General features: G+C 49.3%; 42 protein-coding genes (1 of these 42 running past the window's edge). 23 read left to right on the top strand and 19 right to left on the bottom strand.

The features are described 5' to 3' along the window. From E1919_RS10470 to E1919_RS10455, 4 genes are all read right to left on the bottom strand, one after another. Positions 1–934: the beginning of a sodium/sugar symporter gene (locus tag E1919_RS10470; protein ID WP_162053343.1), read on the bottom strand. It extends 941 nt beyond the left edge of the window; the window shows 934 of its 1,875 coding nt (coding positions 1–934); the start codon lies at positions 932–934; its stop codon lies beyond the left edge, outside the window. A gap of 88 nt (positions 935–1,022) precedes the next feature. Further along, complete coding sequence (locus E1919_RS10465; protein ID WP_162053342.1) at positions 1,023–1,721, bottom strand: L-ribulose-5-phosphate 4-epimerase; 699 nt, start codon at positions 1,719–1,721, stop codon at positions 1,023–1,025. Positions 1,722–1,724: 3 nt separating this feature from the next. Next, the gene (locus tag E1919_RS10460) at positions 1,725–3,458 is read right to left on the bottom strand and encodes a ribulokinase (RefSeq protein ID WP_162053341.1); all 1,734 of its coding nucleotides are present in this window, start codon (positions 3,456–3,458) and stop codon (positions 1,725–1,727) included. 89 nt (positions 3,459–3,547) lie between these two features. Beyond that, entirely contained in the window at positions 3,548–4,258 is a 711-nt protein-coding gene (locus E1919_RS10455) for an NUDIX hydrolase (RefSeq protein WP_162053340.1), read from the bottom strand. A gap of 638 nt (positions 4,259–4,896) precedes the next feature. Between E1919_RS10455 and E1919_RS10450 the strand changes: the two genes are divergently transcribed. Continuing rightward, entirely contained in the window at positions 4,897–5,847 is a 951-nt protein-coding gene (locus E1919_RS10450; RefSeq protein WP_162053339.1) for a UTP--glucose-1-phosphate uridylyltransferase, read from the top strand. A 208-nt stretch (positions 5,848–6,055) separates the two neighbouring features. Further along, complete coding sequence (locus E1919_RS10445) at positions 6,056–9,391, top strand: UTP--glucose-1-phosphate uridylyltransferase (RefSeq protein ID WP_162053338.1); 3,336 nt, start codon at positions 6,056–6,058, stop codon at positions 9,389–9,391. Positions 9,392–9,776: 385 nt separating this feature from the next. On the opposite strand, the gene E1919_RS10440 is transcribed toward E1919_RS10445, so the two are convergent. The 3 genes from E1919_RS10440 to E1919_RS10430 are packed head-to-tail and all read right to left on the bottom strand — an operon-like array spanning position 9,777 to position 12,605. After that, the gene (locus E1919_RS10440) at positions 9,777–11,180 is read right to left on the bottom strand and encodes an NAD(P)(+) transhydrogenase (Re/Si-specific) subunit beta (protein WP_162053337.1); all 1,404 of its coding nucleotides are present in this window, start codon (positions 11,178–11,180) and stop codon (positions 9,777–9,779) included. Positions 11,181–11,184: 4 nt separating this feature from the next. Continuing rightward, entirely contained in the window at positions 11,185–11,475 is a 291-nt protein-coding gene (locus E1919_RS10435) for an NAD(P) transhydrogenase subunit alpha part 2 (RefSeq protein WP_115565349.1), read from the bottom strand. Further along, on the bottom strand, positions 11,472–12,605 hold the full coding sequence (locus E1919_RS10430) for a Re/Si-specific NAD(P)(+) transhydrogenase subunit alpha (protein WP_162053336.1): 1,134 nt from the start codon (positions 12,603–12,605) through the stop codon (positions 11,472–11,474). Before E1919_RS10430 ends, E1919_RS10435 begins: the two co-directional genes overlap by 4 nt. Positions 12,606–13,654: 1,049 nt before the next feature. Between E1919_RS10430 and E1919_RS10425 the strand changes: the two genes are divergently transcribed. Continuing rightward, the gene (locus E1919_RS10425) at positions 13,655–14,188 is read left to right on the top strand and encodes a TetR/AcrR family transcriptional regulator (RefSeq protein ID WP_162053335.1); all 534 of its coding nucleotides are present in this window, start codon (positions 13,655–13,657) and stop codon (positions 14,186–14,188) included. Positions 14,189–14,407: 219 nt separating this feature from the next. Here E1919_RS10425 and E1919_RS10420 read toward each other — a convergent pair whose 3' ends face one another. From E1919_RS10420 to kduI, 10 genes are all read right to left on the bottom strand, one after another. After that, positions 14,408–15,706: a TRAP transporter large permease gene (locus E1919_RS10420; protein ID WP_162053334.1), complete on the bottom strand. Its 1,299-nt coding sequence runs from the start codon at positions 15,704–15,706 to the stop codon at positions 14,408–14,410. Between the two features lie 74 nt (positions 15,707–15,780). Next, complete coding sequence (locus tag E1919_RS10415; protein WP_162053333.1) at positions 15,781–16,275, bottom strand: TRAP transporter small permease; 495 nt, start codon at positions 16,273–16,275, stop codon at positions 15,781–15,783. A 20-nt stretch (positions 16,276–16,295) separates the two neighbouring features. Continuing rightward, complete coding sequence (locus E1919_RS10410; RefSeq protein ID WP_162053332.1) at positions 16,296–17,342, bottom strand: TRAP transporter substrate-binding protein; 1,047 nt, start codon at positions 17,340–17,342, stop codon at positions 16,296–16,298. Continuing rightward, positions 17,342–18,016 (bottom strand): bifunctional 4-hydroxy-2-oxoglutarate aldolase/2-dehydro-3-deoxy-phosphogluconate aldolase, encoded by a 675-nt coding sequence (locus tag E1919_RS10405; RefSeq protein WP_162053331.1) that lies wholly within the window; start codon positions 18,014–18,016, stop codon positions 17,342–17,344. Before E1919_RS10405 ends, E1919_RS10410 begins: the two co-directional genes overlap by 1 nt. A gap of 37 nt (positions 18,017–18,053) precedes the next feature. After that, positions 18,054–19,067: a sugar kinase gene (locus tag E1919_RS10400; protein WP_162053330.1), complete on the bottom strand. Its 1,014-nt coding sequence runs from the start codon at positions 19,065–19,067 to the stop codon at positions 18,054–18,056. Between the two features lies 1 nt (position 19,068). Beyond that, positions 19,069–20,469 carry a glucuronate isomerase gene (gene uxaC / locus E1919_RS10395; protein WP_162053329.1) on the bottom strand — a complete coding sequence of 467 codons (1,401 nt, stop codon included), beginning with the start codon at positions 20,467–20,469 and terminating at the stop codon, positions 19,069–19,071. 46 nt (positions 20,470–20,515) lie between these two features. Next, complete coding sequence (locus E1919_RS10390) at positions 20,516–21,952, bottom strand: tagaturonate reductase (protein WP_162053328.1); 1,437 nt, start codon at positions 21,950–21,952, stop codon at positions 20,516–20,518. Positions 21,953–22,088: 136 nt separating this feature from the next. Further along, positions 22,089–23,123 carry a LacI family DNA-binding transcriptional regulator gene (locus E1919_RS10385; protein ID WP_162053327.1) on the bottom strand — a complete coding sequence of 345 codons (1,035 nt, stop codon included), beginning with the start codon at positions 23,121–23,123 and terminating at the stop codon, positions 22,089–22,091. Positions 23,124–23,164: 41 nt separating this feature from the next. Then, positions 23,165–23,953 carry a gluconate 5-dehydrogenase gene (locus E1919_RS10380; protein WP_162053326.1) on the bottom strand — a complete coding sequence of 263 codons (789 nt, stop codon included), beginning with the start codon at positions 23,951–23,953 and terminating at the stop codon, positions 23,165–23,167. 4 nt (positions 23,954–23,957) lie between these two features. Then, positions 23,958–24,797, bottom strand: coding sequence for a 5-dehydro-4-deoxy-D-glucuronate isomerase (kduI, locus tag E1919_RS10375; protein ID WP_162053325.1), 840 nt, complete (start codon positions 24,795–24,797; stop codon positions 23,958–23,960). A 492-nt stretch (positions 24,798–25,289) separates the two neighbouring features. Here kduI and E1919_RS10370 point away from each other — a divergent pair, with 492 nt between their 5' ends. The 18 genes from E1919_RS10370 (at position 25,290) to E1919_RS10285 (ending at position 54,398) form a co-directional block, all read left to right on the top strand. Further along, positions 25,290–28,547 (top strand): SusC/RagA family TonB-linked outer membrane protein, encoded by a 3,258-nt coding sequence (locus E1919_RS10370; protein ID WP_162053324.1) that lies wholly within the window; start codon positions 25,290–25,292, stop codon positions 28,545–28,547. A gap of 12 nt (positions 28,548–28,559) precedes the next feature. Continuing rightward, the gene (locus E1919_RS10365; protein ID WP_237144238.1) at positions 28,560–30,374 is read left to right on the top strand and encodes a RagB/SusD family nutrient uptake outer membrane protein; all 1,815 of its coding nucleotides are present in this window, start codon (positions 28,560–28,562) and stop codon (positions 30,372–30,374) included. Between the two features lie 39 nt (positions 30,375–30,413). Further along, entirely contained in the window at positions 30,414–32,021 is a 1,608-nt protein-coding gene (locus tag E1919_RS10360) for a DUF5123 domain-containing protein (RefSeq protein WP_162053323.1), read from the top strand. Positions 32,022–32,085: 64 nt separating this feature from the next. Continuing rightward, the gene (locus tag E1919_RS10355) at positions 32,086–33,582 is read left to right on the top strand and encodes a pectate lyase (RefSeq protein ID WP_162053322.1); all 1,497 of its coding nucleotides are present in this window, start codon (positions 32,086–32,088) and stop codon (positions 33,580–33,582) included. A 115-nt stretch (positions 33,583–33,697) separates the two neighbouring features. After that, positions 33,698–34,981 carry a DUF4861 domain-containing protein gene (locus tag E1919_RS10350; protein WP_162053321.1) on the top strand — a complete coding sequence of 428 codons (1,284 nt, stop codon included), beginning with the start codon at positions 33,698–33,700 and terminating at the stop codon, positions 34,979–34,981. Positions 34,982–35,022: 41 nt separating this feature from the next. Continuing rightward, on the top strand, positions 35,023–36,441 hold the full coding sequence (locus E1919_RS10345; protein ID WP_202915896.1) for a pectate lyase family protein: 1,419 nt from the start codon (positions 35,023–35,025) through the stop codon (positions 36,439–36,441). Continuing rightward, a complete protein-coding gene (locus tag E1919_RS10340) occupies positions 36,438–37,382 on the top strand; it encodes a pectinesterase family protein (RefSeq protein WP_162053320.1) in 945 nt (314 codons plus the stop codon). Before E1919_RS10345 ends, E1919_RS10340 begins: the two co-directional genes overlap by 4 nt. 243 nt (positions 37,383–37,625) lie before the next feature. Beyond that, positions 37,626–40,709, top strand: a complete 3,084-nt coding sequence (locus tag E1919_RS10335; protein WP_162053319.1) for a SusC/RagA family TonB-linked outer membrane protein — start codon at positions 37,626–37,628, stop codon at positions 40,707–40,709. Between the two features lie 9 nt (positions 40,710–40,718). Next, on the top strand, positions 40,719–42,377 hold the full coding sequence (locus tag E1919_RS10330) for a RagB/SusD family nutrient uptake outer membrane protein (RefSeq protein ID WP_162053318.1): 1,659 nt from the start codon (positions 40,719–40,721) through the stop codon (positions 42,375–42,377). 198 nt (positions 42,378–42,575) lie between these two features. Beyond that, the gene (locus tag E1919_RS10325) at positions 42,576–43,823 is read left to right on the top strand and encodes a glycoside hydrolase family 88/105 protein (protein WP_162053317.1); all 1,248 of its coding nucleotides are present in this window, start codon (positions 42,576–42,578) and stop codon (positions 43,821–43,823) included. Positions 43,824–44,162: 339 nt separating this feature from the next. Beyond that, positions 44,163–45,149 carry a pectinesterase family protein gene (locus E1919_RS10320; protein ID WP_162053316.1) on the top strand — a complete coding sequence of 329 codons (987 nt, stop codon included), beginning with the start codon at positions 44,163–44,165 and terminating at the stop codon, positions 45,147–45,149. Between the two features lie 151 nt (positions 45,150–45,300). Continuing rightward, the gene (locus tag E1919_RS10315) at positions 45,301–46,926 is read left to right on the top strand and encodes a glycoside hydrolase family 43 protein (RefSeq protein ID WP_162053315.1); all 1,626 of its coding nucleotides are present in this window, start codon (positions 45,301–45,303) and stop codon (positions 46,924–46,926) included. Between the two features lie 12 nt (positions 46,927–46,938). Then, positions 46,939–48,720, top strand: a complete 1,782-nt coding sequence (locus E1919_RS10310; protein ID WP_162053314.1) for a glycoside hydrolase family 28 protein — start codon at positions 46,939–46,941, stop codon at positions 48,718–48,720. Positions 48,721–49,386: 666 nt separating this feature from the next. Continuing rightward, positions 49,387–50,154 (top strand): rhamnogalacturonan acetylesterase, encoded by a 768-nt coding sequence (locus E1919_RS10305; RefSeq protein WP_162053313.1) that lies wholly within the window; start codon positions 49,387–49,389, stop codon positions 50,152–50,154. A 28-nt stretch (positions 50,155–50,182) separates the two neighbouring features. Then, complete coding sequence (locus tag E1919_RS10300) at positions 50,183–50,992, top strand: rhamnogalacturonan acetylesterase (protein WP_237144235.1); 810 nt, start codon at positions 50,183–50,185, stop codon at positions 50,990–50,992. A gap of 65 nt (positions 50,993–51,057) precedes the next feature. Then, entirely contained in the window at positions 51,058–52,287 is a 1,230-nt protein-coding gene (locus E1919_RS10295; RefSeq protein WP_237144233.1) for a dienelactone hydrolase family protein, read from the top strand. Between the two features lie 227 nt (positions 52,288–52,514). Then, a complete protein-coding gene (locus tag E1919_RS10290; RefSeq protein ID WP_162053311.1) occupies positions 52,515–52,916 on the top strand; it encodes a VOC family protein in 402 nt (133 codons plus the stop codon). 27 nt (positions 52,917–52,943) lie between these two features. Continuing rightward, complete coding sequence (locus E1919_RS10285; RefSeq protein ID WP_202915895.1) at positions 52,944–54,398, top strand: glycoside hydrolase family 28 protein; 1,455 nt, start codon at positions 52,944–52,946, stop codon at positions 54,396–54,398. Positions 54,399–54,435: 37 nt separating this feature from the next. Here E1919_RS10285 and E1919_RS10280 read toward each other — a convergent pair whose 3' ends face one another. Continuing rightward, on the bottom strand, positions 54,436–54,600 hold the full coding sequence (locus E1919_RS10280; protein WP_162053310.1) for a hypothetical protein: 165 nt from the start codon (positions 54,598–54,600) through the stop codon (positions 54,436–54,438). Between the two features lie 442 nt (positions 54,601–55,042). After that, the gene (locus E1919_RS10275) at positions 55,043–55,897 is read right to left on the bottom strand and encodes an AraC family transcriptional regulator (protein WP_162053309.1); all 855 of its coding nucleotides are present in this window, start codon (positions 55,895–55,897) and stop codon (positions 55,043–55,045) included. 165 nt (positions 55,898–56,062) lie between these two features. Between E1919_RS10275 and E1919_RS10270 the strand changes: the two genes are divergently transcribed. Together E1919_RS10270 and E1919_RS10265 are read left to right on the top strand one after the other, a co-directional pair. Next, complete coding sequence (locus E1919_RS10270; RefSeq protein WP_162053308.1) at positions 56,063–56,962, top strand: 3-keto-disaccharide hydrolase; 900 nt, start codon at positions 56,063–56,065, stop codon at positions 56,960–56,962. A gap of 305 nt (positions 56,963–57,267) precedes the next feature. Then, positions 57,268–57,561, top strand: a complete 294-nt coding sequence (locus tag E1919_RS10265) for a universal stress protein (RefSeq protein WP_162053307.1) — start codon at positions 57,268–57,270, stop codon at positions 57,559–57,561. The last annotated feature ends 110 nt before the right edge of the window (positions 57,562–57,671 follow it).

Below are 57,671 nucleotides of genomic sequence, written 5' to 3'. Positions count from 1 at the left end.
GTATAACCACAATAAAAGGCATTAGAATTTTCAGGTAACCGGCAAAGAGAAGGCCCCGCTTCGCTTCGTTTATACTTTTGGCTGCAAGGCCCTTCTGAATGATGTACTGGTTAAAGCCCCAGTAACCCAGGTTAGTGGCCCACATGGCTCCCACAATCACAGCTACACCCGGAAGGTCTTTGAAGGCATCTCTTAGGCCCCCGTCCCCATCCGGCACCATAATGTGTCCTTCCGGAACAATAAGGGTAAAGTGTTCGCGGGCGCTCTCATAAAGATTTCCCAGACCTGCAAAAATTCCTTCTCCGGCTCCTACAGCGTCCAGTGCCAGGAACGTAGTAACAAGGCCCCCGCCAATCAGTACCACCACCTGTACTACGTCTGTCCAGGCTACTGCCTCCAGTCCTCCGTAGATGGAGTAGATTCCGGAGAAAAGTAACACCCCGATAATGCCGTATACAAGCGGAACACCCATCATCTGCTCCAGTGCAAGGGCACCAAGGTAACTCACAGATGTAAGGTTCACGAACACGTACACCAGCAGCCAGAAAACAGCGAATGCCGTACTCACGCCCCGGTTGAAACGTTCGTTCAGGAATTGCGGCATCGTGTAAATGCCCCTTTCAATGAAAACAGGCAGGAAGTATTTTGCCACAATAATAAGGGCAACAGCTGCCAGCCACTCATAGGCAGAGATGGCAAGGCCGATGGCATAGCCGGAACCGGAGGTTCCGATAAAGTGCTCAGCAGAAATGTTGGCGGCGATAAGAGAGGCACCTACTGCCCACCAGGTAAGGGATTTATCTGCCAGGAAGTACTCCTGGGCAGTTTTTTCAGTACCTTCTTTTGTACGCGATACCCACAGTCCCATAAAAAGAATGATGATAGCGTACACGATGAAGATTACATAATCAAGTGTAGAGAATCCGACGGTCATTTAATGATGGTTTAGTTTAGAGCCCTCAATATAATAGAATTATATTTTTCAGGAATATACTTATGCTATATATTATGAAAGAAACCTGCTACTGACCGTAGTAGGAGTCCGGTCCGTGCTTGCGCTCATAGTGCTTCTTAATAAGCGAACCCTGTAAGCGCGGCACATCTCCCCTGATTTGCTCTGTCAGGTAGGCCATGCGGGCCACCTCTTCTACCACAGCACTATTGTACACCGCCTTTTTGGCTGTTTTGCCCCAGGTAAAGGGTGCATGGTTGCCTACCAGCACCATCTCCACTTCTTCGTAGTTCATGCCCTTTTCCTTCAGGTAATTCATTATCTGGAAACCGGTTTCATACTCATAGTTACCCTGTATCATCTCGTCGCTCATAGGCGGGGCGCAGGGGATGTCTACGGTGTTATGGTCGGCGTGCGTGGTGCCGTAAATTGGAATGTCGCGCTGCGCCTGTGCCCAGGAAGTGGCATAGGTGGAGTGGGTATGCACAATACCTCCAATTTTCTCCCAGTGCTTGTAAAGCACCGCGTGTGTTTTGGTGTCGGAAGATGGACGTAGTTTTCCCTCCACGGTGTTACCGTCGAAATCAACAATTACCATGCTGTCTACAGTAAGGTCCTCGTAAGGCACACCGCTTGGTTTGATGGCGAATACGCCCTGTTCTCTGTCGGCGGCGCTTACGTTTCCGAAGGTGAAGAGCACAAGGCCCAGCTTTGGCAGCTGCATGTTAGCCTCATATGCTTCTTCCTGTATATGTCTGTACTTGCTCATGATTTAAGATGGATTCTGTCTTACAACTTTTTCCTGCACGTCTGTTGGCGCTGGCTTCTCAAGCACTGTCTCCTGCTCAACCAAAGCACCGTGGGCCTGGTACTGGAGGTATCGTTCCGCATAAATCTTCGTGCGCTCCGGGTTCGGTGTATACTCCGCATCAAAGCCTTGACCCATGGCAGCCATGGCAGCCTCCACGCGCGGGTAAATACCGGCAGCGGTGGCGGCAAACATGGCGGCTCCAATGGCACAGGTCTGCTCTGAACGGTGAATACGAATTGGCATGTCCATTACGTCTGCCATCATCTGCATGATAAACGGTGATTTTCGGGCCACACCGCCCATGCCAATCAGCCCCTTCACCGGAATTCCCTGCTCTTTAAAGCGGTCTACTATACTTTTCGCGCCAAAGCAGGTAGCTTCTACCAAGGCTCTGAATACGCGTGGCGCATCACTTCCCAAACCTAAACCAAAGATAGCGCCTTTCAGCACCTGGTTGGCATCAGGTGTGCGGCGGCCGTTAAACCAGTCTATGGCAAACTCGCCCTCTTCGGAGAGCGGCAGTTGCTCTGCCTGTTTAGTCAGCTCAGGTATAATTTTATCAGATATTTCCTGTACAAGTGCCTCGGCTGTTTCTGGGGAAATAATCTGAGATTGGGAGAGAAGACTTTGCACCGGCCACAGCAGTAGCTTCCTAAACCAGGCATAGGTATCGCCGAAGGCAGACTGACCCGCTTCGAGGCCCATCATGCCCGGAATAACCGAACCAGGTACCTGGCCGCAGATACCACGCACCAGCGTGTCTGCCACTTCTTCTGTAGGGGCTACCAGCATGTCGCAGGTAGAGGTGCCCATTACTTTGCTGAGGTAGTATGGCTCAATTTGGCCTCCCACAGCGCCCATGTGTGCGTCGAATGCGCCTACGCCCACCACTACATCCGTAGAAAGGCCCAGTCTGTCTGCCCATTCCTGGCTCAGTTTGCCGGCAGGCTGGTCGGAAGGGTAGGCATCTTTGAAAAGCCTGTCGGTGAACCCTTGCAGAAGCGGGTCCAGGGAAGAAAAGAACTCCTCCGGCGGCAGCCCTCCAAATTCTTTTGCCCAAAGGGCCTTGTGGCCGGCAGCACACACGCTGCGCTTCATCTGCATCACATCGTTGCCGCCCATCAGCAGGAAAGTCATCCAATCGCAATGCTCCACCCAGGAGTAGCAGGCGTTGCGCACCTGCTCATCCACCCGCAGAATGTGCAGCAATTTTGCCCAAAACCATTCGGAAGAGTAGACACCGCCCACATACTGCAGATAGTTGGTGTCGAATCCAACGGCATGCGCATTAATTTGCTCTGCTTCCTTCACAGACGTATGGTCTTTCCAGAGGATGAACATGGCGTTGGGGTTACTTTCGAATTCAGGGAGCAACGCAAGGGGAGTACCCGTTTTATCTACGGCCACAGGGGTAGAACCGGTGGTGTCGACAGAAATGCCTTTTATGGCGGAGGCCGGCACTTTGTCTCCGGCCTGGGCGAGGCAGTCCTTAACTGTCTGCTCCAGTCCTTCCACATAATCCAGTGGGTGCTGCCGGAACTGTTGCTTCTCAGCTACACAGTAATCCCCCTTTTTCCAACGGGGGTAATAGTAAACCGAAGAGGAAACTTCCTGCCCGTTCAGGGCATTTACAAGTACAGAGCGTACGGAATCAGTGCCGTAATCTACCCCGATAACATATAAGTCTTTTGTCACAATGCTTAGCTTTATATATAATTGTGTCAAATTAACACTTAAAATGCGAAATAAAAAACTTGTCGCCTTAATCTGTTATTTCAAGCGTATCAAGAAGTCAGGAATTTTTCCGGATTAGGGATAAATTTGAGGAAGGCCTGGAAATCATCCAGGTACTTATGCTGGTCCAGTTTGTAATAAAAAGCCCCTTTTTTAGAGTTTTCCTTGTCTTTTTCCTGTTGCTTCACAAACAAGCCGGTAGATAAAAGTTTACGGTTGAAGTTTCTTTTGTCAAAGTTCGTGTCATAAAGCCCTTCGTAAAGTGCCTGTAGTTGCGGGAAGGTGAACTTTTCAGGTAAGAGTTCGAACAGGATAGGGTGCAGCGCAGCTTTATAACGGAGCCTGTTCTTGGCCATTTCCACCATTTCGTTGTGATCAAAAATAAGCTCCGGCATCTCATTTAAAGAGAACCACTCCGCATGATACTCTTTGCTGAGCTGCTTTTCATACTTCTGTATATCTACCAGGGCAAAGTAAGTAACGGCAATGGTTCGTTCCACTGGGTCGCGATTAGGCTCTCCGAAGGTGTGTAGTTGCTCCATGTACACATTTTCCAGACCGGTTAATTGCTTCAGGATACGGTCGGCAGCTTTTTTCAGGCTCTCATTAGGCTGAACAAAGCCACCCATCAAGCTCCAGTGCTTTTTTTCCGGCGCAAAGCCTCGCTGTATAAGTAAGAGTTTGTAATGCTCACCATCAAACCCAAAAATGATACAATCGACGGCAACCAATAGTCTCGTCTGGCCTAAGTATTTGATCATGTATAAACTTTTTTCCTAAATGATGCTTCGTATGCACCAACAATTCATGTTTAAGAAATTATTGACAATATAGTTATAAAGTTTACAAATGAAAACGGTAGCCGGCTGCTTCTCCTTATAACATGTGTGATGAAGACTCTTAAAGGAACACAGTTGCTGGGTCTATTCCTGTTCAGGCTTGCTTTCTCCTCCTGCTACAGAAGTCTTGTTGGTTGTTAAGGTACAGAGTGTCTCTTTGTTTAGGTTCAGGTAGCTTTCTGCCTTTCCTTGCAGTCAAAATGAATAGACTTCAGAGAGTCTCAGGCAATAAGCGCGCGTGGACCAGATAGAGGGCAGCGGCTACGACCATAACTATGTTTTAAATGGAGCGGAGGGAGAGAGTTCTCTATCGCACTCCCAAATATAATTTAAAAATAATATTAGAAGCTGCCCGTTCATTTGCTCTGTGCGGCAAACTACACTGTTTTTTATAAGGTGTGGTAACAGAATTAGATTGCGAAGGTGTTATTCTGGCAGTTAAGTGGCCGCATTGGTATAGGTTGTTTAAACAATTGAAATTTTCAGGGAACAGCACATTCAAGTACGCATCTTCTCTAAATTAAGAATATCTTTAAGTTCTGGAACATCACCTATAAAACATGAAAATCAAAAAAGCTGTCATCACCGCGGCTGCCCGTGGCGAGAGGTTATACCCTGTTGCCGATACTATTCAGAAAGCCATGCTTCCGATCATCGATGTAGACGGGCTTCATAAACCGGTTATTCAAATTATTGCAGAAGAAGCCTTTTCCAGTGGTATTGAAGAGCTTTGTGTGATCTGTGCTCCGGGAGACGGGGAGCGTTACATCAGCGCTTTTGCTTCTTTGCGTGATAACCTGGTGAAGTCTTTTAAAGGTGTGGATTGGGCAAAAGAAGAAGCTGAAAAAATAGATCAACTGCTGAGCCGTATTGAGTTTGCAGAGCAAGAGGAACCTTTAGGGTATGGGCATGCCGTATACTGCGCCCGCGAATTTGTAAACAACGAGCCTTTCCTGCTGCTTTTAGGCGATTACCTGTATGTGTCTAACCTGCTTCAGAAACGGTGTGCTGCCCAGTTAGTAGAACTTGCCTCGCAGGAGAACTGCTCAGTATCGGCGGTAAATCCAACTATCGAGCACCAGATAGGCCGCTACGGCACGCTTACCGGGAAACAAATGGCTGGCAAAGCAGGCGTTTACCAGATAGACAATATCATAGAGAAACCCTCTCTGAGTGTGGCGGAACTGGAGTTGCAAACGCCAGGCTTGCGCGTAGGCTATTACCTATGCTTTTTCGGGATGCACGTGTTTACGCCTATTATTTTCGATATACTGGAGAAGCATGTCGCCCGTGATGGCAGCAACATCCTGCTGACGCCAGCGCTGCAGGAACTCGCCGAAACGGACAAATTCCTAGCCCAGGAAGTAAAGGGCAACCGCTATGACCTGAGCAAAAAGCTTGGTTGGTTGCAGGCGCAGATCGCCCTGGGACTGGCAGGGCAGGCACACGACGAGACACTGACGTCCATGGTGGATTTGCTGGCCGAAGCCAACAGCCGGAAGTCTAGTTAGAAAACAAACTGCGGACTGATTTACCCACCTCTGCCCCTCCGAGTAGGGGAATATATTACAACTGTAGAAATTCCCCTACTCGGAGGGGCAGGGGTGGGTAAAAGGCTTTTCAGTAAACTACAGACTATCCGCACCTGAATCAAAAAATAAATCTGCCTGCTGCTATCCTGCATAAGCGGGCCATATAGTGCTGCGAGAACAAAGCAACATGAACATCTTTATCCAAATTATCACTTCTTCGGATGCCGCCGAACGCAACCGCTCCTTTTTTGAGATAAGCCAGAAGCTGTCTGCAAGGGAACTGCTGGCGGCCCTGCGCGAACTGGACACTTTCCGGAAAACTACTCCTAACCTGTATGAGAAGGTAAGAGCTATTCTCTTTCTGTATGCTGGTTTCCGGTTTTTCCTGATGGAAGCAAAAGAAACGCCTGCCGTTGGGAAAATTTCCTATACCGGTTTTGAGGACCTGCTGGCCCGGCGCTTCGAGCATGCCATTGCTACTTTTCTGCAGGAACTGGATAAGCAGGGAGCGAATGCCGCTCTTTTCAGCGCCCTGGCTGATGCTTACCACCAGTTGTCGTTCCAGATTCTGGCGGACCAGGTGCGGAAAAGTGTGCGTTCCAGCAAAGGAAACCAGTGGATGTTCCGGGTAGGGCACCAGGAGGAGCACCCCATCCGGATCCACCCGAAGCTGCTGGAGCGGCAGGACAACTCCCTCTTTTACCCGATCCTGCACGAGCACACTTCCGTGCGCATGGACCTGACTCACAGCGGCTGGTCCGATATCTTTTTCTTGGGGATGGATTACCCTGAAGGCGCGCGCGTCATCAATGTGTCCATCAACCTAGGCGTTTTTGGCCGTGACAAGGATATCCGGCCGCCGCTGCATAGTTATGTGCGTGTTATTCCGGAGCCGGTGCTGCGCCTGACGAGTATCGACCTGAACACGACAAAAGACATACACGATCTGGCAGACCTGTTCAACTTCGGAAACGACTACCTGAGCCTGGTGAAAGCCGGCGTTATTGCGTCCGGGCTTATTCCGCCATCTTTTGAGGGAACAAATCAGTCCCTGCCTGATATTTTGGCCCGCATTGTGGCACCGGGTATGGGCATCGAGTTGGTAACCAAAGTAAACGATATCCCGAAAGGCTCCCGCTTTGCCGTTTCTACTAACCTTTTGGGTTCCATCATCAGCTTACTCATGCGCGCCACTGGCCAGACACAGAAGCTGGAGGGAGGGCTGGAGGAGAGCGAAAGACGTTTGGTAGCTTCACGCGCTATACTTGGCGAGTGGATTGGAGGCTCTGGCGGCGGTTGGCAGGATTCTGGTGGTGTATGGCCGGGTATAAAAGCCATACAGGGCACTTTTGCGCAGGAAGGCGATCCAGAGTATGGCATCAGCCGGGGTACACTGCTGCCGCGCCATCGCGTGCTGCAGGGCGAAGAAGTGCATCCGGAGATTGCAGAGAAAATCATCAATTCGCTGGTGCTGATGCACGGGGGTATGGCCTCTAATGTAGGGCCTATCCTGGAGATGGTAACAGAGAAATACCTTCTCAGAGGGGAGCGGGAGTGGGCGGCACGGCAGCAGACAAACAAGATATTTGATAATATCTTAGGAGCCATCCGGGAGGGGGATATCCGTAAGTTAGGCGCCAACACTGCTCTTAACTGGGAGCAGCCCATCAAAACGATTATACCCTGGGCCTCCACATATTTTACCGAGCAGATCATCGCCAAAGCAAAGAAGGCTTTTGGGGAGGACTATTATGGATTCCTAATGCTGGGCGGTATGTCCGGCGGTGGTATGGGTATGTTTGTGAACCCGGAACGGCACGAGGAATACAAGACAGGCGTATTGGATATCCTCCGTCAAACAAAGCATGAGTTATCGGACTCGCTGCCCTTTGCCATGGAACCGGTGGTGTATAACTGGAGCATCAACCCAAAAGGTACCTGGTCGACACTGCATGAAGGAAACGAGGCGCTGATGCCGGAGCAGTATTATGCCATTCATGTGTCAGAACTGGTTCGAAAAGACCCGACTACCGTTTCATACATCCGCCGCGCTGAAATCGATTTATTTACGACTTACTGCGAGAAAAACAACTTGGCTTACCCGCTGCTTCGCACCATCGTCAGCAACTTGTTTAAAGTTTCGGACCCGTCTTCGCAGGGCAACCGCAGCGTGGAAAACGAGAAAGCAGACCAGATAAAAAAAGAAAACGGCTTCGACTATATACAGCACGAAGACATACGGGAGGAACTGCAAAAAGGCCGCATCGGTTTGTCGCGCAACCGTTTGGCTGCTGAAACATCTATAGAGGATGTACGGCCTGAAGATATTGTGCAACTGGAGGAGCTAAGCCCTACTAAAAAGACAGGTGAAGAAGCCGTTAAGACAGGCAAAGTAGCCGTGATGAGCCTGGCAGCCGGAGTAGGAAGCAGGTGGACCAAAGGAGCCGGTGTGATAAAAGCCCTTAATCCGTTTGTGGAAATTGAAGGGGAGCATCGCAGCTTCCTTGAAATTCACATGGCCAAGACCCGAAAGGTAGCAGAAAAGTACGACGCCAATATTCCCCATATAGTAGCTACCAGTTACCTGACGCAGGCACCCATTCAAAAGCAACTGGAGAAGACACAGAACTTCGGCTACGACGGTTCAATTTACTTATCTGAAGGGCGTTCTATTGGCCAGCGTTTTGTGCCGATGGAGCGCGACCTGCGTTTTATGTGGGAAGAAATGCCGCAGGAAACGCTGGATGAGAATAAGCAGAAGGTGCGGGATGCTGTGCGGCAGAGCATGATCAACTGGGCCAAATCGAAGGGAGAAGGAACCGATTACGTGGATAACATTGCCGCCCAGCGCTTCTCGCCGCTCGGCCACTGGTACGAGGTGTCAAACCTGCTGCGCAACGGCACGCTGGCGAAACTCCTGCTGGAGCAGCCGCAACTAGAAACTATTATGCTGCACAACATCGACACCCTGGGTGCCGATGTGAACCCGGCGGCCTTGGGTTATCACTTGGAGTCAGAAAACGCGCTGACCTTTGAAGTGGTGCCCCGCCGCATCGAGGACAGGGGAGGCGGGCTGGCCCTTGTGAACGGCTATGTGCGCTTGCTGGAAGGCCTGGCGCAACCGCGCGAGGAAGACGAGCTGAACCTGAGCTACTACAACTCCATGACCACCTGGATACAAATAGATCCGCTGTTGAAGCTTTTCGGCCTGACACGCAAGGATCTACAAAAAGGGGACGAGGCGCAGCTGGCAAAAGCCGTAAGGAGCGTAGCGCAACGTATACCGACCTATGTAACCATTAAAGATGTAAAATACCGCTGGGGGCACGGGCAGGAGGACATTTACCCGGTAGCGCAAATTGAAAAGCTTTGGAGCGATATGTCAGCCTTAGCTGATGTGAAGTGCGGGTATATAGCTGTGCCAAGGTACAGGGGGCAGCAAATGAAAGACCCTGCGCAGCTGGACTCGTGGGTAACGGATGGGAGTAAGGCCTATGTTGCTTCACTGGGTACTTTTGCTTAATAAAGCATTTGAATCTTTCTGAGCTTTATTTTCTGATCGTTATTTATTGTATACAAAACATCTGAGAAGGGAAAAACAAAGGTGGGAGTCGTTAAACTCCCACCTTCTTAACTGTTTGACTCTTTCATTAATAGCACAACCCGGTAACCAAGTACAACCACGGCCGCCGGAATGGCCAAAAATTTAATTATTTTAAAAGGATCCATATTTTAAAAGTTTATTTATCTGATATGGAACAGCTGTTTGATTAAATTGTTTTTTGACTGCACAGCGGGTGACTGCTAGGAGTTTTATGAGCAGCGAGTAAGAGTAGCCACAAAACATCAACAGCCTCACAAAACCAGTTTTGTGAGGCTGTTGATGTTTTAAACCTGTCGTTAAACTGCTATGCTGGCATCAGCTCTTTCAGTTCGCCCACTACTTTGGTCATAGAAGATTTGGCGTCTCCGAACAGCATCAGGCAGTTTGGGTAGCCAAACAACTCATTTTCGATGCCGGCATAACCAGCGCTCATGCCTCGTTTGCACACAATGACAGTACGGGCTTTATCTGCGTTCAGCACGGGCATGCCATAAATCGGGCTGCCAGGGTTTGTGCGGGCGGCAGGGTTTACCACGTCGTTGGCACCAATAATCAGGGCGATGTCCGTGTTGGCGAATTCGTCGTTGATTTGGTCCATTTCGATCAGCTTGTCGTAGGGCACATTGGCTTCTGCCAACAACACATTCATGTGCCCGGGCATGCGGCCCGCCACCGGGTGTATGGCAAACTTCACAGAAGTTCCTCTGCGTTCCAGCATGTCGGAAAGCTCGCGTACAATATGCTGCGCCTGTGCTACGGCCATACCATAACCCGGTACAATAATAACAGACGAGGCGGAATCGAACAGCATGGCTGTTTCTTCCACGCCTACCTCTTTTACGACAATCTCTTCACCGCCTTCGGCTGTTGCCCCAGAACTGGTTTGTCCGAAACCACCGAGCAGCACGTTTACCAAAGAGCGGTTCATGGCCTTGCACATGATCTGGGTCAGGATGATACCGGAAGCACCCACCAGGGCACCGGCTATAATCAGTACCTGGTTGTTGAGCACAAAGCCCGTGGCGCAGGCGGCAATACCAGAATAGGAATTCAGCAGCGAAATAACCACCGGCATATCGGCCCCGCCAATAGGGATGACAACAAGCACGCCCAACAGCAGGGAAATAAGTAACACGCCCATCATCCACAACTCCACATTCGGCTCCAGCACCACCAGTACTGATAGGGCCAGGGCACCTAAAAACAAGATGGCATTAAGCGCATGCTGCCCGGTAAACATAATCGCTCTGCCGTTGATGAGGCCTTTCAACTTTCCAAAGGCCACCAAAGAACCTGTGAGGGTAACGCAGCCAATAATAACGCTGATAATAATCGTCACACCAACTACCATTTCCATGCTGTAACCGGCATCATGTGCCATGCGCCAATACTCAGAGGTAGCCACCAGCACAGATGCGGCACCACCGAAGCCGTTGAAAATAGCCACCATTTCCGGCATAGAGGTCATCTCCACGCGCTGTGCGATCACTGTGCCAATCACAGAGCCGACGAGTATGGTGACAAAAATCTCTGTGAAACTCAGCACCTGTCTGTCGAGCAGGGTCACGAGGATGGCGATGAGCATGGCCACAGCAGAAATGAAGTTTCCCCTGCGTGCCGTGGACGTTTTGCCCAGCATCTTAATGCCTACAATAAACAGCACAGAGGCGATAAGGTACGCTATCTTGATAATTAAATCTCTCTCCATGTGCTTACTTCTTTTTCTTTTTAAACATTTGCAACATGCGGTCTGTCACCACATAGCCCCCCACCACGTTGAGAGTGGCCAGTAGCAGTGCGGCAATTCCCAGCCACTTACTCACTGACATGTCTTCAGGACCGGCCGCCACAATGGCGCCCACAATAGTAATACCGGAGATGGCATTTGATCCTGACATCAAAGGGGTATGCAGGGTGGGTGGCACTTTAGAAATAAGCTCAAAGCCTACAAAGCTGGCAAGTACCAGCACATAAAGGAGTACAATTAAACTTTCTGCATTCATACTGTTTTAGCTAAAATTTCTTTTGTAAACGGATGTACTAATTCTCCCTGGTGTGTGATCAAAGAGCCCTTGGTGACCTCTTCTTCCATTTCCCATTTAAAGCCTTCGTTGGTAGCCAGGTGGAGGAGGAGCGTGCTGATGTTCTTGGCGTAAAGCTCGCTGGCGTTTACCGATACCATGGCGGGTAAATTAGATTCCCCAATAATCGTGACGCCGTGCTTTACAACAGTTCTGTTGAACTCACTCAGCGCGCAGTTTCCGCCAGACTCCACGGCCATGTCTACAATCACAGAGCCGGGTTTCATGCTTTCCACCATCTCTTCTGTGACCAGCAGCGGTGCTTTTTTCCCGATTACAAGCGCCGTAGTGATGACAATGTCCGCATCGGCAACATGCCGGGAGACAAGCTCTTTTTGCTTTTGCAGGTATTCCGCCGATACTTCGCTAGCGTAGCCGCCTTCCGTTTTCACGCCTTCTGCCTGCACTTCTAAAAAGCGGCCTCCCAAAGACTCTACCTGCTCTTTCGTTTCAGGACGCACATCGGTTACCTCCACCACAGCACCCAAGCGCTTGGCGGTGGCAACAGCTTGCAAGCCTGCCACACCTGCCCCAAAAATAAGTACCCGGGCAGGAGTAATGGTACCGGCGGCCGTCATCATAAGCGGAAAGATTTTGCCCAGGGCGTTGGCCCCCAGCAGCACTGCCTTATAACCGCCCAGATTTGCCTGGGAACTGAGGGCATCCATCTTCTGTGCACGGGAAATGCGGGGAACAGCATCCATGGCAAAGGCGCTTATTTTCTTGCTAAGGCATAAGTCCACCAGTTCCGGCACCGTATACGCGTAAAGGAAGGAAATTAGGGCACTGCCGTCGCGCATCAGTTGCAGCTCGTCTGCTGTTGGCGCGTTCACCTTCAGGAGTACGTCGGCATCTCTCAGCAAGGCGGCTCTGTCCGGGAAAATAAGGCCGCCCGCAGCCTCATAGGTCTTGTCATAAAAGCCTGATGCCACGCCGGCCCCGCTTTCGATGCCACATTTAAAGCCAGCTTTGGTCAGTGATTTCACTACATCTGGTGTAAGAGCCACCCTTCTTTCGGATGCTTTGCTCTCTTTAAGTACTGCTATGTTCAAGGCTAAATGTGTTAAGTTATAACTCTTAAGTATTTCAATGAATCAGATTAATTGTCCAGGTATCGCCTGGCCAACAGATAAAATAGACAATGCTTGCCTAAGCCAAATGCGTACAGGCAGGTCTCTTGTGTTTTACTTAGATGAAAAATTTGACATTTTATTATTTTAAAAGGCGCTCATGCCTATGGAATGAAATAATCCGTGCTTCGCCCTGGCTTATATATTTAATTATTTGTTGTAACTTTGAATTCTTGATTTTGCCATAATCATAGCAAAACAGCCTGTGCAGCACTTCTGCAGAAAAAGTGAGCTGATTAGGATTTTGAGAAGCGAAGCGGACCCAGAACGACGCAAGTTTTGTTTATGAAGGCATCATACGGAATTCCAGGTTCTGATATGGCTCATTTTATTGCAGTAGCCGTGCTAGTGCAATAAAAATAGTTGCCGTCAGGTTCTGAAAGCGCACTTTTGCCGCTCAAGAGATATACTTATGTGTGTTCTTAGTTGCGCTGTAATATTATTGATCTAATATAATGAATTTTCCATTAGTTACAGGAATGTTTTAGTTATATTTTAGAATTCAATACAATAATTTATAATTATGCGAATCACAAATGGTCAGGCCTTTGTTTTTTGCTTTTTGTAAATACTTCGCTTCTCTCACCGTATAAGATGCGATAAGGTTAGAAAGCGGTGGCAGAAGCCTAATTGAAAAGTATTCATGCCATCAGGTGGTTGTATCATTTTAGCAGTAGATGCTAAATAAGTACACAGCTGGCCTTCATATTTTTATTTAAGGCTTTTGTGTAATTGTTCCGCTCACAGTATGTATTTTTGAGCGGTTGTTTGTATATACAAAACATTAACCTGCTCTCTGTTCAACATGCCTGATTATGCGCTACACCCTGGAGTAGCAGAAGGGAGACAGAACATTATTTTATCTACAACCTTGTTGTAGATTTATATTGAGAAGTCTTCAATCCTGGACTAGGTGCTATAGTAGCAAATCAGATTATTAGAGTAGAGGCGACTAAATATTTTATTTTAAGATGCTTAAAACAAAAAAAGAACTCATTTTAGAAACAGCCTTAATCCTTTTTGCTGATAAAGGGTATGACGCTACGCCCACCAGCTTAATTGCGAAAGAGGCAGGAGTATCGGAAGGGCTGATCTTTAAACACTATGTCAGCAAGGATAACCTTCTGGAGGCGGTTGTAAAAGCCGGTTACAGACGTATCACAGACAGAAGTAAGGGCTTGGTAGTAGAAGAAGACCCGATCAAGCTTATCGGGAATGTACTGGACATGCCCCTGAAACTTGTAGAAGAAGAGCGTAACTTCTGGCGCATGCAGTTCCGCCTGGTAGACGAGGAAATCTCACAGAAGCACCACATGCGTTACTCGCATTCCGTAATGCAGAAACTGGAGGGTGCTTTTAAAAAGCTGGGCTACGAAGAGCCGGAGTTGGAGACTGAGATCCTGATGCTGCTGGTAGAAGGCCTCTGGAGGCTTTACCTGACGAACGAAGATAAAGGGCACTTCACTAAGATGCTCGACCTGATCAAAGCGAAGTATAAAAGATAGTATTTTTCTTGGGACTGCTAAACCATAACTTTGGCAATAACATGCTGAGGTTTTAAAAGGCTGCCTTCATAAGAAGCCCCGGTTGGTATAAAGCCGGCATACTACATAAATACACAAGAAAGCCTCCTGATGCGCATCAGGAGGCTTTCTTGTGTATTTATGTTATTTTCTGATAAGAAAAGGCCGATGAAAAGAAACGCCTGTTTGGGAAAGGGCTTGTTACAAGCCAAAAACTCTTGGTAGCCAAAGGCTAAGTTCCGGCACATACGTGATCAGCAGCAAGGCTACCACCATTGCCATGAACAGGGGCACCAGCGGTTTAATTACTTTGCTGATGCTGATGTCGGCTACGCCACAGCCCACAAACAGAACAGAGCCAACAGGCGGCGTGCACAAGCCGATGCAGAGGTTTACCACCATGATGATACCAAAGTGAACCGGATCTACGCCAAGCGCGGTGACAACCGGTAAAAATATCGGTGTGAAAATCAGAACGGCAGGCGTCATATCCATAAAGATGCCCACAAACAGGAGAATCAGGTTGATGATAATAAGTATCACGATTTTGTTATCGCTGATTCCCAGCAGGGCATCGCTGAAAGCTTGCGGGATATTAGCATAAGACATCACCCAAGACATTCCCATAGAGGTACCAATCAACAGCATTACAATGGCTGTAGTTATCACGGTATGTATCAGGATGTCGGGCAGGTCGCTTATTTTTACCTGGCGGTAAACCACCATGGAGAGGATGATGGTATAAAGCACCGCAACGGCGGAGGCCTCGGTGGCCGTGAAGATACCCGCTATAATGCCACCGATAACGACTATAAGGAGGAGTAAACTCGGAATAGCATCCAGGAATTTTTTGAGAACTTCCTTCAGCGAGGTTCTGTCACCTACCGGGTATTTCTTTTTATAAGCAATAAAGCCTGCCACAATCATCAGGGCGAAGCCAAGCATGAGTCCTGGTATGTACCCGGCCACAAACAGCGCCGCGATGGAAACACCCCCGCTGGCCAGAGAATACACAATCAGGATGTTGCTGGGAGGGATAATCATACCCGTTGTGGCAGAGGTGATGTTCACAGCGGCACTAAAAGGCCTCGAATAACCCTCTTTTACCATCCGCGGATTCATGATACCACCGATGGCGGAGGCTGCAGCCACAGCAGAACCAGAAATGGCACCGAACAGCATACAGGCTACAATATTCACGTAAGCAAGTCCACCGGGTAAGGTGCCCACCAGGCTTTTGGCCAGGTCAATGAGGCGAGTGGCTATACCGCCCCGGTTCATCATTTGCCCCGCCAGTATAAAGAACGGAATGGCAAGCAGGGCAAAACTGTCCAGGCCTGTTGCCATGCGCTGGGCAAGTGTGGTGAAGGCAGGCTCTGGCGCAATGCTAACCAGCATGGTCAGCAGAGCAGAGATGCCGATGGAGAAGGCAATGGGCACCCCAAGGGAAAGTAAAATGACAAAGCTGATAACCAGTACAAGTATCTCTAAGATTTCCATGTAAGCCTGTATGTTATGGGGAGCCTGATGGCTGTTGGTATAAACAATAATTTTGATGAAGCAGGAGAAAAAAGCTAAGCTATCTCTTTGCCAAGTTCTACCGGGTCTTCTGGTCTTTCAGTGAGGTTCATGATGCTGTAGTAGATGATGATGAGCCCGCTCAGTGGCACCACCAGGTAAACATAGCCCAGTGGAACGTTGAGGGCAGCGGATGTCTGATTTAACGTAAGCGTGATATACACCAGTTTTATCCCGCCCCATACCATCGCAAACAAAGAGAAGACAGCCACCAGTACATTTATCAGCACATTCAACTTGCGTTGCTTTTTGCCTTCCAGCTTAGAAGGAAGTATGTCGATGGCCAGGTGCATCTTTTTACCTGTTACATAGCTGGCTCCCAAAAGGCTCACCCAGATGAGAAGGAACCGGGCCAGTTCATCGGTAAAGGAGCTTGGCGACCTCAGGATAAACCGGGAGCCTACCTGCCAGAGCACGTTCAGCACCATAAATGCCATTAATCCAACCAATATCCAATACAGGGTACTGTCAAGCCTTTCTCTAAACTTCATGTCAGTTGTGTTTCGTCAGTCTATCTGTTGTCTTGCTCTGCTGTTTGCTCTCCGGCAGCACGTATCCTTTGTATGAGCGCGTGCACCTCCGGTTCATTCCGAAAGCTTTCAAACAATGGTTCTACCATCTTCGCGAAAGGTTCTTTATCGGGGTAAGTAACCGTTACGCCTGCTTTTTTTACTTCTGCCAGTGCTTCCTCCTCGGCTTCATGCCACAACTGCCGCTGTACCACTGACGACTCGTCTGCCGCTTCCTGGAGCCATTGCTGTTCCTGTGGCGTTAAGTCTTCCCATACTTTTGTGCTAATAAGCAGGATGTCCGGCACCATGGTATGCTCGTTTATAGAGTAATTTTTGGCTACTTCGTAGTGGCGCGAGAGGTAAAAAGTAGGGTGGTTGTTTTCGGCGCCATCTACTACGCCTTGCTGAATGGCTGTGTATATTTCCCCAGTGGAGATAGGTGTCGCGGCGCCACCAAATGCATTTATCATTGCGATGGCTGTATTGCTTGCCTGCACCCTTATCTTCATGCCCTTCAGGTCGCTTGGGGTGTTGATAGGCTTGTTGGCATAAAAGCTGCGGCTTCCGGCGTCATAATACGTGAGGCCCCGGAGCCAGTACTGCTCTCCCTCTGTGAGGAGATCTTCTCCAATCTTGCCATCCAGTACATTGTAGTAATGCGCTTTGTCCTGGAAGATATAAGGCAGGCTGAGCACCTTAAAGTTAGGAGAGAAGCTTTCCATGGTAGCGGCAGACACCTTCGTCATGCCCAAGCTGCCAATCTGCAATAACTCCACAGACTCCCGCTCGCTGCCCAACTGAGAGTTCGGGTAAATACCGATTGTCATTTTGCCACCGGACTTTTCCTTTACCTTGTCGGCCATATACAGCATAGCGATGTGCACCGGGTGCGACACCTCCAGACTATGTGCGAGTTTGATTTCCTTTTTATCGGTTATCTCTTTGCAGGAGGGTGCCGTGAACAGCAGCAGCAGTGCTGCTGCACACAGGAGCAGTTGCCGGTAAGGCCGTCTGTTATTTCGGGGGTAAAGTTGGTGGTACTGCATTATTTATTTCTTACTTTTCTGATGGTCTCCAGTGCTTCACGCGTCAGTTCTTCCAGTTTCGCGTAATTTTGCGAGGCAATAAGGTCTTTGCTGATAAGCTGAGAGCCCATGCCCACGCAATGCACACCCGCAGCAAACCAGGCCCTCAGGTTCTCTTCCTTCGGCTCCACGCCGCCTGTCGGCATAATGCTCGTCCACGGGCAGGGCCCTTTGATAGCGGCCACGTAGTCCGGGCCACCTACCTGCTGGGCAGGGAATATCTTCACCACCTCGGCACCCAGTTCCTCTGCCTTGGAGATTTCTGACAGTGTCGCACATCCGGGAGACCACATGATCTTGCGCCTGTTGCAGACAATGGCCACATCCGGGTTCAGAACCGGCGACACGACAAAGTCGGCACCGGACTGGATGTACAAGGCAGCCGTAGGGCCATCTACCACAGAGCCGGCTCCCAGCATCATTTCAGGGAATGAATCCCGGGCATGCTTTACCAGTTTTCCAAAAATTTCATGGGCAAAGTCGCCGCGGTTGGTGAACTCAAATACCCGGACACCAGCCCTATAGCAGGCTTCCATCACCTGCTTGCAAACTTCTACATCAGCATGATAAAACACCGGCACCATACCGGTTTCTGCCATTTTTAATGCTACTTCTATTCTGCTAAATTTAGCCATGATTGATTAGTCAATTTTAGTATAAGTCAAAAAAAGGCTATCGTACGAGTCTTCCGGAAGTGTCGCCATCCAAAAGCGCCTCTACCTCCTCCACAGTAGCCAGGTTAGCATCTTCCTTGATAGTATGCTTCAGCACTGATGCCGCTACACCGAATTCCAGCGCCTTCTGGTCATCCTGGTAAGCCAGCTGGCCATAGATGAAACCGGCCATAAAGGCATCGCCGCCACCTATTCTGTCGATAATCGGGTTGATGTCGTAGGTCTGCGTCTCCAACATCTGTGAGCCATCCCACAGCATGCCGGAAAGGGTATTATGGGTTGCACTGACAGAGCCGCGGGTGGTGTTCACAATCTTCTTCACTTTCGAAAAGCGCTGCATGATTTGAGTGAACACAGAGGCCAGTTCATTGCCACCAGACTCCTGTGGCTTAATGTTGAGAATATCTTTTGCATCGCCCTTACCCGAAACAATGATGTCGCAGCCCTCAATCAATTCAGGCATGACATCAGCCGCTGTTTTGCCGTACTGCCACAAGTTCTTTCTGTAGTTGATATCGGCAGAAACGGTCAGGCCTTTCTGGTTGGCTACCTCGATGGCTTTTTTGCAGCAGGCTGCGGCACCGGCAGAAATGGCAGGCGTTATACCCGTCCAGTGGAACCAGCCTGCATCGGCAAACACTTCATCCCAGTCAATCATATCTGGCTCCAGGCCCGCAAAGGCGGAGTAACTGCGGTCATACACTACTTTGCTGGGACGCACACTGGCACCTGTCTCCAGGAAATAAATGCCGATTCTGTCGCCGCCATAGATGATGTGCTGCGTATCCACTCCATACTTTCGTAATAGGTTGATGGCAGCCTTGCCCAACTCATTATCCGGGAAGCGGGTAACATGGCCGGCGCTGATGCCCAACTGGGCCAGCGATACGGCCACATTCGCCTCGCCGCCACCATATGTAGCGTCGAAGTGGGTGGATTGAATGATGCGGGCATAATCCGGCGTGGACAGCCTGAGCATAATTTCTCCGAAGGTGATGACCTTTTTATTCATATCAGAAACCGAAGTATGATTTAGCGTTGTTGTAGGAAATGTTTTCTACTAGTTGGCCAAGCCAATCCATCTCGCTGGCTGGCAATTCGCCGTTTTCCACGTCGTTGCCAATCAGGTTACACAATATCCTTCTGAAGTACTCGTGCCTGGGGTAGGATAAAAAGCTTCTGGAGTCAGTGAGCATACCCACAAAGCGGCTCAGCAGACCCATGTTAGAGAGCGCGTTCAGCTGCTTCTCCATACCGTCTTTCTGATCGAGGAACCACCAGGCCGACCCGAACTGGATTTTGCCGGGTGTGCTGCCGTCGTTGAAATTGCCGATCATGGTGGCGAAAAGCTCGTTCTGACTCGGGTTCAGGTTATACAGAATGGTCTTTGCCAGCTGATCTGAGTTATCCAGTTTATCCAGGAACCGGGAGAGCGGTTCACCCACACCAAAGTCACCGATGGAGTCGAAGCCCGTGTCGGGACCGAGTTCGCGCATCATGCGCGTATTGTTGTTACGGAGCGCCCCCAGGTGGAACTGCTGTGTCCAGTTTTTGGAATGGTCGAGCAGGGCCAGGTGCACCAGCATCGCCGACTTAAACTTCAATGCTTCCGCATCCGTCAGTTCCTGTTTCTGCAGGGCCTTCCGGAAGATATGCTTTATCTCCTCCTCCGTGTAGTCTTCGGCATACATGGTATTTAAACCATGATCGGAGAGGCGGCAGCCTTGCTCATGGAAAAAGTCATGCCGTTGCTTCAGAGCATCCAGTAAATTCTGAAAGCTGCTAATAGAAACACCGGATGCTTCTTCCAGTTGCTCGAGGTATGGCAGGAAAACTTCCGTGCTCTCAATGGCCAGTATTTTATCACACCTGAAAGTAGGTAGCACCTGGATGCCGAAGTCATCGGCCTTTATTTTCTGATGGTGCTCCAAGGTATCTATCGGGTCGTCGGTGGTGCAGATTACCTTCACGTTCATCTGGCGCAGGATGCCTCTCACACTGTACTCGTCTGACTGCAACAGGTCGGTGCAGGTATTGTAAATTTCCCGTGCCGTTTCAGGCTTCAGTATTTTCTCTATCCCAAAGGGCCTTTTCAGTTCCATGTGCGTCCAGTGGTACAAGGGGTTGCGCACCGTGTAAGGAACTGTCTCTGCCCACTTCTCAAACTTGGCATAATCGTCGGCATCGCCGGTGCAGAAACGCTCGGGGATACCGTTGGTGCGCATAGCGCGCCATTTATAGTGGTCGCCTTCAAGCCAGATCTGGGTCAGGTTGTCAAATTTCCTGTCGGAGGCAATGTCGGCAGGTGATAGATGGCAATGGTAATCAATGATGGGCACGTTTTTGGCATGCTCATGATATAGTTGTTGTGCTGTTTTTGTCTGTAGTAGAAAATTATCGTCTAAGAAAGACATATGCTTTATGATGTAGTAAATGACAATATAAGTGCTATTCCTGAGTCTATGAATCCGTGGACACGGTATGCCCCGATTTCTGCAGGAGCTTTACCTGCTCTGTGACGTAAGCCGATAAGCCTTCTATTTTTGTTAAGTCTGTATCCCAGAGGCTGGTGTTGGAGAGCACAGCCTGTACTACCTCCGCTGCCTCGTGCTGCAGCCAGGCCTTCCTGAAAAAGCTAAGCACCTCCGGGGCATCGTTCAGCAGGATGTTTTTTCCCCGCCACTCGCCCTTGTAAAACAGGATCAGGGCAGCCAGGGAGTGTAGCAACTTTTCGGGAAGCTTCCCGGTTCGACGGTGGTGTTCCAGCACCGACGGAAGCACACGCACTTTATACTTGGAAACGCCATTTAGCGCAATAGAGAGCAGTTCGTGCCGGATAAACGGGTTCTGGAAGCGCTCTATCACATCGTTGGCAAACTGCTGCAGTTCTTCCTCCGGCAAATCGAGCGTGGGTATGATTTCTTCAGCGATTGCCTCCTTTATAAAGGTGCCTGTGTGTTTATCTTCTATCGCTTCGCGCACTGTTCGCAGACCGTGCAGGTAAGCAACAGGTACTAAAGCGGTGTGAGCGCCATTCAGTATGCGCACTTTGGTGGTGCGGTAGGGGGTGAGGTCCGGTACAAATTTTACCTGCAAACCAGCTGCAGTTGCAGGGAATGCCATCTTTACGGATTCAGGGGCTTCTATCACCAGGAGGTGGTAAGGTTCTGCCGTTACCACTAATTGGTCCTCATACCCCAGTTCCTTTTGTATTTCTTTGATGGTTTCCCGCGGGAAACCGGGCACGATGCGGTCTACCAGCGTATTGCAGAAGATGTTGTTGTCGTTCACCCAGTTGCTAAACTCTTCTGAAAGTTGCCACTCCTGAGCGTACCGCAGCACAATGTGCTTTAAGGCTTCCCCGTTTTTCTCAATCAATTCGGTGGGTATAACAGTCAAGCCTTTGTCCGGTGCTCCTTTAAAGTGCTGGAACCGGTGGTGAAGCAGGGCGGTTAGTTTGCCCGGGAAGCTGGTTGAAATGGTGCTGGCGCTTTTGTCGTTTTCATCGTAGGCAATGCCTGCCTCAGTGGTGTTGGAGAATATGAACTTCAGGTCCGGGTTCTCGCCCCGCTTCAGGTAGGCCGCATAATCATCGTATGGGTTCAGGGCGCTGGCAATGCAGGTGATAAGCCGCTTCTCCTGGGTAGGTTTACCGCCTTGTATGCCATTCAGCAGCACGTGGAACAACCCATCCTGCTGTTTGAGAGCTTTAATGGTGGTCCTGTGCCTGTCCCTTGGCTGCACCACATCCACGGTGCCGTTAAAGTCCGTTTTTTCATTCAGCACATCAATCATCCAGTCTACATAGCCACGAAGAAAGTTGCCTTCGCCATACTGTAGCACCTTTACCGGCCGCTGGTTCTTGATATGGGCTGTTTGTCTGTTGAGAGGCTTCATATAGTTCAGTTTCTGCGGGCTTGTTCTTTTTTACTTTAATAAGTCACTGCTTTTATAGAACGCTTTATACCTGCCATTTAGACAGGCGGCGGTTTATTTTTACCCGCAGGTGTTCAGTGCCTGGGGTAATTTTATTTTATAAGCTTCCTTTTTTTAAAGAAGACTCTCTGATAATTAACTCTGGCTTGAGCACGATTTTCTGCGGTACAGCCGTTTTGTCACCAGACTTCAGTTGTTCGAAGAAAATTTCTGCCGTCTTTTTGCCCATCGTCATGCTGAATTGGTCTACTGTTGTGAGTGCCGGATCGGTGAAGGAGGTAAAAGGGTCGTTGCTGAACCCTGCCAGGGCTACTTCCTGTGGAATCTTGTATTTGTTCTCCTTCAGCACCTGCATGGCACCCATGGCACCGTAATCACTGGCAGAGAAGACGCCATCAGGCCTCTCCTTTAGCTTCAGTAGCTTTTCCATACTCTCCCTTCCATCAACGAGCTGTAGATTACTTTGCACTACAAGATCTTCGTCATAGGGAATACCATGATCGCTGAGGGCATCGGTATACCCCCGCAGGCGCTCTTTAAAAATGCTGACTTTCTTAGGGCTGGTGAAGTGGGCAATTCTTCTGCACCCCTGCTGAATTAAGTGTTCCACCACTTTATAGGCTCCCAGATAATCATCTATCATGATCTGGCTTACCTCAAGCGCATCCGTTGTGCGGTCGAACAGCACTAAAGGGATTTTCTCGGCCTGCACTCTTTTGAAGTGATCAAAGTTCTCGGTGTTTTTACCGATAGAGGCAATGATACCGTCTACCCGTGCACTCAGCAGCGCATCAATGGTTTGTATTTCCTTTTCATAGTTGTCGTACGACTGGCAGATAATCACCTTATAGTTTAAATTGTTGGCTATGTCCTCAATGCCTCTCACCACTGAGGAAAAGAAGGCTCTGTCGGCGGTAGGCACTATAATGCCAATGATGTGGCTCTTGCCATGGCGCAGTGCCGCGGCAATGTTGTTGGGCTGGTAGTTCAGCTCTTTGGCAGTTTTTAAAACTGCTTTCTTAGTGAGGTCGCTTATTCTGGGGTTGTCATTTAACGCACGCGATACGGTAGAAGCCGTAATGTTGAGCTTCTCCGCAATATGATGAATGGTAACTTTGGGTTTACTTTCCATTTCCCGTTTTGTTCTTTGAAAGAGGCTTTTAGCCATTGGCGCTACTGCTCATTGCTGGGCTTCCCGATGGTAGCCAGTATACCTCCATCCACATATATGATTTGCCCGTTAATGAAATCACTTGCCTTGCTGGCTAAGAAGATGGCTGTGCCTTCCAGGTCGTCGGGGTCACCCCAGCGGCCTGCCGGCGTGCGGTTGATGATGAACTCGTTGAAAGGGTGTCCGTCTACCCGGATGGGAGCGGTCTGGTCGGTGGCAAAGTAACCCGGGCCGATGCCGTTTACCTGTACGTTATACTTAGCCCACTCGGTAGCAAGGTTGCGCGTCAGCATTTTCAAGCCTCCTTTGGCCGCCGCATAAGCGGATACCGTATTGCGGCCCAGTTCACTCATCATCGAGCAGATGTTGATGATTTTGCCTCTCCTTCTCTCCACCATGTGGCGGGCCACATGCTTCGACATAATAAAAGGGCCTGTCACGTCAACGTCTAGTACCTTCCGGAAATCAGCTACTTCCATTTCGAGCGCGGGCACACGCTTTATCATCCCGGCGTTGTTTACCAGAATGTCAATAGGGCCTACCTGCTGCTCTATCTGCGCGATGTTCTCCTGGGCCAGGGCCTCATCTGTCACGTCGAACAGGAAGCCGTGGGCAGTATACCCTTCCTGCCTGTAGCTGTCGAGGGCTTTCTCCATTTTAGCCGGAGTGTTCCCGTTTATAACCAGTGTGGCGCCTGCTTTACCCAGTCCTTTGGCCATGGCCATTCCCAGGCCGTGTGTGGCACCGGTAATCAAGGCAACCTTTCCTGTTAAATCAAATAAATCGTTCATGCGCTTATTTCAAATCTGTAGGTTGTACTTTGTCCATGTCGTTGTAGTCCAGGTTCTCACCGGCCATGCCCCAGATAAAGGAGTAGTTATAGGTGCCGGCCCCACTATGGATAGACCAGGGCGGGGAAATCACGGCCTGGTTGTTCTTCACAATCAGGTGGCGGGTTTCCTGGGGCTCACCCATAAAGTGCGACACCACCTGGTCTTCCGGCAGGTCAAAGTACAGGTAGGCTTCCATTCTCCTGTCGTGGGTGTGCGCCGGCATGGTGTTCCACACGCTTCCTTTCTGTAGCTCGGTCAGGCCCATCTGCAACTGGCAGGTTTCTACAACAGAGTTGATGAGTAATTTCCGGATGAGGCGGTGGTTAGAGTTTTCCAGAGAACCCATCTCCACTGTCTCCGCCTCGTTAAGAGAGACTTTCTTGGTAGGGTAGGCGTGGTGCGCCGGTGCCGAGTTAAAGTAGAAAAGTGTCTTGCCGGAAGCAGCCGGATGAAATACCACTTCTTTTACTCCTTTGCCAACATAGAGCGCCTCCTTGTTGGCCAGCGTGATCACATCGCCATCTACTGACACCGTGCTTTCGGCCCCTATATTGATGATGCCAAGTTCCCTTCTGTCCAGGAAGTGCTCGGAGCGCAGTGTCGGGAAGGTCTCCAGTTTTAAGGGATCCTCTGTTGGTTGAGCGCCTCCCACAACCAGGCGGTCATGCAGCGTGTACACCGCCTGAATGGTGTTTTCCTGGAAAAGGTCTTCTATAAGGAAAGTCTCGCGGAGTTTGGCTGTGTCATAGCCCTTGCTGTCGGAGGGGTGAGTGGCGTGCCGGATAGTATAAGATATGCTCATAGTTATAGCGGTCTGTTAGTGTAAACGTTTGCGCAAATTACAATTTTATTTTAATTTAACTAATCTTGGTGCCTTTTTTTGATTTTTTTGGCTCTTTCTGCTCGTTTGGTGAGTAAGTGCTGACCTTTTATAAATAAAGCTTTTGGAGCTTCTAAAGCACTTTAAATATATTTTGTCTGAATATTTAGATTATATGTTTGTGTAAAACTTAAATATTATTTAATATGCAATCGTTTGCGCAACTTGCTGCATCAATAATAGTAAGTGATTAATCATTAGGAGATGGTGAAGCTGCCTGAAAGAGTGGCTAATCGGAGCAAATAGAGGGTGAGGGGAGTTGACCTGCCTGAATAACAGGGGAGGCAGTGGCAGGAGTGGGTTAGCTTCAACAGCGCATACATGACAGGCTTGGCTCCAGGATCACTTAAGAAGGGTTTTACTGACAGAGTATTCTATATCTAAACTATACATTTTATACTTAATAGGTTACCTATGCGACATGCTTTACTTAAGAAGACGAAGTACTTACTGACGCTTGCTTTTGTCTTTACCGCCATTGTAGGGGCGCTTGCTCAAAGCTCTACCGTAACAGGAAGAGTGGTAGATGAGAATGGCGCCGGCTTACCAGGTGTAACGGTGCTGCTGAAAGGTACTTCTACAGCTGCCCCAACAGATGTTGAGGGAAATTACCAGATTCCAGTACCTGACGGCGAGGGTGTGCTGGCCTTCAGCTTTATTGGTTACCAGCCGCAGGATGTGGCTATTAATGGCCGGTCCACTATCAATGTCTCCATGGCTCCTGACCAGAGGGCGCTGGAAGAGGTAGTGGTGGTCGGTTACCAGGAAGTTTCCAGAAGCGAACTGACAAGTTCTGTTTCATCGGTAGGGGCCAAGCAGTTGCGGGATATTCCAGTTAGTACTGCTGCAGAGGCACTAGCGGGCCGCCTGGCCGGTGTACAGGTCACCACCTCTGAGGGGCAGCCAGGTGCCGAAATCCAAATCCGGGTGCGTGGGGGCGGTTCTATTACCCAGGATAACTCACCCTTGTATATCGTGGATGGTATCCAGATGGACAACGCGCTGTCTGTTCTTTCCCCGCAGGAAATCCAGTCCATTGACGTGCTGAAAGATGCCGCGTCTACGGCCATCTATGGAGCGCGTGGCGCAAACGGCGTGGTGGTAATTACGACCAAAGGCGGTGTGGCGATGCCAACGCAGGTTACCTATAACGGCTTTGCAGGAGTAAGAAGCATCGTGAATAAGCTGGATGTAATGAACCCCTATGAATTTGTGAAGTATCAGCACGAAATCTATAACTACAACACGGACGAAGACACAAGAAGAACTTTTACAAACCGCTATGGCCTGTATGAGGACCTGGATATCTACCAGAACATGCCTTTTACAGACTGGCAGGAAGAGGTGTTTGGCCGCGATGCTACCAGCCAGACGCACATACTCGGTGTGACAGGTGGTAGTGAAAAAACATCTTTCAACTTCACGCTGAACCATACCGATGAGGAAGGGATCATGCTGAACTCCGGCTTCGTGCGAACGCTAGCTTCCTTTAAATTTGACCACCGGGCAACAGACCGTTTAAGAGTAGGGTTGAGCACGCGCTACAGCCGCCAGCAGGTAGATGGAGTTGGTACCTCTAACACGGGTTCTCAAAGTAACAACAGGCTGAGAAATGCGGTACGTTTCAGGCCATTTGTAGCGCCAGGTATGGAAAGCACAGTAGACGAATTTGACCCTGAGTTTGCAAACCTGACAAACCTGACAAGCCCTGTGCTGCTGGCGAATCAGGAGTTGAGAGAAGACCATCGGAACGATGTATTGGTGAATGGCTGGTTCAGCTATGAACTGCTCAAGAACCTTACCTATAAAACAGTGCTTGGCATCACGAGCACCAACAGAGACCGCTACGATTTTGATGGCCCCTTCACTAGCCTTGCCAGGCAGAATGCAGGTATGCCAGTGTCTGACATCCGCTCAGGAGAGTCGCTGGCACTAACCAACTCTAATACCCTCAACTATAAATTAAATCTCGGGGATGATCATCGGATAACGGCCTTGTTGGGGCACGAGATATGGCAGCGAAATGACAGGTCAAGCACCGTTATCACCAAATATCTGCCGGTAGATATTACGGCAGACCAGGCATGGGCAGGTATTGATAAGGCCACGCCTCCTTCCGGGCTTATCCAGGATGCGCCCAGCACTGCCCAGTCTGAGCAACGGCTTCTTTCCTTCTTCGGAAGTGCCTCCTACAGTTACAGAGGTAAATACCGTGCTGTGGTGAACCTTCGCCGCGATGCCTCGTCTCTATTCGCTCCGGACAGCCGCGTCGGTTACTTTCCTTCGGCTTCCCTGGCCTGGCACATTGCCGACGAAAACTTCATGAGCGGAACAAACAACTGGCTGTCGGACCTGAAACTGCGTGTGAGCGTGGGTGAGGTTGGTAACAATAGAATTCCCCTGGATAGATGGAAAACGACGCTTACCAACTCTTCAGACTATGGCTACGCGTTCTCAGAGTCCATCACGCCGGGCTTTGTGGCAGATTACCTGGCAAACCCAGGGCTGAGATGGGAAACTACTCTCTCCCAAAACCTCGGCCTCGACTTCTCATTGCTTAATAACAGGATAAGCGGTTCTGTGGATGTTTACAAGAACAGCACACGCGACCTGCTGCTTCTGGCCCAGGTACCTCAGACAAGCGGTTACTCCACCCAATTGCAGAACATTGGTGAAACAGAAAACAAAGGACTGGAAGTGCAGCTGAACGGGGTGATTTTCGACACCGATGATTTTTCATGGAACGCTAACTTCAACGTTGCCTTTAACAGAAACAAAATCGTCAGCCTTGGAGTGGATTCTGAAGGAAACCCGCTCAAGTCTTACCTGGTAGAGTCTGGCTGGGTAAACAACCTGCAGGACTTCCTGGTGGAGGTTGGCCAGCCTATGGGCCAGTACTATGGCTACGTAACCGACGGCTACTATACCGTAGATGATTTTAATGCTACGTTGAATGAAATAAACGGCACCTGGAGCTACACACTGAAAGAAGGCATTCCGAACACCAAAGATGTTGCCCTCGGTAACAGAGACCCACAGCCAGGCGACCTGAAGCTGCAAAAGCTGTCTGACGAAGAAGGAGACATGATCACCCCGGCTGACAGAACAGTGCTTGGTACGCCGCAGCCAAACTTTATCGGTGGTTTTTACCAGCAGTTTACTTACAAAAACTTCGACCTGAGCATGTTCATGAACTTCTCTTACGGCAACAAAGTGTACAACGCCAACAAGATTGAGTTCACCACACAATACCTGTACCGCGACAACAACATGCTGTCGCTGATGAACGACAGGTGGAGAAGGTTCGACGACAACGGTCAGCAGGTAACCAACCCAGAGCAGCTGGCAGCGCTGAATGAAAACGCGCAGTACTGGACACCACCGCTGGGACAGTATTTCCTGCATTCTTTTGCCATCGAGGATGGATCCTTCCTCCGCATCAGCAACGTTACCCTGGGCTACTCTTTACCGAAAAGCCTGATCGAGAGAACAAAAGTATTCTCCAATTTCAGGGTGTATGCCACTGTTAACAACCTCCATACTTTCACTAATTACTCTGGTTATGACCCGGAGGCCAGCACCAGAAGAAGCAACCCGTTAACCCCGGGTGTGGACTATGCTGCCTATCCACGCAGCCGCTTTATACTAGGTGGTGTTAATGCTACTTTCTAATTTTTTAAGGTGATGAAGATAAATAAGAAACATATAAAATCGCTGTTTTTACCATTGGCGCTAGGTGGACTCCTGACCTTCACTTCCTGCGAAGGATACCTCGACGTGGAAAACCCTTCTACTATCTCGCAGGACGCCGTTTTTACAAGTGTGGGCTATGCTAACTCGGCCGTAACAGGTATTTATAATAGCCTGATGGGCGATGATGCTTACGGTAGCCGCGTTTCCACACTCTACCCGAACGCTGCCGATGATTTCAGAATCGGGGGAACCTACAACCCGCTCGACAGAAGAGGGATTAGCGGGTTTGGTGTAAGTCCTGATAATACAGAGTTGAACAGGCCATTCCTGCAACTATACCAGGGAATTGAGCGTGCCAACATCGTCATAAAAAACATCCAAGCTTCTAACCTGTACAACAACGGAACCGCCGCTGAGCAGACCACCATGCACAAACTGCATGGAGAGGCGCTGACACTCCGCGCTATTTTCTACCACGAGCTAATCCGCAACTGGGGAGATGTGCCTGCACCTTTCGAGCCGTCATCAGACCAGGAAGACCTTTACATGACTAAGACAGATCAGGACGAGATTTATGATCGCCTGCTGGAAGACCTGGCGCTTGCTTCAGAGCTGGTGCCCTGGAAGGCAGAGTCTGGCGACCCAAGCACACGCATCACGAAATCGGCAGTGAAAGGACTAAGAGCCAGAATAGCGCTGGCGCGTGGTGGCTATGCCCTACGAAGAGACTCCCGCCAAATGGAGCGGCGGGCAAACTACCAGCAGTACTACCAGATTGCCCGTCAGGAAACCCTGGATATTATCGAGAGTGGCAGACACAGCCTGCACCCGGACTATGAGCAGGTTTTTAAGGACCTGCATATGGGCGCAAATGGCGGCGCAACAAACGAGTTGATATTTGAAATAGGTGCCTTTGGCGGTAACTCCAAAACAGACAGCAAACTCGGTTACAGTAATGGCCTTCGCATAGACAGGAGCTCCAGATACGGGCAGGCCAATGGGCAGTTGGAGGCAATTCCAACTTACTTCTACGAATTTGACTCTATTGCTGACGTGAGAAGAGATGTAACCATCGCTTACTTCCAGGTCAACAAGGACGATAACAAAGAACTGACCCGTCTGACGCAGATGCGTGATGGTAAATTCAGAAAGTACTGGACCAGCATTGATGGCACGGCACAGAACTTAGGTATAAACTGGCCGGTGATTCGCTACGCTGATGTGCTGCTGATGTTTGCCGAAGCTGAAAATGAGCTGAACGGACCTACAGCACAGGCGGTGTCGGCCTATGAGCAGGTTAGGAGAAGGGCTTATACAGGTAATGAAGGCAGAATGGGAGCCACCCCAACAGACAAGCAAGGCTTTTTTGATGCCATTGTGCATGAACGGCTTTTGGAGTTTGGAGGCGAAGGCATACGCCGTTATGACCTGTACCGCTGGAATTTACTGACACCAGCCATTGCAGAAACAAGAGCAAATCTAGTTGCACTCATGAACCAGGAGGGACGCTATACTAACGTGCCGCTTTACGTTTACTATAACCCTACCCCTTTGGTTGACACTACTGTGCCGGCAGAAGTAGAAAGCTTTGACTTCTTCGGAAACTCAGTTGCCAATGCCATGTATACGCCTGTTCCGGCAACAACACCTACTGGATACACTAGGGTGAACTGGGCAGCCGCCGTGAATGCGGATTATGTGGAAAGCTTTGCCGTGGCCTTCGAACCAAACAAGTCGGAGCTGTTTCCTATTTACAGCGGCGTGCTGAACCAGAACTACAGACTAACCCAGGACTACGGATATTAACAGAGACAACTGGATTCACAGAAAAAAATACATGAAGATATGAAAGTAGCTATAAATAAAATTCTTAAACTGGTTCCGGTTCTCTTGCTAGGTGCGCTAGGGTTTGCCTGCGAAGATGACGTGGAAAAGCTGGAGCCGATGCGGATGTTCACACCTGCCGGTGACGTGAAGGCCATAAGCGGAGAAACCCAGGTAAATCTCACGTGGCCCGCTTCTCTGTACACGACCAACAGCAGCGGTGCAACTTACACAGTAGAGGTGGCGGCAGACACGCTGTTCGAAACCCCTATCATTTTGTCTGTTCAGACAGACACGGCTGGTGTGGTGTTTACTGATGAGCAACTGGAGGTAAGGCAAAAGTACTTTGCCCGTATCAAAGCCAACACTTTAGGCGACAGACCGGAATCTAAATCCTGGGCAGTGAGTTCCGGGTTCATGATCAGGGGAGAGCAGATTTTTGAAGCGCTCCTGAACAGCTCGATTACAGACAGAGGTGTGCTGCTGAAGTGGAGAGAAAGAGAAGGATTAACTAAAATCGTGCTTACCCCGCAAAGTGCAGCAGGAGAGCCTGCCGGAACGCCAATAGAGGTAGATCTGACCGGAGAAGACCTTGCCGTCAGAACAAAACTGGTAACGGGCCTGGATGCCAGCACAACCTACAGAGCCGAGATCTTCCGCGATAGTCGCCTGATGGGCTACCTTACCTTCACAACGAATGCGCCTGTAGTAGGAAACGTCATCGATTTAACAGGCTTTACACAGCGGCCTTCTGTGCTGGAGGACACGCTCCTGCAAATAGAGTCAGGCAGCATTGTTTTGCTGAAAAAGGGTGTTACCTATACCATTTCCAGCACACTTAACCTCGACAGGTCAGTGACCATTATGAGTGAGAATACGGTGAGCCCGGATAAAGCGACTATCTTCTTTACAAGCAACTTTAACGTTGCCGAAGGCAGCCAGATTGACTCTGTGGTGTTCAAGGATGTGGTGATGCGCAGCAGTGACTATGGCGGGAAGTATGTATTTAACATCAATAAGCCCACTGACATCGGGAAAATAAAATTTGATGCCGTGCATGCCGAAATATTCCGTGGAATTGTCCGGCTGCAGTCCGCTGGCATAAATGTGGATGAGTTCTCAGTAGTAAACAGCGTCATGGACAGCTTATCCAACTATGGCGTGCTCACGATTGACAATGCCGGGGCCAACGTAAACGACATCCTGTTCAGGAACAGTACCTTTTACAAAATAGAGCGGGTGATGACCAGCAAAGCAGGCTCAGCGTCCATCATTATTGAAAACTCCACCTTCAACGATGCACCGGAAGCCACCCGCTACCTGATTGACTATAACTCCAATGACGTTTCCGGGGGAATTACTTTCAGAAACAACATAGTAGGCAGAGGCAAGAAAGTAGGGGAAGACAATGCCGTAAACGGTATCCGGACAGGTTCTTCCACGCTCATAACTTCCAGTGGCAGCTATGCTACCTCAGACTATAATGCGACCGGAAACCAGATACCGAACCTGACCGTGTATAGCGGCACGGCCACTGATCTTTTCCAGGATCCCAAAAACGGAAACTTCACTATCAAGGATCCGAGCTTTGCCGGAGCAGGTAGTGCCGGTGACCCACGTTGGAGGTAACAGTTAAACCACATGAAAACAAGGTGCAGCCTGAACTACTGCACCTTGTTAATTTACTCCTGCTATGAGCATATCCTCCCTGAAAGTGAAATGCAGCGTTCTCCTGATTGGAGCAGCATTGTCTTTTACATTAGCAAATTGTAAGAGCAAAAAAGATGAGCCTGCGCCGGTGGTGGAACCTATGGAGGAGGCTGGCCCGGTGCCGGTAAACGAGCAGCCGCTGGCCTTTCCGGGTGCGGAAGGCTTTGGCAGGGATGCGACAGGAGGCCGGGGTGGGAAGGTGATAAAAGTGATTAACCTGAACGATGCCGGAGCGGGAAGTCTAAGGGCGGCCATTACTGCAGCCGGGGCACGCATCATCGTGTTTGAGGTGTCAGGTACTATCGCGTTGAAGTCGAACCTGAACATCAACAACGGCGACATTACGATTGCCGGACAGACCGCACCTGGCGACGGTATTACCCTGAAAGATTATCCTGTTACTGTAAATGCACACAATGTTATTATTCGCTTTATGCGTTTCAGGATGGGCGACGAGGCACAGCAGGAGGCAGATGCACTTGGCGGACGGTTCCATAAGAACATCATCGTGGACCATTGCTCTATGAGTTGGTCTACAGACGAGTGTGTGTCGTTCTACGGCAATGAGAATTTTACTTTGCAGTGGAGTATCATTTCGGAGAGTCTCCGGAACTCTGCGCACGCCAAAGGAGCACATGGGTATGGCGGCATCTGGGGCGGGAAAAACGCCTCTTTCCATCATAACCTCCTGGCGCACCACGACAGCCGGAATCCAAGGTTGGGTGAGGAAGCCGGTAAAGCTTTTGCCCTGACGGACCTGGTAGATTTACGAAACAACGTGATTTACAACTGGGGAAACAACAGCGCCTATGGTGGAGAAGCCATGAACGTGAACATGGTGAACAATTACTATAAGCCAGGCCCTGTAACCACTAAAAAGGAACGCATACTATCCATAGACAAAAATAAAACAAGCGGTACGGAAGTGTACGATACGTGGGGCAAGTTCTACATCAACGGAAACTATGTGGAAGGCAGCACGAGAGCAACAACCGATAACTGGACCTACGGTGTCTTTAACCAGTTTCATAACAGTTATGGAACGGTTCCGGAAGCCGACAAAGCTGCCATGAGGCTTTCTGCGCCGCATCCCATCAACAGCAATGTCACCACGCATACGGCGCAGGAGACATACGAGCGGGTGCTGACATACGGTGGTGCATCGCTGACCCGGGATGCCGTAGACAGCCGCGTGATTGATAATGTGCGCAGCGGTTCCTATACTTCAGCAGGCTCCAACGGTAGCGACAAAGGCATCATCGACAGCCAGCAGGATGTGGGAGGGTGGCCTGAACTGGCATCGGCTCCTGCCCCTCAGGACACAGATAACGATGGCATGCCGGATGAGTGGGAGAAAGCACACAAGCTGGATCCGGCGAAAGCCAATGCAAATGGCAGAAGCCTGAGCACAGCCTATGATAACATTGAAGTATACATCAACAGCCTGGTAGAGGACATTACAGAGGCGCAGGTGAAGTAGCAAATGAAGAAATAAAAGCTGGCTTAAGACCTCGCAGCGTGCGCAGCTCCTGCGAGCGTCTGGCCAATAAACCGCTGCTATTGAGAAAGAAGGTAATATTTAAAGGATAAGAAACATGAACGGAAGGGTAATATTTCACTTGCTGGTGCTTTCGCTGCTAAGTGCAGGAAGCGTATACGCGCAAAACCTCAGTAAAGAGTTTCCGAAGTCTTTCACCATTACGGTCACCAATCCGCTGAACCAGCAGCGGGATGATGTGATGGTTTTAGTGGAGGGAGAAGACATAAGGAAGCGTACTCCGGACTTCAACCCACAGGCTTTTGTGGTGCTGGATGACAAAAAAGAAATCCCCAGCCAGTATAACACGAAGGACCCGGAGAACAGGGGCATTGTGGTGGTGCTGGACCGGCTGGAGCCGAAAGCCTCCCGCAGCCTGACCATCCGCTATAACCAAACAGGCGCCGCACCCCGCAACTACACCAAACGCACACAGGCGGAACTCTCCCACAAAGTTGGCGGCGAATTTCAGAACCACAAATACATTGGTGGCACCTTTCAGAATGTAGATTCGCTCCGGGTGCCGGACGAGCACACCGACCACTCGTATTTTATACGCTACGAAGGCCCCGGCTGGGAATCAGATAAAGTAGGCTACCGGTTTTACCTCGACTGGCGCAACGGTACTGACGTTTTTGGTAAGAAAACAAAGGACATGGTGCTGCAGCAGGTAGGGCAGGACGGCTTCGACTCCTACCACGACGAGCAGCCCTGGGGCATGGATGTGATGAAAGTAGGCAAATCCTTGGGTGTCGGTACGCTGGCGATGTTCCACGAGGGACAGGCAAAGCGCATGGCCGAAACAGACAGCATGATCAGCGTGATCACTGAAAACGGCGATGTATACTCTTCCATCCGCACAAACTACTACGGCTGGAAAATAGCAGGCATGAAGCTGGACGTGAACTCGCTGCTGAGCATACCTGCAGGCAGCCGACTGACGCATCACCAGGTAGAAGTGAAAGGAGGCGCGCCTCAGAACCTGAGCACAGGGCTGATTAAAGACATACGGGCAATCTTCACGACCAGAACAGGCAACGACCAGCACTGGGGCTATATCGCCACCTATGGCAAACAAAGCCTGAACGGCGAAGGCGATAACTTGGGTATAGCTGTGCTGTTCCGCATGAAAGACCTGCTGGAGATTACAGAAGATGAGCTCAGCCATGTGGTACAGCTAAAGCCTTCCGGAAACAAAGTGGAGTATTACTTTCTGGCAGCCTGGGAGCTGGAGCCGGAGGGAATAAAAACAAAGGCAGATTTTATAAAATACCTGAATAAAACAGCACAGGAACTCGAAAATCCGGTGCAGGTACAGTTCACCTCTAAGCCAAAGCTGTAAACCATACGCTGCGTGCTGAACTTGAATCAGATAAAAACAGAATGTATACAAAGAACACCATTACACGAATTGCCACATTTTGCTTGGGCTTGCAGTTGTTAGGCACTTCTGCCTGTACGCAGCAACCAGCCAGTACAACTACAGCGGAGCCAACAACTGTAGCTGTTAAACAGGAGCCTGAAAGCGAAAAGCCTTTGGCTTTTCCTGGTGCCGAAGGCTTTGGAAAGTACACCACAGGCGGCCGCGGCGGACAAGTGGTGGTGGTCACGAACCTGAACGATGAAGGCCCTGGCAGCCTTCGGGAAGCCATCCGGAAAAAAGGCCCGAGAATAGTGGTGTTCGCTGTGTCAGGCTACATCGATCTAGATTCGCCGCTGGATATAAACAACAGCGATATTACCCTTGCAGGCCAGTCGGCACCCGGCTACGGAATAACACTGCGCTATTACCCGATGAACATAAAAGCCGATAACGTGATTGTGCGTTACCTCCGCTTCAGGATGGGCGATGTAGCAGGCGTGCAGGCCGATGCCTTGGGGGCAAACAAGGGGAAAAGCAACATTATCGTAGACCATTGCTCTATGGGTTGGGCCACGGATGAAAGCGCATCTTTTTACGGCAACAGGAATTTCACCCTGCAGTGGAGTATTATTGCAGAGAGTCTGAACCAGTCCGTGCACGCGAAAGGCGACCATGGCTATGGTGGCATCTGGGGTGGAGTTGGTGCTTCGTTTCATCACAATCTGATAGCAAACCACATGAGTCGTATGCCGCGCTTTAGCGGATCGAAGACAACTGCAAATTCCGCGGACGAATTGGTGGATTTCCGGAACAACGTGATTTACAACTGGGGCGGGAATAACGTGTATGGCGGTGAAAAGGGACGCTATAACATGGTGAACAACTACTATAAGCCGGGCCCTGCCACACCAAAGTCAAAGAAAGACAGGATGCTGGAGCCATACGCACCTTACGGACAGTTCTATATGAATGGCAACGTGATGGAGGGTAACCCGGAGGTGACGCAGTATAATGCATTGGGGGTAAGTATGGACCATCCCGATTCTGCTTTGGTTGCGAATCCGTTTAAGACAGCTGCCATACCCAACCAGGCTGCAAAAGAGGCTTATGAACTGGTCTTAGCGAACGCGGGCGCAAGCTATAAACGCGACAAGGTAGACGAACGCATCTTGCAGGAAGTGCGGCAGAACAACCCGGCAAGCGGTAAGAATATGAACGGCATCATCGATTCGCAGCAGGACGTAGGCGGATGGCCGGAACTGAAAACAGCACCTGCCCCGGCCGACAAAGATGAAGACGGCATGCCGGACGAATGGGAAAGAAAGCAAAAGCTGAACGCTAACAGCGCTGCCGATGCCGCTGCCTATACTTTAAACAAGCAGTATACTAACATTGAAGTATACCTGAATAGCCTGGTTAGTATGAAAGAGAAAATATGAAGCTGCTAACTACCTTCCTTTTTTTTCTGAGCGTATTTGCTGTTCAGGCACAACAGATGCGGCTGGTGGTGGCGCAGGACGGAAGCGGTGACTATGTATGCATACAGGCAGCCGTAGATGCCGTGCGTGCTTTCCCGCTGGAGCGTGTGGAGATCTATATCCGGAATGGCGTGTACCGCGAGAAAATTGTGGTGCCTTCCTGGAAAACGAGCATCTCCTTTATCGGTGAAAGCAAAGACAACACGATCATCCGTTGGGATGATTACTCCGGGAAAGGCGACATCAACACCTTTACCTCCTATACCCTGCTGGTGCAGGGCAATGACTTCAGGGCGAAGAACATTACTTTCGAAAACACGGCTGGCCCGGTAGGGCAGGCCGTGGCATTGCACGTGGAGGCTGACCGCTGCGTGTTTGAGAACTGCCGCATCATCGGAAACCAGGACACGCTGTATGCCGGTGTAGATAACAGCCGCCAGTACTATAAAGACTGTTACATAGAAGGCACCACGGACTTTATTTTCGGGCCTGCCACGGCAGTGTTTGATAACTGCACCATCCACTGCAAAAAGAACTCTTACATCACAGCGGCCTCCACACCCCAGGGGCAGGAGTATGGCTTTGTTTTCCTGAACTGCACCATCACCGCTTCTGACGAAGCTCCCAACGTATACCTGGGCCGCCCCTGGAGATCTTACGCCAAAACAGTTTTCATTAACACTACCCTCGGCGACCACATCAGGCCGGAAGGCTGGCATAACTGGAACAAGCCGGAAGCACAGAAAACAACCCTGTATGCGGAGTATAAATCGAAAGGCCCCGGCGCATCGCCAAAGACAAGAGTAGCATGGTCGAAGCAGTTAACAGCGCGTGAAGCAAAGCAGTATAAGGCCGAACAGGTACTATCTCAGGGTGATGGGTGGAAGATAAATGGTGAGTGAGTGATTAATAAGAATTTTTTTTCTTAAATTGTGCAATCGATTGCTCATAAAACAGGTTGCTTTAAGTGTCTGTACATCAATACATGAGCAGTAAATAACAAAAAGATGGGAAAAGGATTGCGCACCTACCCGTGACATGAAAAGGGTGTAGCATTGAAACAGTGCCGCAGCAGCAGAACAAGATTAGCTTACATAGAAAAGAAGAACCAACTGTGTATTATTCATTTTTTAATTTATAAATCTATGGGACAAGCATTACTTAGAAGCGGGAGGCACTTGCTTACTATCCTGCTTATGTTATTCTCTGTTGCAACAGTACTGGCGCAAGGCGCCACCGTCAGCGGCAGAGTAACGGATGAAAATGGCGATGGCCTGCCCGGTGTTACAGTGCTGGTGAAGGGGACCACAAATGGGGCGGCCACCGGTGTGGATGGTGCCTATACGCTATCGGTACCCACATCAGATGCCACGCTGGTGTTTTCCTTTATCGGCTACCTGGCGCAGGAAGTGCAGGTGAACAACCGCTCAACCGTTAACGTGTCGCTGGCTCCGGATTCCAAAGCGCTGGAGGAGGTAGTGGTTGTTGGGTATGGTACACAAAATAAAGCCGATGTCTCAGTGGCTGTAGGTAGCGTGACAGGGGAAGCTATCGCAGAGCGTGGCACCGTAAACCCGCTTCAGGGTGTGCAGGGCCAGGTGGCGGGGGTAGATATCTCCGCTGGCACAGGCCGCGCAGGCTCAAACTACAACATTCAGATACGTGGGCAGAACTCACTTGCGAACGCACAGCCACTCTTTGTAGTGGACGGTGTTATCGTGCCGGATATTAACTTTTTGAATCCGCAGGATATTGCCAAAATGGACGTGCTGAAAGATGCGGCCTCTACAGCTATCTATGGCTCACGCGGCTCGAATGGTGTTGTTATAGTAACGACGAAACAAGGCAGTGGGGTAAAAGGGGGCACGACCGTTTCTTACGACGGTTACACAGGTGTGCGCCAGGTAGCCCGTATGCCTGACTTCATGGACGGTGACCAATGGTGGGAATTCAGGCAGAACGCTTACATTGTGCCTGAACTTTTAGCAGGAAACAGTAATTACCCAAGCACAATAGGAGGGGCCGAGAACCCGGAGGTAGCCCGGCGCATTGCAGAAATAGACTTCACCAATTGGCGCGACCAGGTGCTTCAGACAGGTACACAGAATAATCATTGGCTCACTATTTCTGGATTAAGCGGCGATAACATGCAATACGTGATCGGTGCAGGTTATCAGAACGAAAAAGGCAACTTTACAAACGATTACTTTGAGCGTTATAATTTCAAAGCCAGCATAGACCACAGGATTAGTGAGAAATGGTCAGCCGGTGCCAACGTTAACTTTTCGCTCTCAGAGAATGAGCGCGGAAGTGACCTTGCCGTGATAAATGCTTTCCGTATGGCTCCCATCTTCAAGCCTTACGATGAGAATGGAGAGCTAATCTTCAGACCAGGCCAGATACCAGTGCCAGGTACAACCAGTGTTACCAGTATGACCAGTTCTGTGAACCCGCTGCTTGATAACGCAAACTCTCAGAATAGTACAAGACGTTATTTTGGAGTAGGCAACTTATACCTGCAGTACTCACCTGTAAGCTGGCTCGACCTGCGTTCTACTTTCTCACCGCGCGTTACTTTTCAGCGAAACGGACGCTACTGGGGTTCCCAAACCGAATCAAGAGGTGGTTTACAGCCTGCTGCTGAAATGCTGAATCAAGAGTCTTTCTCTTATATTCTGGACAACGTGATTACTGCAAGAAAGGAAATCGGGGAGCATCGCTTCACCTTAACCGGCCTGCACAGTATGCAGCAGGACCGTGCTGAATCTTTGTTCAGCCGTGTGACCAACCTGCCGTTTAACTCGTCTTTCTATAATTTTGAGACTGCTTCCAACCGGGAGCGTACCGCCACTGGTTATTCCGAATTTTCTATCCTGTCTTTCATGACCAGGTTAAATTATTCTTTCAAAGACAGGTATCTTATTACACTGGCCTCCAGATGGGATGGTTCTTCTAAACTTTCTCCAGGAAATAAGTGGGCCTCTTTCCCTTCTGCTGCCTTTGGCTGGCGCGTATCTGAAGAAGCCTTTATGCGTGATTTAACCTTTGTGTCTGAGTTGAAAGCCAGATTCAGTATAGGTTATTCTGGTAACAACAATAATGTCAGTCCTTATGGAACCCAAATGAACCTCAGCAGCCCTTCCTTTTATGACTGGGGCGGTACGCTGGCATTGGGCTATGCTCCAAACAGGCTTCCGAACCCGAATCTTACCTGGGAAAATACCCGGGAGTACAATGTGGGATTGGATTATGGGTTGTGGGGTAACCGCATTTCAGGTACTGTCGATGTTTACAACAAGCTGTCTGAGGGACTGATATTAGGTCGTGAGGTAGCCATGGAGAACGGGTGGCAGGCAGTTGTAGACAACGTGGCTTCTGTAAGAAACAGAGGCGTTGAACTGTCGCTTCGCACCGTTAACGTAGCTACAAACAACTTAACCTGGAGCACCACTTTCAACTTCTCCAGAAACAAAAATGAGATTGTGGAGCTCATCAACGGCCAGGAAGACATGCCGGGTAACGCCTGGTTTATCGGGCAGCCAATTAATGTAAACTACACCTATGTGTTTGACGGCATTTGGCAGGAAGATGAAAGAGACCGTGCTCAGGTATACAAGCAGATCCCGGGTCAGGCAAAAGTACAGGATCTGGATGGCAACGACCTGATCAACAACAACGACAGAGCTGTTATCGGTCAGAAAGACCCGAAATGGATTGGAGGTTTCTCCACACAACTCAATTTTATGAACTTTGATCTGTCAGCCGCCTTGTTTGCAAGACAAGGCCAGCAGGTATACAGCCCTTTCCACGCAGAGTTCACCAACATGGCCGACAGAGGCAGATCGAAGCTGGATGTTAACTATTACATGTCACCTAACGATGTGACACCAACACGTGTGTCGAACGAGTATCCACTGCCTGGTCGCCCCGGAGACTATTGGTCACAGGTAGGCTACTTCAAGGATGCCTCTTTCGTGAAAGTGCAAAACATTTCACTGGGGTACAGCTTCGGACAAGGTTTAATAGAGCGGGTGAAACTGAAGGGCCTGAGAGTGTATGCTAACGTGCTGAACCCATTCATATTCACAGATTATGATGGCTTTGATCCTGAGACTGCCAATGGTCTGGACTTGACAACGACGCAGGTTACGAACAGCACAAACGGTTCGCTTAACAATACAGGTGTGAGTTCTATTGTTTATCAGTTTGGTGTTAATGTAAAATTCTAAAAGAGCGATATGAAAAATTTTAAGATACTCAATTTACTCCTGGTGCTCGCTGTTTTTACAGGATGTGAAGACTTTCTGGAGGAGGAAAATATTTCGAACATACAATCAGATGCCTACTACTCAACCACGGAAGGGTACGAGAAACTGGTGAATGCCTCCTATGCTTCGTTGCGCAATGTGTATAGCGAACCTTGGGTGTTTACAGCGGGTACAGATTTATTTGTGGAAGGCAGGGATGCACAACCTAAAGGTATAAGTGAGTACAGAGAATTGACGCCGGAAGAGGCTTCAGTTGAAAACTTCTACCGCAACACGTATGCTGCCATTCAGCTAACCAATACAGCCCTTTACTTTAACGACAAGACTGCGTCAGCAACGGCCTTGCCTGTCAGGAAAGGGGAGATGCAGTTCCTGAGGGCTTACTACTACTTTCTGCTAGTGCAGCAGTTTGGAGGGGTTAGCATTGTAACGGAACGTTTTACTGCACCGGAGGAAGAGTTTAACAGGAATACAGCAGAGGAGGTGTACACTTTTATTATCAACGAGATGAATGAGGCGCTCGGTGCGGTACCTGAAACATCATCTGAATTTGGAAGGGTTACCCAGCGGACAGTTCGCCATTTCCTAGCAAAAGTACACCTAACGAGAGGGTATGAGTCTTTCGCAGCTGGGGATGATTTCCAGAGAGCATCTGCGTTGGCTGATGAAGCGATAGCGGGGCAGGAACTAACTACCTCGTTTGAGAACCTGTTTTTCCCGGGTAACGAGCGAAATCCTGAGATTTTGTTTTCTATACAGTATGACCCGGCCTCCATCGCAAACCCACAGACAGGCGGTAACAATCAGAATTACTGGTTTGGCCCATACATGGGTGGACAGGGGGCAGCGCAGGGGTATCCACAGCGAGCCTACCGGTTAGTGCCAACCTTGTATCTGTTCGATGTGTTCAATGAAAATGATGCTCGGTTCGATGCCACTTTCATGATCGAGTACTACCAGCGTTACTACGATTATTATGACAAGAGCTCAGAAAGGCAAAACCTGGACGTACGCTATTATTATGCGCCTAAGTGGGCTAACTCTGCAGAGGCAATTGCCGCCTGGAAGGCAGAAAACCCAACACGGCGCGACAATGCACAGGTTATACCTTATTCTGAAGCATGGGAAGCATCGAATAGCACAGCGCTGGATAACGCTACACCTGCTATTAAAAAGTTTGATGATCCTCAGGCAGCCTTCGGTAACCCTACCAGTACCCGCGATATATACCTGGCACGTCTGGGCGAAACTTACCTAATCGCAGCTGAAGCCTACCATCAGTTAGGTGATGCAGGTACTGCGGCTGCAAGAATAAACGAGGTAAGGAGAAGAGCGGCCAAAGCTGGAAGCGAAAATGAAATGATGATTACTGGCGCAGATGTAGACATCGACTTTATTCTTGACGAAAGGGCCAGAGAATTGGCTGGCGAGTACCTGCGTTGGTTCGACCTCAAGCGCACAGGCACCCTGATGGAGAGAACCCGGCTCTATAACAGAGACATCAGAAACTGGTATAACCGCAGTATAGACCCGTTCGAAGGAACAGGGGGATTCAAAATACTAAGACCAATACCTTCACGTGCCTTGCTATTAAATGAGGGCAATTTTCCTCAAAACCCTGGCTATTAATGTTGATCATGGGTGTAACAATCTAGCCCAGAGGTAAACCTGCCTCGCCAGATACACTCCCTGTAGCAGCTTGTAGTAATTCTTGCTGCTGCGAAACGAAGAATACAGCTTATGCCTGAAAGGAAATTCAACATTTCCTTTCAGGCTCATGCCCAACTTAAAATATTCAAACAAGCATCAACCAAATCAAACTTAACTATGACCATCACCAGATACATCCTGCCCGTTTGTATTACTTTGCTTTCAGCCTGCAGCTCCGGAAGTACTACGACTGAGGCTGCTGCGGGTGCTGAAGCGCAAGCGCAGCAGCCTCAGTCTGCAGAGAAACCCTACTCCGTCTGGATGGCCGATTCCGACATCAAACGAAATCCGGAGGGCTGGATGATCGACTTTAAAGACAAGCCAAAGTGGGATTATACGCAGGGGCTTTTCGCCAGCGCCATTGAAAGGGTCTATGAGAAGACTGGGGATGATAAATACCTGAACTACATTCAGGCCTTCGCCGACACCATGATCAGCGAAGACGGCAGCATCATGACCTATAAGAAAACAGACTATAACATTGACCGTGTAAACCCGGGCAAGTTCCTGATGGAGCTTTACAAGGAGACAGGCGATGAGAAGTATAAGCTGGCAGTAGAGACATTGCGCGACCAGATGCGCACGCACCCACGCACTTCGGAGGGCGGCTTCTGGCACAAGGAAATTTACCCGCACCAGATGTGGCTCGATGGCCTCTACATGGCCTCTCCCTTCCTGGCGCAGTATGGGGTCGAGTTCAACGAACCGGCTTTGTTCGATGAGGTAGCGGAGCAGATTGCGCTGGTAGACAAGTACACGTGGAATCCTGAAAAAGGACTCTGGCACCATGGCTGGGACGAAAGCCGCGAACAAAAGTGGGCCGATCCGCAGACAGGTAAATCACCGCACGTATGGGGCCGCGCCATGGGCTGGTACGCCATGGCTTTAGTGGATGTGCTGGATTATCTCCCGGAAAATCATCCAAGGCGAGACGAGGTGTTGCAGATTACGCAGAAAATGGCAAAAGCCATCGCGCAGTACCAGGACAAGGACACGGGCCTTTGGTGGCAGGTGGTGGATATGGGCGGCAGAGAAGGCAATTACCTGGAGGCTTCCGCATCGAGCATGTTCACTTACTTCCTGGTGAAAGCGGCTAAAAAAGGACACATCGACCAGCAGTACATGCAGCACGCCCAGAAAGCCTACACTGGTATCCTAAACAATTTCATAGAGAAAAACCCCGATGGTACCATCAGCATCACCAATGTATGTGCGGTGGCAGGCCTAGGAGGTGATCCGTACCGCGACGGCACCTATGAATACTACATCAACGAAGAGCGCAGAGACAATGACCCGAAGGCAGTGGCACCCTTTATCATGGCTTCGCTGGAATTTGAAGAACTAAACAGAACAGCATCAAATTAGAAGGATAGCAGATTAAGGAACCCACTCCTGCCCCTCCAAGGAGGGGAATTCCTTCAAGAGTAAAATATCTTCTACTGGGAGGAGTAGGGGCAATGCCATTAACTTAAGAAAACAGAAATTAAGTTATCATTTCGAACGCAGTGAGAAATCTGAGTTATTTCATGACCCCGCAATATCACAGATTTCTCACTGCTGCGCTGGCTCTTTTCTGCTCGCGCCTCAAGAATGTTCGAAATGACAAAAGATTGCTTCAGTTAACAGCATTTGGAGTAGGGGTGAGTTAAATATCCTGACTAATCTTATTTAATATACTGCCATCAAACTTTAAGTAAACACTCTATGACCATCCAAAAACACGCTTCTTTACTTGCCTTATTACTCTGCTTGGTGCTGACAAATCTACAGGCACAGCAGTATGACTTTGTAGTGGCCAAAGATGGAAGCGGTGATTTCAAAACGGTGCAGGAGGCCATTAACGCGGTGCCTGATTTCAGGAAGAATACAACTACTGTATTTATCAAAAACGGGGTGTACAAAGAAAAACTGGTACTGCCGCCTTCTAAAACCGCTGTGAAATTTGTGGGGGAAGATGTGCAGAAAACCATCCTGACGCACGATGATTATGCGGCTAAGAAGAACAGGTTTGGCGAAGAAATGGGTACGACCGGCTCCACCAGTTTCTATGTGTTTGGAGATGATTTCTCAGCGGAGAATATCACCTTCGAAAACTCCGCAGGCCCGGTAGGGCAGGCTGTGGCGGTACGCATAGACGGCGATAAGGTAATGTTCACCAACTGCCGCTTTCTGGGAAACCAGGATACGCTGTACCCGCATGGCGAAAAAAGCCGCCAGTACTATAAGAACTGCTACATAGAAGGTACCACTGATTTTATTTTCGGCTGGTCTACCGCAGTGTTTGAGAACTGCGAAATTTACTCGAAGGAGGGTGGGAACTACATAACCGCAGCCTCTACCTTAGAAGAAACACCCTACGGCTTTGTTTTCCTGAATTGCCGCCTTACAGGCAATGCGCCTGCCAACTCCTATTACCTGGGCAGGCCCTGGAGGCCCTATGCCAAAACCGTGTTTATCAACACCTACATGGGCAACCACATTAAACCGGAAGGCTGGCACAACTGGGACAAACCTGACGCTGAAAAGACATCCTACTATGCGGAGTATAATTCCAAAGGTCCGGGTGCAGCACCTGCTAAGCGCGTGAAATGGGCACACATTCTTACAAAAGAACAGGCAAGCGACTATACCCTGGAGAACATTTTTAAAGACTGGGTGCCGGGTAAAACAACAGCCTCCGCCAGTAAATAGAGAAGCTTCTGCTCTGCGCAGGAGCCATTCACTATAACCATCGCAGAAATAATTTAACATGACGCACAACCGCTTTTTTCTATATGCCTGTTTAGCGCTTTCCTGCTGGAGTTATTCCTGCTCGTCCGGATTAACGCAGAGCAAGAGTAATATGAACACTACGTCAACTGCCTCCACACCAACCGCCACTGAGGTTTCGAAGGTATGGGTGGCAGATCAGGGAGACGGTACCTACAAAAATCCCATCCTTCACGCCGATTATTCTGACCCGGATGTATGCCGCGTGGGCGATGACTATTACATGACTTCTTCCAGCTTCAATGTTGCTCCCGGACTGCAGATACTGCACTCCAGAGACATGGTGAACTGGAAAATTATTGGCTACGCTTTAGACCGAAACACTCCCCTTGAACACTTCGCGAAGCCGCAGCATGGCAACGGCGTATGGGCACCTGCTATCCGGCACCATAACGGGGAGTTCTACATTTACTGGGGCGACCCGGACTACGGCATCTACATGGTCAAAACCAAAGACCCGGCAGGCCAGTGGGAGGAGCCCGTGCTGGTGCAGGCTGGAAAAGGCCTTATTGATTCCTGCCCGCTGTGGGAAGAGGATGGAAAAGCCTACCTGGTGCATGCCTATGCCGGCAGCCGTGCAGGCATCAAAAGTATTCTGGTGGTGCACAGGATGAGCCCTGATGGCACCAAACTGCTGGATGATGGCGTGATGGTGTTCGACGGCCATGACAATCACCCAACAGTAGAAGGCCCTAAGTTCTACAAGCGCAACGGCTACTATTATATTTTTGCGCCTGCAGGAGGCGTATCCACCGGCTGGCAACTGGTGCTGCGCTCGAAGAACGTGTATGGCCCTTATGAGGAGAAGATTGTGATGGATCAGGGCAGCACCAGCATCAACGGTCCGCACCAGGGTGCCTGGGTAACTACACCTTCGGGCGAAGATTGGTTTTTCCACTTCCAGGATGTGGAGGCTTACGGACGTGTTGTGCACCTGCAGCCGATGAATTGGGTGAACGACTGGCCCGTGATTGGCGCGGACAAAGACGGCGACGGCAAAGGCGAGCCGGTAATGACTTTTAAAAAACCTGATGTTGGCCAAACGTATCCGGTGGTAACGCCACAGGAGTCGGATGAGTTTGATTGGAGCGGACTTGGCCTGCAGTGGCAGTGGCATGCGAACCCGAAAGCAACCTGGGCTTTTGCTACAGGGAGCAAAGGAGCTTTACGCCTTTTTACAGACCAATTGCCAGAAGACTATAAGAACTTCTGGGACGTGCCGAACCTGCTGCTGCAGAAATTCCCGGCCGAAACTTTCACCGCCACCACAAAGCTGAAATTCTCTCCTAATCCAAAACTGCAGAACGAGCGCACCGGCCTGCTAGTGATGGGCGAAGACTATGCTCACCTTTCTCTCGTCAGCAAAAAAGACGGGATTTACCTGGCCTATACCACCGTAGACGACGCACACAAAGGCACACCTGAAAACGAGCAGTTGCTGGGAAAACTCAACGGCAATAAAGTATACCTTCGGGTAGAGGTGGACAAGGATGCCAGGTGCCAGTTCAGCTACAGCGAAAACGGTACTGATTTCAAAAAGGCAGGCAACTTCTTTACTGCTGTTCCGGGCCGCTGGATCGGCGCCAAGGTAGGTGTTTTTGCCACCAGAGAAGACAAGATTAACGATGCCGGCTACGCCGACTACGACTGGTTCCGGATTACACCCAACACATCATCCACTTTCCAAAGCAAGAAATAAAGTATAATCTATATGAATACGAAGAAAATATCTGTAAACCGATTGCTGTTGTTGATAGGATTGACCGGAGCACTCCAGTTCTCCTGCCAGCGCCAGCCAACTGCTCAGGCCACTACCCCAACAGTTGCAACAACCACTGCAGGCACAGCTATAACCACAGCAAATGCAGCCACAAGCACGGCTGCTGATATATACGAAGGCATCGAGTTTGACATGCCGCGGGTACAGGAGCCAACTTTCTCTAACTACAGTGTCAGCATAGCAGATTTTGGTGCCGTAGGAGATGGGCTCACAAAAAATACACAAGCCTTCGAGAAAGCCATAGCCGCAGCAGCAGCCAAGGGTGGAGGCAAGGTAGTAATACCACGTGGTATGTGGCTCACGGGGCCGATTGTGCTCCAGAGCAACATCAACCTGCATGCCGAAGAAGGGGCAATGGTCATCTTCAGCGAAGACTTTAACGATTATCCACTCGTGCAAACCAGCTTCGAGGGCCTGGAAACCTATCGCTGCCAGTCACCGATTTCGGCAAGAGGAGTGGAGAATATCGCCATCACGGGCAAAGGTACTTTTGATGGTTCCGGCGATGCCTGGAGGCCCGTGAAGAAAAGCAAGTTGACTGATACACAGTGGAAGAGCCTGGTGAAATCAGGTGGCGTGGTGACGGAAGACGGCAAGATGTGGTACCCTTCTGCAAATTCCATGAAAGGGGATACGCCGGGCAGTAACTTTAACGTGCCCACACACCTGAAAACTAAAGAACAGTATGAGGCCGTAAGGGATTTCCTGCGCCCGGTGATGGTTAGCCTTATTGAATGTAAAAAAGTCATGCTGGACGGCCCGACTTTCCAGAACTCTCCAGCCTGGAACCTGCACCCCCTCATGAGCGAGGATGTAACCATCCGTAACCTGAACGTGCGCAATCCCTGGTACTCCCAGAACGGCGACGGCCTGGATCTGGAATCGTGCAAGAATGCCGTTATCCATAACAACACCTTCGATGTGGGCGACGATGCCATCTGCATCAAGTCCGGTAAAGATGAGGACGGTCGTAGAAGAGGCATGGCGACAGAGAATGTGATTGTGAAAAACAACACGGTATACCATGGCCACGGCGGATTTGTGGTCGGCAGCGAAATGTCCGGGGGAGTAAAAAACGTGCACGTCTCCAACTGCACGTTTATGGGTACGGATATCGGCCTGCGCTTTAAAAGTACACGCGGCAGGGGCGGTGTAGTAGAAAACATCTACATCTCCAACATCGACATGATTGACATTCCGACCCAGGCCATCAGCTTTAACCTGTTCTATGGCGGCAACTCTCCTGTGTTGGAAGAAGATCAGAGAGCCAGCGACGAGGCAAGAGATGAAAAGCCTGTTCCCGTAACAGTGGAGACACCTTCTTTCAAGGATATTTATATGTCTAATATCAGGGTAGCCGGAGCAGACGAGGCAGTAGCGCTACAGGGCCTGCCAGAGATGAACCTGAAAAACGTGAACATTGAGAACTCCGTTTTGAAAGCGCAGAAGGGGATAACAGCTGTAGACACTGATGGAATTTCACTGAAGAACGTGAAGGTGATAACCGAAAATGGTCCTGCGCTAACTATCTATAACAGCAAAAATATAGATGTTAGGGGCTTATCCTATGACGAGACACAAGGGCCGGTAGTAAAGGTGCTAGGGCCGCTAACGAAGAATGTAAAGCTAGAAAGCAAAGACTTCAAAAACGCTTCACAGCAGGTGTCCAAAGGAAAAGATCTCAGCAACACTGCGTTGACGATGGAGCAGTAGAGAGTAAAAGCAGGTTTAGGGAGAGCTCTAACGCTACTCCTACACTTGTTTAAAATCTTTTATAGCACTTTTACTTTTATGTGTGCTTGATATTGCTTCTAATGAATTGGTATACATAGTATGGAAGAGCAAAGTTTTTTTCTGTCTAAGCTGCCGTAGTAACAGTACATCCAGCGGCATCAGACCTATTGTACAATAGCTATTGCTCTGTGCTCTCCAGGCCGAGAGGCCTCGTCTTTGGGCATCGCGCTGGGAGTTTTTTGCGCCGAGGCGCTGCCGCGCGAGCGGCACCAAAAATCTCCAAAGGCGCTCAACCCAAAGACTGGAAACACATTCACTCCGTGCTGACGGATGAATAGATTGATTAGAAGGGTAAGAGATATTATTTTGACATTGTATACAGCTCCATTTCATTAGCTCGAAGGAAAATCTTATCCAGTTTTTCTGAGAGGCGCCTTGTAAATTTCCGGTGCCACGCTAGTGGCAGCCGTAAGGCAGGAAATATACACAGCGCCGAACAGGAAAACGCGCCCTCGCGGGAGTGGAGCGCAATTAGCAAACTATGGAAAAGGCTGTTCATGGGTCGCTGGATGAACCGCCACTACGGCAGCTTAGACCAAAATAAATCAATGCAGGGTAAACTGAAGAATCACAATCACATCAAAAATGAAGACGCAAAAGTTAAAGTATAAATACGTTCTATGGGTTGTGACAATACTCCTGATACTCCCACTACTCAGCAATATCCAGAAGAAAGAAACAACCATTTTCCTGATAGGCGACTCTACGATGGCAGACAAACCCTATAGCAAAGGCAATCCAGAGAAAGGATGGGGGCAGGTGTTCCCGCTCTACCTGCAGGAGGGTATAAAAGTAGAGAACCATGCGGTAAACGGCCGGAGCACCAAAAGCTTCCGCGACGAAGGCCGCTGGGACAAAGTGCTGCAAAAACTGAAGAAAGGAGACTATGTCATCATTGAGTTCGGCCACAACGACCAGAAAGATCAGGACCCCAGCCGCTACGCCGCTCCCGAAACAGACTACCGCCAGAACCTGGAACGCTATATTTCAGAGACGCAGGCAAAAGGAGCCAAGCCCGTGCTGGCGACACCTATTGTGCGAAGAAAATTTGAAAACGGAAAGCTGACTGACACACACGGCAAATACCCGGAAGTGGTACGCCAAGTAGCAGCCAAGCAAAACGTGCCACTGCTGGACCTGGAGAAACGCACTAGAGAATTAGTGTCACGCTATGGCGAAGAGAAGTCGAAGGCGCTCTTCCTGCACCTGGAGCCAAATGAGTATGAGTCGCTGCCGGAAGGTCGCACAGACGATACGCACTTATCCGCTTACGGAGCCTTTCGGGTGAGCGACCTGGTGGCAGAAGAAATGCAAACGGCCTTGCCAGAAGTGGCTAAACTGTTGAAAAAGTAAACCCATATCAGAAAACACCGCTATGAAGATGTACTTCAAACTTTTACTCTTGCTGTTAAGTATAGCCATTGCTGCTTTCGCGCCTATAAAAAAGAAGCCGGTCAAGGTATACCTCATCGGAGACTCTACAGTGGCGGACTATACCGGAGACTATGACGATAAGGACTACATGACCACCCGGTTTCCTGTAACAGGCTGGGGACAAGTATTTCAGCCGTTTATGCGCCCTGACAGTCTTTCTCATATCAGGAACATCATCAAAAGCGACAGTGTGGTGGTAGTGGACAAGGCAAGAGGCGGCCGCAGCACGCGTACTTTCTTTGAAGAAGGGCGTTGGGCAGAAGTATACAAAGCGCTGCAGAAAAACGATGTGGTGATGATGCAGTTTGGTCATAACGATGCCGCTGAAAACAAGCCGGAGCGTTATACCAGTGTACCTGCCTACAAAGAATACCTGCGCCTGTTCGTGAAGCAGACCCGCGAGAAAGGCGCACTGCCTATTATTCTTACACCTGTTAACAGGAACTACCCCTGGGAAGACGGCAAACTCAGCAATGTACACGGAGATTATCCGCAGGCAGCAAAGGATGTCGCCATGGAACTAAATGCTCCACTCATCGACCTGACACAACTTTCTATCAACGCCTTCACGGCAAAGGGAGAGGAGTATGTGACGAGCAACTACTTCATGAACCTGCCTGCAGGTAAGTATGAAGCCTATCCGGAGGGCCAGAAGGATAACACACACTTTCAACCAGAGGGTGCCAAAGCAGTGGCGCAGATGGTGTTTAATGGGATGAAAAAACTCAAGCCCTCAGAAGCTTCAGCGAAGAATTAAGTACCTTGTAGAATAGTATATCCTACAGCTCTCTTGTAGAGTTGCTTAAGTGAAAAAATCGATTTGTGAATAAAAGCCACCGCCATATACTATCCACCATAAAGGCAATTTGTCTTTTTTTTCTGCTGGCCTTTTCCAGTGTTGTTGCCTCTGCGCAGCAGGTAGCCTCTGATGTGGGCAATTTTTACCCCTTGCTGGATACCTACTCCAGCGAAAACAACAGCCGCTTATCGTACTTGTCAAGAAACTGGAGGAGTGTGGAGAAGTGGCGGAAAACTGCCAAAGCACAGCTAAACGAACTGCTCGCCTTTAATCCGGAACCTGCGCCCCTGAACTCTGAAATCTTAAGCACCACGAAACGGGAGGGCTATATGCAGTACCTGGTGCGGTATAATGTCAATGCCTTGCAAAAGACGGAAGCTTTCCTGCTTATACCAGATAATTTGACCAAGCCAGCGCCTGCTGTCATCGCACTACACGACCACGGCGGCTTCTACTATTTCGGGAAAGAGAAGCATACCTTAACAGACAATCAGCCAGATATACTGGTAGAGTATGTACAGAATCTGTACGAAGGGCGCTACTATGCTGATGAACTGGCCAGACGCGGCTTCGTAGTGCTATGCCCTGATGCGCCATATTTTGGTTCTCAGAAGCTGGACCCGGCAGTGCTGGTAGATACAAAAGGATATGACGAGAAAGTGGAAGGTGCCAGTGAAAGCGAGCGCATCCAAATTTACAACAAGCAGGTGGCAGGGCCGAATGAAGTGGCGATGAATAAAACTATCCTCACCTCCGGCACGACCTGGCTCGGCATCATTACCCAGAACGACAGAGTAGCGGTAGATTTCCTGCTGTCCCGGCCCGAAGTTGATGCGGAAAAGATTGGCTGCATCGGGCTTTCTTTAGGTGGCTTGCGCAGCACCTATCTGTTCGGCCTCGACGCACGCATCAAGACAGGCGTGGTAGCGGCTTTTTCTACTTCTTACGAGCATATGTTGCAGCAGCATGCCCACCACACCTGGATGATGTATGTGCCGCGGCAGTACCAGTTCCTCGATTTGCCTGATGTCGCTTCTCTGAATGCGCCGCGCCCCCTGATGCTGATGAACTGCAAGCAGGATAAGCTTTTCAGCCTAACCGGGATGCAGGCAGCCGAAGAAAAACTCTCCACCATCTATTCCAGTATGAAAGCCCCGGATAAGTTTGCAGTGAAATACTACGACGCGCCGCATTCCATGACCATTGCAATGCAGGAGGATGCCTTTGCCTGGCTGGAGAAGTGGTTGAAGTAGTGTTTGAAACAAGACAAAGGACACAGGACTTAACTGTGTCTGATTTTTAAATTTACTGTGATAGCATGAGTCCCTTACACTTACTTATAGTGTTTTTTTCAATGCTCAGGCTCTTGCTGCATACTTAAAGCTATTGTTTGTGTCAAGGCTTGCCCGCTCCAGAGAAGCACAAGCTACAAATGGAGGGAAAGTCTTTTGTCTTATGTCTAACATCTTATGTCTATAAAATGAAACTAGAACATTTTGCACTGAATGTGGAAGCGCCTGTCGCAATGGCAGCGTGGTATGTAGAGCACCTGGGCCTGAAGATTGTAAAGCAGGTAAAGGAGCCGCCGTATATGACGTTCCTGGCGGATGACAGCGACAGAATCATGATTGAAATCTATTTAAATCCTGCCGATGAAGTGCCGCCTTATAGAGAGATGAACCCGCTGCTGGTGCACCTTGCTTTTATTTCCGAAGACCCTGCGCACGACAAAGAGCGCCTGCAAAAAGCAGGAGCCAGTGTAGTGTCTGACCAGCGCCTGGAAGATGGCTCGCACCTGGTGATGCTCCGCGACCCGTGGGGACTTGCCCTGCAGCTGTGCAGAAGGGCGCAGCCCATGCTGGCAGCAACGGAGAAACAATAACCTGAAGCCTCATCCTAATCTCCCAACATGAAAATAGCTCGCTTCCCAATTTCTTTTCTTGCCATTATACTTATGTCGGTATTCTCTTCCTGCAGTAACAGCAGCAATACAGCCAATCAATCTGAGCCGGCAGCCTCTGCCGATGCTTGGGAACATGCCGCGGAAGTGCTGACGCAGATTGTGCCGCCCACCTTTCCGGAGAGGGATTTCAACATCATGGAGTATGGAGCTTTGGCAGACGGGAAGGCGGATAATTCTGCAGCCATAAAAGAGGCGATAGAAGCTTGTAACCAAGCAGGCGGCGGACGCGTGGTAGTGCCGGCAGGGAAGTACCTGTCAGGCCCCATATATCTGAAGAGCAATGTGAACCTGCACCTGGAGAAAGATGCCACGATTCTGTTTTCAACTAACCCTAACGATTACCTGCCTTTGGTATATACCCGCTGGGAAGGGGTGGAACTGATGAACTACTCGCCCTTGATATACGCCTTTGGAGAAAAGAACATTGCCGTAACAGGCGAGGGTACTCTAGACGGGCAGGCAAATGAAACGAACTGGTGGCCCTGGAAAGGTAACAAAAAGTATGGTTGGACGGAGGGTGCACCAAACCAGACCGACGACGACAAAAGAGCCGCCTTGTTCGAAATGGCCGAAAACAATGTTCCGGTAGGTGAACGAAAATTTGGAGAAGGTTTTTATCTGCGCCCGCAGTTCGTGCAGCCTTACCGTTGCGAGAATGTGCTCATAGAGGGCGTCACCATCATCAACTCACCGATGTGGATACTGAACCCGGTGCTGTGCACCAATGTAACCATACAAAAGGTAACCGTCGAGAGCCAGGGGCCAAACTCTGACGGCTGCGACCCGGAATCCTGTAAGAACGTGCTTATCAAAGATTGCTATTTTAACACAGGAGACGATTGCATTGCTATCAAATCTGGCAGGAATGCTGATGGCCGCAGAATCAACGTGCCGAGCGAGAACATCATCATACAAGGCTGCACAATGGCAAACGGACATGGAGGCGTGGTCATTGGCAGCGAAATCTCCGGTGGTGTTCGGAATGTGTATGCAGAGAACTGCACCATGAACAGCCCTTTACTGGACAGAGCTCTGAGAATTAAAACAAGTTATATGCGTGGCGGCGTGGTAGAGGACGTTTACCTGCGCAATATAGAAGTAGGGCAGGTAGCAGAGCAGGTGATACGGGTAAACATGTTTTACGAGGATGAAGGATCTCATATTCCTACTGTCCGGAACATTGAAGTGAAAAATATGACGGTGCAGAATGGCGGCAAAGTAGGCGTGCTGCTGGAGGGGTATGAACAGTCGCCGGTAGAGAACATCCGCCTGATAAATGTAAAGATTGACCAGGTGGAGGTGCCTTATAAATTCTCTAATGTAAAAGACGTACTTTTCAACGATGTCATCATCAACGGCGAACAGATCGAATTTGAAAATATGCCTGAAGTACAGGATTAGGGGCTATAGGTCACCCGCTATACTTCGAGTTTCACGTTCAAAACACGGAACTTGCAACTATATAAATTCCGACTGCAAGGCCCAGCACAGTTTCAACTCTAAGTAGTGCATGTCCAAATCCAGGTTTTCTCAGGTTTTTTGCCAGGGCATATCCAAACCCTGCCGTAACAAGTATGCCGAGTATTAATTCAAAAAGATTCATGACCTTATGCGAAGTTGATCACTGATTTTTTTAAGTCTCTCAAGCGTGCGATCGACATTGAAAGCTCTGCTATATTCTGATGAAGCAGTTCATGATTTCAGATTTATTTACTTACGTTGAATTTTAATGACTGACGTTACGCAAGCATTTTTTTGTCCCCCTACCCCCTTCAAAAGGGTAGGGTCGTTTCATTCTAAGAATAAGAAGCTAACTTCACTGTCATTCTGTTAAGAAACTTGGTAGAAGGGAGGTTAAGCTCTCGCAACTGGCCCACAAGATCCTTTACAGGATGACAAAAATGTAGAATGAAACGGCCCTACCTTCAAAGGGGGACTTTTCCGGCTGAAGTAAATTTTTGCGTAACATCAGTCAATAAAAGCTTTTCATATTTAGCTGAAAAATCTAATGCTTGTAAAAGCAAACCCAGGAAATTCATTTGGCTTTAGCATTTATCTGAGTGCTTCCTGAAAGCACCCGGGGCAACACCATAATACTTCTTGAAAAGCTTATTTAGATGGCTCCCATCCGTGAAGCCGAATTCATAAGCCGTTTCCGAAATGCTCCTGTCACCGGACTGCAGGCGGCTCTCTATCATCTTTAGCTTATACTTTAAGATGTATTGCTGCAGCGGCTCACCCGTCTGCTTTTTAAAGAAAATACTGAGGTAACTGTGTGAGAAGTTGAATTTTTCCACCAGCCGCTCCATGCGCAACGCGTCAGGCTCATAAATATGTTGGCTGATGTACAGCATGATATCCTCTATCAGCCGGGAACTCTTCGTCTTCTTTTTGTCTATTAACTTCTGCCGCACCATGTTCCTGGCCAGGATGCCAAGCATGCCTTTCATAATGCTGTGCATGATGAGCTCATAGGAGCTTTCTTCCCGGTTGTTGTATTCATAGAGTAGCACCGAAAGTAACAGGTCCAGGTGCTCCTTTTCTTCTGCATCCGTTACAATTGTTCCCTCGCACTGGTAAGGTGAGTTCAGGATAAACTCAATCGTCCGCATCCAATCAGGCACCTTCTGTACGTCCTGATCTTTAATGTAAACCTCTGTAAAGCGGATGTAGCAGAAAGTAGTATGCTCCTGAATGTCAAAGTAATGGTAGTCTTCCGGGCCAAGTAAAAATACATCACCGGCTGTGTACAAAACAGTATTGTCATTGATTACATGCAGGCCACGCCCACTCCTGATGAAGATAATTTCAAAGTAAGAATGCTTGTGAACCGGGTGCTCCCATACGCTGGTGTCGAACAGGTAAATATTGAAGGGTTCATACTGGATATAGCGCTTCATAAAATGAATGTACAAATAAGTGGGCATATTTACCATAAAACAATGGATTTATACAAGGCTCTAAGGAGTTCCCTTTTCTACTTTTGATAAAGCTAATAAACCTTCAGGGCAAAGGGAGAAAGTGCTTTTGAAGATTAAATCCTGTTAAAACAAAATCTTAAAATTATGAAAAGTATATCCGGAGTTTACAAGGGCCTGGCAGCCTGCGCCTTTGTCTTTATATGCGTGTTCGGCATCAGTTCTTTTAATACAGAAGAAAAATGGGTGCCGCTACTGGATAAGGATATGTCTCAGTGGGAAACATACCTAAGCTACCGGCATAAAGACGGCTATAATGGAGAAGCGCCAAAAGAAAAAGATGGAAGCATCATAGCCCCCATCGGGTATAATAAGAATGTCAATAATGTTTTCTCAGTTGTGGAAGAAAACGGCGAGCCTGTTCTGAAGGTAAGCGGTGAAATTTATGGGTGCGTCTTCACCAAGCAGGAATTTGAAAACTATCATCTGAAGCTGAAGGTAAAGTGGGGCGATAAAAAGTGGGTGCCACGTATGGAGAAGTTGAAGGACTCAGGGGTACTATACCATTCTATCGGCGAGAGCGGGAAGGACTACTGGCGGGCCTGGATGCTCTCGCAGGAGTTCCAGATTATGGAAGGTCACATGGGCGATTACTGGACGATTGCTAACTCTGCCATAGACGTGCGCGCCTTTATACCGGAAGGAGACATGAATACGGTGGCAAGTACCAGGCAGCCTTTCTTGCCGCTGGGCGCTGGCACCGACCTCAGCGGGTTTGCCCTGCGCAGCGAAGACCATGAGAGCCCAGAAGGGGAGTGGACAGATATCGAACTGGTTTGCTTTGAGGACAAGAGCCTTCATATTGTGAACGGGCATGTGGTGATGGTACTTCAAAATTCCCGCTACATAGACAATGGCACACCAAAACCCCTCACCAAGGGAAAGATACAGCTACAGAGCGAAGCCGCAGAGGTATACTACAAAGATATTCAAATCAAAAGTCTGGAGGAGCTGCCCCAAAATTACGCCGCCTATTTTAGTAAATAATCAGGGTTGCACAAACTCATATTCAGATAGCCTTAGTCTCAGCGGGACGACCTGTTGATAGCATAATCTAGTAAGTACTATTAGCTCCAGCGGAGCGACCTGTTAAGAAGGTTCAAACAGGTTGCTCCGCTGGAGTTTTATCTATACTGGTTTATGACGATTTTCAGATGCTGATAACTGATGAAGATTCTGCTTTTGACTGATGCAGGTCATCAAAATCCTGCATGTGCTGGTATACCTTTATGCTGTAAATCAGTAAGATAAGTAGAGGCTAACGTAATGTGTTTCACTTAAAATCAGCAGCAATGAAAACCATCCTGGTACCTGTAGATTATTCTCCGAATTCAAAAAGCGCTCTTCTGTATTCACTTAAAATGGCTCAAAAGGCAAACCTGAATGTGGTTGTTTTTCATGCCTTTCATCCGATGGTGTCGCCTCCTGCCGCCTACGATATCCCGTCCATTATACCTGCGCTTGAAAAAGAGAAGGTCCTGGAGTTGGAGCAGTATGTAAAAGACAGCAAGAGCGTTCTGCCAGAGGACGTCAGACTGTCTAATAACTTCCAGTCTTTTGCAACTTTCATTCTGGTAAGTAGCTAAACACTAGAGTACTAGTTTGCTTACTGCTATGAAATTCAAACAAGCCTTGCGTCGGGACGAGCCTCCCTGCGGCGGGGACAGCCTGGAGGAAATTATCTCTTCGGACAACG

The organism is Pontibacter pamirensis, assembly GCF_010015475.1.
Taxonomy (GTDB): domain Bacteria; phylum Bacteroidota; class Bacteroidia; order Cytophagales; family Hymenobacteraceae; genus Pontibacter; species Pontibacter pamirensis.
This window is presented reverse-complemented; position numbering and strand designations above follow the sequence as displayed.

Bases quoted from the DNA above. Each gene is read 5' to 3' on its own strand.
- E1919_RS10465 (WP_162053342.1), bottom strand. From the start codon at position 1,721: ATGAGCAAGTACAGACATATACAGGAAGAAGCATATGAGGCTAACATG.
- E1919_RS10455 (WP_162053340.1), bottom strand. From the start codon at position 4,258: ATGATCAAATACTTAGGCCAGACGAGACTATTGGTTGCCGTCGATTGT.
- E1919_RS10450 (WP_162053339.1), top strand. From the start codon at position 4,897: ATGAAAATCAAAAAAGCTGTCATCACCGCGGCTGCCCGTGGCGAGAGG.
- E1919_RS10445 (WP_162053338.1), top strand. From the start codon at position 6,056: ATGAACATCTTTATCCAAATTATCACTTCTTCGGATGCCGCCGAACGC.
- E1919_RS10440 (WP_162053337.1), bottom strand. From the start codon at position 11,180: ATGGAGAGAGATTTAATTATCAAGATAGCGTACCTTATCGCCTCTGTG.
- E1919_RS10435 (WP_115565349.1), bottom strand. From the start codon at position 11,475: ATGAATGCAGAAAGTTTAATTGTACTCCTTTATGTGCTGGTACTTGCC.
- E1919_RS10425 (WP_162053335.1), top strand. From the start codon at position 13,655: ATGCTTAAAACAAAAAAAGAACTCATTTTAGAAACAGCCTTAATCCTT.
- E1919_RS10420 (WP_162053334.1), bottom strand. From the start codon at position 15,706: ATGGAAATCTTAGAGATACTTGTACTGGTTATCAGCTTTGTCATTTTA.
- E1919_RS10415 (WP_162053333.1), bottom strand. From the start codon at position 16,275: ATGAAGTTTAGAGAAAGGCTTGACAGTACCCTGTATTGGATATTGGTT.
- E1919_RS10410 (WP_162053332.1), bottom strand. From the start codon at position 17,342: ATGCAGTACCACCAACTTTACCCCCGAAATAACAGACGGCCTTACCGG.
- E1919_RS10405 (WP_162053331.1), bottom strand. From the start codon at position 18,016: ATGGCTAAATTTAGCAGAATAGAAGTAGCATTAAAAATGGCAGAAACC.
- E1919_RS10400 (WP_162053330.1), bottom strand. From the start codon at position 19,067: ATGAATAAAAAGGTCATCACCTTCGGAGAAATTATGCTCAGGCTGTCC.
- uxaC (WP_162053329.1), bottom strand. From the start codon at position 20,469: ATGTCTTTCTTAGACGATAATTTTCTACTACAGACAAAAACAGCACAA.
- E1919_RS10390 (WP_162053328.1), bottom strand. From the start codon at position 21,952: ATGAAGCCTCTCAACAGACAAACAGCCCATATCAAGAACCAGCGGCCG.
- E1919_RS10385 (WP_162053327.1), bottom strand. From the start codon at position 23,123: ATGGAAAGTAAACCCAAAGTTACCATTCATCATATTGCGGAGAAGCTC.
- E1919_RS10380 (WP_162053326.1), bottom strand. From the start codon at position 23,953: ATGAACGATTTATTTGATTTAACAGGAAAGGTTGCCTTGATTACCGGT.
- kduI (WP_162053325.1), bottom strand. From the start codon at position 24,797: ATGAGCATATCTTATACTATCCGGCACGCCACTCACCCCTCCGACAGC.
- E1919_RS10370 (WP_162053324.1), top strand. From the start codon at position 25,290: ATGCGACATGCTTTACTTAAGAAGACGAAGTACTTACTGACGCTTGCT.
- E1919_RS10365 (WP_237144238.1), top strand. From the start codon at position 28,560: ATGAAGATAAATAAGAAACATATAAAATCGCTGTTTTTACCATTGGCG.
- E1919_RS10360 (WP_162053323.1), top strand. From the start codon at position 30,414: ATGAAAGTAGCTATAAATAAAATTCTTAAACTGGTTCCGGTTCTCTTG.
- E1919_RS10355 (WP_162053322.1), top strand. From the start codon at position 32,086: ATGAGCATATCCTCCCTGAAAGTGAAATGCAGCGTTCTCCTGATTGGA.
- E1919_RS10350 (WP_162053321.1), top strand. From the start codon at position 33,698: ATGAACGGAAGGGTAATATTTCACTTGCTGGTGCTTTCGCTGCTAAGT.
- E1919_RS10345 (WP_202915896.1), top strand. From the start codon at position 35,023: ATGTATACAAAGAACACCATTACACGAATTGCCACATTTTGCTTGGGC.
- E1919_RS10340 (WP_162053320.1), top strand. From the start codon at position 36,438: ATGAAGCTGCTAACTACCTTCCTTTTTTTTCTGAGCGTATTTGCTGTT.
- E1919_RS10335 (WP_162053319.1), top strand. From the start codon at position 37,626: ATGGGACAAGCATTACTTAGAAGCGGGAGGCACTTGCTTACTATCCTG.
- E1919_RS10330 (WP_162053318.1), top strand. From the start codon at position 40,719: ATGAAAAATTTTAAGATACTCAATTTACTCCTGGTGCTCGCTGTTTTT.
- E1919_RS10325 (WP_162053317.1), top strand. From the start codon at position 42,576: ATGACCATCACCAGATACATCCTGCCCGTTTGTATTACTTTGCTTTCA.
- E1919_RS10320 (WP_162053316.1), top strand. From the start codon at position 44,163: ATGACCATCCAAAAACACGCTTCTTTACTTGCCTTATTACTCTGCTTG.
- E1919_RS10315 (WP_162053315.1), top strand. From the start codon at position 45,301: ATGAACACTACGTCAACTGCCTCCACACCAACCGCCACTGAGGTTTCG.
- E1919_RS10310 (WP_162053314.1), top strand. From the start codon at position 46,939: ATGAATACGAAGAAAATATCTGTAAACCGATTGCTGTTGTTGATAGGA.
- E1919_RS10305 (WP_162053313.1), top strand. From the start codon at position 49,387: ATGAAGACGCAAAAGTTAAAGTATAAATACGTTCTATGGGTTGTGACA.
- E1919_RS10300 (WP_237144235.1), top strand. From the start codon at position 50,183: ATGTACTTCAAACTTTTACTCTTGCTGTTAAGTATAGCCATTGCTGCT.
- E1919_RS10290 (WP_162053311.1), top strand. From the start codon at position 52,515: ATGAAACTAGAACATTTTGCACTGAATGTGGAAGCGCCTGTCGCAATG.
- E1919_RS10285 (WP_202915895.1), top strand. From the start codon at position 52,944: ATGAAAATAGCTCGCTTCCCAATTTCTTTTCTTGCCATTATACTTATG.
- E1919_RS10280 (WP_162053310.1), bottom strand. From the start codon at position 54,600: ATGAATCTTTTTGAATTAATACTCGGCATACTTGTTACGGCAGGGTTT.
- E1919_RS10275 (WP_162053309.1), bottom strand. From the start codon at position 55,897: ATGAAGCGCTATATCCAGTATGAACCCTTCAATATTTACCTGTTCGAC.
- E1919_RS10270 (WP_162053308.1), top strand. From the start codon at position 56,063: ATGAAAAGTATATCCGGAGTTTACAAGGGCCTGGCAGCCTGCGCCTTT.
- E1919_RS10265 (WP_162053307.1), top strand. From the start codon at position 57,268: ATGAAAACCATCCTGGTACCTGTAGATTATTCTCCGAATTCAAAAAGC.